Annotated in this window: 43 protein-coding genes, 2 riboswitches and 1 other annotated feature; of the genes, 35 read left to right on the top strand and 8 right to left on the bottom strand. The window is 36.1% G+C overall.

Annotation, left to right across the window (positions count from 1 at the left end; genetic code table 11):
• Nucleotides 1–250 precede the first annotated feature (250 nt).
• Nucleotides 251–775: a peptide-methionine (S)-S-oxide reductase MsrA gene (msrA, locus tag GHD00_RS16645; protein ID WP_163539288.1), complete on the bottom strand. Its 525-nt coding sequence runs from the start codon at nucleotides 773–775 to the stop codon at nucleotides 251–253.
• 91 nt (nucleotides 776–866) lie between these two features.
• Between msrA and GHD00_RS16640 the strand changes: the two genes are divergently transcribed.
• Nucleotides 867–1,757, top strand: coding sequence for a 5'-3' exonuclease (locus GHD00_RS16640; protein WP_163539287.1), 891 nt, complete (start codon nucleotides 867–869; stop codon nucleotides 1,755–1,757).
• 37 nt (nucleotides 1,758–1,794) lie between these two features.
• Here the strand turns inward: GHD00_RS16640 and gltC are convergent, their stop codons facing one another.
• Nucleotides 1,795–2,697 carry a glutamate biosynthesis transcriptional regulator GltC gene (gltC, locus tag GHD00_RS16635; RefSeq protein ID WP_163539286.1) on the bottom strand — a complete coding sequence of 301 codons (903 nt, stop codon included), beginning with the start codon at nucleotides 2,695–2,697 and terminating at the stop codon, nucleotides 1,795–1,797.
• Between the two features lie 136 nt (nucleotides 2,698–2,833).
• Here gltC and gltB point away from each other — a divergent pair, with 136 nt between their 5' ends.
• Together gltB and GHD00_RS16625 are read left to right on the top strand one after the other, a co-directional pair.
• A complete protein-coding gene (gene gltB, locus GHD00_RS16630) occupies nucleotides 2,834–7,393 on the top strand; it encodes a glutamate synthase large subunit (protein ID WP_163539285.1) in 4,560 nt (1,519 codons plus the stop codon).
• Nucleotides 7,394–7,408: 15 nt separating this feature from the next.
• Entirely contained in the window at nucleotides 7,409–8,905 is a 1,497-nt protein-coding gene (locus GHD00_RS16625) for a glutamate synthase subunit beta (RefSeq protein WP_163539284.1), read from the top strand.
• Nucleotides 8,906–8,939: 34 nt separating this feature from the next.
• On the opposite strand, the gene GHD00_RS16620 is transcribed toward GHD00_RS16625, so the two are convergent.
• Nucleotides 8,940–9,683: a CBS domain-containing protein gene (locus GHD00_RS16620; protein WP_163539283.1), complete on the bottom strand. Its 744-nt coding sequence runs from the start codon at nucleotides 9,681–9,683 to the stop codon at nucleotides 8,940–8,942.
• 160 nt (nucleotides 9,684–9,843) lie between these two features.
• Here GHD00_RS16620 and GHD00_RS16615 point away from each other — a divergent pair, with 160 nt between their 5' ends.
• The 15 genes from GHD00_RS16615 to cysK all read left to right on the top strand — a co-directional run bounded on the left by GHD00_RS16615 (nucleotide 9,844) and on the right by cysK (nucleotide 30,015).
• Nucleotides 9,844–10,917 carry a branched-chain amino acid aminotransferase gene (locus tag GHD00_RS16615; RefSeq protein WP_163539282.1) on the top strand — a complete coding sequence of 358 codons (1,074 nt, stop codon included), beginning with the start codon at nucleotides 9,844–9,846 and terminating at the stop codon, nucleotides 10,915–10,917.
• 197 nt (nucleotides 10,918–11,114) lie between these two features.
• Nucleotides 11,115–11,330, top strand: a binding site (T-box leader).
• A 319-nt stretch (nucleotides 11,331–11,649) separates the two neighbouring features.
• Nucleotides 11,650–12,777: a glutamate 5-kinase gene (gene proB / locus GHD00_RS16610; protein WP_163539281.1), complete on the top strand. Its 1,128-nt coding sequence runs from the start codon at nucleotides 11,650–11,652 to the stop codon at nucleotides 12,775–12,777.
• A complete protein-coding gene (locus GHD00_RS16605; protein ID WP_163539280.1) occupies nucleotides 12,770–14,014 on the top strand; it encodes a glutamate-5-semialdehyde dehydrogenase in 1,245 nt (414 codons plus the stop codon). Before proB ends, GHD00_RS16605 begins: the two co-directional genes overlap by 8 nt.
• Nucleotides 14,015–14,086: 72 nt before the next feature.
• Nucleotides 14,087–15,010 (top strand): manganese-dependent inorganic pyrophosphatase, encoded by a 924-nt coding sequence (locus tag GHD00_RS16600; protein WP_163539279.1) that lies wholly within the window; start codon nucleotides 14,087–14,089, stop codon nucleotides 15,008–15,010.
• Nucleotides 15,011–15,091: 81 nt separating this feature from the next.
• Nucleotides 15,092–15,868 (top strand): class I SAM-dependent methyltransferase, encoded by a 777-nt coding sequence (locus GHD00_RS16595; protein WP_163539278.1) that lies wholly within the window; start codon nucleotides 15,092–15,094, stop codon nucleotides 15,866–15,868.
• A 382-nt stretch (nucleotides 15,869–16,250) separates the two neighbouring features.
• Entirely contained in the window at nucleotides 16,251–18,263 is a 2,013-nt protein-coding gene (locus GHD00_RS16590; RefSeq protein WP_163539277.1) for a beta-galactosidase, read from the top strand.
• Between the two features lie 80 nt (nucleotides 18,264–18,343).
• Nucleotides 18,344–19,603: a threonine ammonia-lyase IlvA gene (ilvA, locus tag GHD00_RS16585; RefSeq protein WP_163539276.1), complete on the top strand. Its 1,260-nt coding sequence runs from the start codon at nucleotides 18,344–18,346 to the stop codon at nucleotides 19,601–19,603.
• A 148-nt stretch (nucleotides 19,604–19,751) separates the two neighbouring features.
• A complete protein-coding gene (locus tag GHD00_RS16580; RefSeq protein ID WP_163539275.1) occupies nucleotides 19,752–20,732 on the top strand; it encodes an AraC family transcriptional regulator in 981 nt (326 codons plus the stop codon).
• 318 nt (nucleotides 20,733–21,050) lie between these two features.
• Nucleotides 21,051–22,442: a rhamnulokinase gene (rhaB, locus tag GHD00_RS16575; protein WP_163539274.1), complete on the top strand. Its 1,392-nt coding sequence runs from the start codon at nucleotides 21,051–21,053 to the stop codon at nucleotides 22,440–22,442.
• Nucleotides 22,443–22,457: 15 nt separating this feature from the next.
• The gene (gene rhaA / locus GHD00_RS16570; RefSeq protein WP_163539273.1) at nucleotides 22,458–23,717 is read left to right on the top strand and encodes an L-rhamnose isomerase; all 1,260 of its coding nucleotides are present in this window, start codon (nucleotides 22,458–22,460) and stop codon (nucleotides 23,715–23,717) included.
• Nucleotides 23,718–23,850: 133 nt separating this feature from the next.
• The gene (locus tag GHD00_RS16565) at nucleotides 23,851–25,917 is read left to right on the top strand and encodes a bifunctional aldolase/short-chain dehydrogenase (protein ID WP_163539272.1); all 2,067 of its coding nucleotides are present in this window, start codon (nucleotides 23,851–23,853) and stop codon (nucleotides 25,915–25,917) included.
• 109 nt (nucleotides 25,918–26,026) lie between these two features.
• Entirely contained in the window at nucleotides 26,027–26,752 is a 726-nt protein-coding gene (locus tag GHD00_RS16560) for a (Fe-S)-binding protein (RefSeq protein WP_163539293.1), read from the top strand.
• On the top strand, nucleotides 26,752–28,197 hold the full coding sequence (locus GHD00_RS16555) for a LutB/LldF family L-lactate oxidation iron-sulfur protein (RefSeq protein WP_163539271.1): 1,446 nt from the start codon (nucleotides 26,752–26,754) through the stop codon (nucleotides 28,195–28,197). Before GHD00_RS16560 ends, GHD00_RS16555 begins: the two co-directional genes overlap by 1 nt.
• On the top strand, nucleotides 28,178–28,888 hold the full coding sequence (locus GHD00_RS16550) for a LutC/YkgG family protein (protein WP_163539270.1): 711 nt from the start codon (nucleotides 28,178–28,180) through the stop codon (nucleotides 28,886–28,888). Before GHD00_RS16555 ends, GHD00_RS16550 begins: the two co-directional genes overlap by 20 nt.
• A gap of 209 nt (nucleotides 28,889–29,097) precedes the next feature.
• The gene (gene cysK / locus GHD00_RS16545) at nucleotides 29,098–30,015 is read left to right on the top strand and encodes a cysteine synthase A (protein WP_163539269.1); all 918 of its coding nucleotides are present in this window, start codon (nucleotides 29,098–29,100) and stop codon (nucleotides 30,013–30,015) included.
• Nucleotides 30,016–30,156: 141 nt separating this feature from the next.
• On the opposite strand, the gene GHD00_RS16540 is transcribed toward cysK, so the two are convergent.
• The gene (locus GHD00_RS16540) at nucleotides 30,157–30,414 is read right to left on the bottom strand and encodes a hypothetical protein (protein ID WP_163539268.1); all 258 of its coding nucleotides are present in this window, start codon (nucleotides 30,412–30,414) and stop codon (nucleotides 30,157–30,159) included.
• Between the two features lie 133 nt (nucleotides 30,415–30,547).
• On the opposite strand from GHD00_RS16540, the gene GHD00_RS16535 reads away from it, so the two are divergent.
• Nucleotides 30,548–31,327 (top strand): alpha/beta hydrolase, encoded by a 780-nt coding sequence (locus tag GHD00_RS16535; RefSeq protein WP_163539267.1) that lies wholly within the window; start codon nucleotides 30,548–30,550, stop codon nucleotides 31,325–31,327.
• A 21-nt stretch (nucleotides 31,328–31,348) separates the two neighbouring features.
• Entirely contained in the window at nucleotides 31,349–31,504 is a 156-nt protein-coding gene (locus GHD00_RS16530) for a hypothetical protein (protein WP_163539266.1), read from the top strand.
• A gap of 1 nt (nucleotide 31,505) precedes the next feature.
• Here GHD00_RS16530 and GHD00_RS16525 read toward each other — a convergent pair whose 3' ends face one another.
• On the bottom strand, nucleotides 31,506–31,946 hold the full coding sequence (locus GHD00_RS16525) for a YaiI/YqxD family protein (RefSeq protein ID WP_163539265.1): 441 nt from the start codon (nucleotides 31,944–31,946) through the stop codon (nucleotides 31,506–31,508).
• Nucleotides 31,947–32,608: 662 nt separating this feature from the next.
• Nucleotides 32,609–33,499: a 4-hydroxy-tetrahydrodipicolinate synthase gene (dapA, locus tag GHD00_RS16520; RefSeq protein ID WP_163539264.1), complete on the bottom strand. Its 891-nt coding sequence runs from the start codon at nucleotides 33,497–33,499 to the stop codon at nucleotides 32,609–32,611.
• Nucleotides 33,500–33,635: 136 nt separating this feature from the next.
• Nucleotides 33,636–33,820: riboswitch (Lysine riboswitch) on the bottom strand.
• Between the two features lie 195 nt (nucleotides 33,821–34,015).
• A riboswitch (TPP riboswitch) is annotated at nucleotides 34,016–34,123 on the top strand.
• A 90-nt stretch (nucleotides 34,124–34,213) separates the two neighbouring features.
• Between dapA and tenA the strand changes: the two genes are divergently transcribed.
• The 11 genes from tenA to GHD00_RS16465 all read left to right on the top strand — a co-directional run bounded on the left by tenA (nucleotide 34,214) and on the right by GHD00_RS16465 (nucleotide 46,464).
• Complete coding sequence (tenA, locus tag GHD00_RS16515; RefSeq protein ID WP_163539263.1) at nucleotides 34,214–34,879, top strand: thiaminase II; 666 nt, start codon at nucleotides 34,214–34,216, stop codon at nucleotides 34,877–34,879.
• A 13-nt stretch (nucleotides 34,880–34,892) separates the two neighbouring features.
• Complete coding sequence (locus GHD00_RS16510) at nucleotides 34,893–35,483, top strand: ECF transporter S component (RefSeq protein ID WP_163539262.1); 591 nt, start codon at nucleotides 34,893–34,895, stop codon at nucleotides 35,481–35,483.
• 1 nt (nucleotide 35,484) lies between these two features.
• Nucleotides 35,485–36,951, top strand: a complete 1,467-nt coding sequence (locus tag GHD00_RS16505) for an ABC transporter ATP-binding protein (RefSeq protein ID WP_240468735.1) — start codon at nucleotides 35,485–35,487, stop codon at nucleotides 36,949–36,951.
• A gap of 15 nt (nucleotides 36,952–36,966) precedes the next feature.
• Complete coding sequence (locus tag GHD00_RS16500; RefSeq protein WP_163539261.1) at nucleotides 36,967–37,770, top strand: energy-coupling factor transporter transmembrane component T family protein; 804 nt, start codon at nucleotides 36,967–36,969, stop codon at nucleotides 37,768–37,770.
• Between the two features lie 349 nt (nucleotides 37,771–38,119).
• Complete coding sequence (locus GHD00_RS16495) at nucleotides 38,120–40,621, top strand: lipocalin-like domain-containing protein (RefSeq protein WP_163539291.1); 2,502 nt, start codon at nucleotides 38,120–38,122, stop codon at nucleotides 40,619–40,621.
• Between the two features lie 211 nt (nucleotides 40,622–40,832).
• On the top strand, nucleotides 40,833–41,585 hold the full coding sequence (locus tag GHD00_RS16490) for a YkgJ family cysteine cluster protein (RefSeq protein WP_163539260.1): 753 nt from the start codon (nucleotides 40,833–40,835) through the stop codon (nucleotides 41,583–41,585).
• 231 nt (nucleotides 41,586–41,816) lie between these two features.
• Entirely contained in the window at nucleotides 41,817–42,113 is a 297-nt protein-coding gene (locus GHD00_RS16485; RefSeq protein WP_163539259.1) for a hypothetical protein, read from the top strand.
• Between the two features lie 316 nt (nucleotides 42,114–42,429).
• Complete coding sequence (locus GHD00_RS16480; protein WP_240468733.1) at nucleotides 42,430–43,929, top strand: spore germination protein; 1,500 nt, start codon at nucleotides 42,430–42,432, stop codon at nucleotides 43,927–43,929.
• Between the two features lie 26 nt (nucleotides 43,930–43,955).
• Nucleotides 43,956–45,101, top strand: a complete 1,146-nt coding sequence (locus GHD00_RS16475; protein WP_163539258.1) for a Ger(x)C family spore germination protein — start codon at nucleotides 43,956–43,958, stop codon at nucleotides 45,099–45,101.
• 3 nt (nucleotides 45,102–45,104) lie between these two features.
• On the top strand, nucleotides 45,105–45,347 hold the full coding sequence (locus GHD00_RS16470; RefSeq protein WP_163539257.1) for a hypothetical protein: 243 nt from the start codon (nucleotides 45,105–45,107) through the stop codon (nucleotides 45,345–45,347).
• 25 nt (nucleotides 45,348–45,372) lie between these two features.
• A complete protein-coding gene (locus GHD00_RS16465) occupies nucleotides 45,373–46,464 on the top strand; it encodes a GerAB/ArcD/ProY family transporter (RefSeq protein WP_163539256.1) in 1,092 nt (363 codons plus the stop codon).
• A 15-nt stretch (nucleotides 46,465–46,479) separates the two neighbouring features.
• Here GHD00_RS16465 and GHD00_RS16460 read toward each other — a convergent pair whose 3' ends face one another.
• Both GHD00_RS16460 and GHD00_RS16455 read right to left on the bottom strand, forming a co-directional pair.
• Nucleotides 46,480–47,274, bottom strand: coding sequence for a sugar phosphate isomerase/epimerase family protein (locus GHD00_RS16460; RefSeq protein WP_163539255.1), 795 nt, complete (start codon nucleotides 47,272–47,274; stop codon nucleotides 46,480–46,482).
• Between the two features lie 14 nt (nucleotides 47,275–47,288).
• Nucleotides 47,289–48,920 (bottom strand): GMC oxidoreductase, encoded by a 1,632-nt coding sequence (locus GHD00_RS16455; protein WP_240468732.1) that lies wholly within the window; start codon nucleotides 48,918–48,920, stop codon nucleotides 47,289–47,291.
• A gap of 373 nt (nucleotides 48,921–49,293) precedes the next feature.
• Between GHD00_RS16455 and GHD00_RS16450 the strand changes: the two genes are divergently transcribed.
• The 4 genes from GHD00_RS16450 to GHD00_RS16435 all read left to right on the top strand — a co-directional run bounded on the left by GHD00_RS16450 (nucleotide 49,294) and on the right by GHD00_RS16435 (nucleotide 54,532).
• Nucleotides 49,294–50,448: a D-alanyl-D-alanine carboxypeptidase family protein gene (locus GHD00_RS16450; RefSeq protein WP_163539254.1), complete on the top strand. Its 1,155-nt coding sequence runs from the start codon at nucleotides 49,294–49,296 to the stop codon at nucleotides 50,446–50,448.
• Nucleotides 50,449–50,598: 150 nt separating this feature from the next.
• The gene (locus GHD00_RS16445) at nucleotides 50,599–52,260 is read left to right on the top strand and encodes a pectate lyase (RefSeq protein WP_163539253.1); all 1,662 of its coding nucleotides are present in this window, start codon (nucleotides 50,599–50,601) and stop codon (nucleotides 52,258–52,260) included.
• 86 nt (nucleotides 52,261–52,346) lie between these two features.
• Nucleotides 52,347–53,612 (top strand): rhamnogalacturonan lyase family protein, encoded by a 1,266-nt coding sequence (locus GHD00_RS16440; RefSeq protein WP_163539252.1) that lies wholly within the window; start codon nucleotides 52,347–52,349, stop codon nucleotides 53,610–53,612.
• An 80-nt stretch (nucleotides 53,613–53,692) separates the two neighbouring features.
• On the top strand, nucleotides 53,693–54,532 hold the full coding sequence (locus GHD00_RS16435; RefSeq protein ID WP_163539251.1) for an aldo/keto reductase: 840 nt from the start codon (nucleotides 53,693–53,695) through the stop codon (nucleotides 54,530–54,532).
• Nucleotides 54,533–54,890 lie beyond the last annotated feature (358 nt).

The raw sequence follows: 54,890 nt of genomic DNA, 5'->3' as shown, positions 1-54,890 counted from the left end.
GACAAGAAGGCACTATTTAATTCCTGTTTTCTACTCTACCCCGGAAAGGGAGCGTTTTTCCGCAGCGCTGGACTAGCACTCAGCTTCGGAAGGATGGGAGAAAAACACGCTTAGTTACGACGTAGTTTATGGATATGACGATCAAATTTTATACATTGTCTAACGTATAAACAAGAGAGCTGTCTCACCAGTTTTGTAAACTGACTAATGAGACAGCTCTTTTCTAATTTTCAGGGCAACTTCTAACTTTTTATTTCCAATGATCTTCGATAAATTCATCTCTTCCTGACTTTTCTCTATCTAATTTATACTCATTTTCATTTTTTCGATAGAAGTCTTGATGATAACTTTCCGCTGGATAAAAAGTGTAAGCTGGTAGAATCTTTGTTACAATTTCATCCTGAAACCGATTAGAAGCTTTTAAAGCTTTTTTAGATTCTTCCGCTAAATTTCTTTGCTTTTCATTATGATAAAAAATAGCCGTACGGTATTGAGGGCCACGATCATGAAATTGTCCGCCATCGTCCGTTGGATCAATCTGCGGCCAATATAAATCCAAAATTTGTTGATAAGAGATAATGGAAGGATCGTAACTTATTTGAACAGCTTCGTAATGTCCAGTAGTGCCTGTTTTCACTTGTTCATACGTGGGGTTTTCTACAGTACCTCCTGTGTATCCAGATACAATACTTTCAACACCTTCCCACTGATCAAAAGGTTTCACCATACACCAAAAGCATCCCCCGGCAAAAGTAGCCTTTTCGTTTTTTTCCATTTTCTACACCTTCTTTTCTGAAAATAGATTATATACAAAAATGCCATTTCATTGTACACTAATCATTATAGTATGAAAAAGGATTGATACAATGGAAAACAAAGGTCATGTTTTATTAGTAGATGGGATGGCATTATTGTTTCGCGGTTTTTTTGCAACTGCATTTCGTGGAAACTTTATGACAAATAGTAAAGGAGTGCCGCGTAACGGACTTTTTGGATTTTTAAACTATTTTGTCAATGCTATGGAAACATTTCAACCATCTCATGTTATATGTTGTTGGGATATGGGGAGTAAAACGTTTAGAAATGAAATATTTCGGGAATATAAGGCTAACAGAGATGAACCGCCACTAGAATTAGTACCTCAATTTGACTTAGCCAAACAATTAATTGAAGCATTTGATATTCCGAACATTGGTGTCGAAGGTTATGAAGCTGATGATTGTATTGGAACGTTAGCGAAGCAATTACATCAACAAAACCATATAACCATTTTGAGTGGAGACCAAGACTTGCTGCAGCTGGTTGATCAACAAATAGATGTTGCTATTATGAGAAAGGGCCAAGGAAATTATGAATTGTTTACGCACGATAACTTTTATGAGAAAAAAGGATTAACACCTCAACAAATTATAGACTTAAAAGGTTTAATGGGGGATTCTTCAGACAATTACCCTGGTGTAAAAGGAATTGGCGAAAAAACAGCTATGAAACTACTTAAGGAACATCATAGTATAGATCAATTATTAGAAAGTAAAGCTTCATTAACAAAAGGGGTACAGAAAAAATTGGATCTATATTATGAAGATCTAACAATCTCAAAAAAATTAGCTCAAATTTGTATAGACGTTCCGATTCAATTATCCATAGAGGAAGCTATATTTCAAAGCAGGGTAAAGCCTATTGCAACATTTTTAACAAAGGAATTGGAATTCCATAATCCGAATAGATGGTTAGATAGACTTGCATTGCAAGCTTAAATCTCCCGTGAAATAAAAATTCACGGGAGTATGGAAGCTAGTCATTAATAATTCTTTGATTAAAAAAATCCAGTATAAATTGATAGAAAACATTTTCAGAAGGGGCTAGTTGGCGATTTTTAGGTATGATAACACCTACCGTTCGTTTTAATTCTGCTTCTGGTATGGCAACTTTCACGCAATAATCTGGATTGACATCTGTTAAAGCACTTTTAGGCAGTAATGTAATCCCAATTCCAGCAGATACTAGACCTTTTATGGCATCTAAATCTTCTCCTTGAGAAGAAATGTTAGGAGTAAAGCCAGCATTTTTACAACCATCAATAACTAGTTTATGCAGGATATAACCTTCTGGGAACAACACGAAAGTATCGTTACGTAAATCGTATAATCTAATCACTTCAGCCTTTGCTAACGGATGTGATTTTGGAAGCAACGCATAAAACTCTTCCATAAACAAGACATTACTAATTATTCTTGTGTGCTCAGTTGGAACTGGTCCTAGAAAAGCAACATCTAATTCCCTGTTATTTACCGAATCGATTAAAAAGTTATAAGAACCTTGTCGAAGTTGGTAATTGATTTTAGGATGAATTTTTTTAAATTCTGAAATAATGGTAGGTAACATATTGCTTGCTAAGCTTGTTGGAAAACCAATTTTTATAGAACCTCTTTCTGGATCAATATATTCACTTATTTGTTTTTGGGCATGATCAATAGCCTTTAATGCTGCTTTTGCATTAGACAAAAATATTTTACCTATTTGTGTTAATCGAACATTTCTACCTTCACGTTCAAACAAATCCACACCTAATTCCGATTCTAAATTTGAAATTTGTCTACTAACGGCGGATTGAGCAACGTGTAAAGCAGCAGCAGCATGGGAAATATGTTCTCTTTCCGCCACTTCTACAAAATATCGAAGCTGTCTTAATTCCATCTAAATTTCACCTCATCCACTTAATATATATCAATTTGAGATCATTATCATATATATTATATATTGTTTAGAACAAAAAATAAACTTACAATGGAAATAGACGTCTTAAAAGGAAAACGAAATGGGGGGCGACAATATGACGTATAATGATATGCCTAGTGCCCAAGGTTTATACCATCCTGATTTTGAACATGATGCTTGTGGTATAGGCTTGTATGCTCATATTAAAGGAAAGCAAACACATGAAATCGTACAAAAAGGTTTGCAAATGTTATGTAAGCTAGAACACCGTGGTGGACAGGGAAGTGATCCACTTACTGGTGATGGATCTGGATTAATGGTACAGATCCCTGATCAATACTTCAGAAAAGTATGTGAAAATTTCCAATTACCAGATGTAGGTCGTTATGGTGTTGGAATGTTATTTCAATCAAAAGATAAAAAAGAACAGGATTTAGTAGAAGAATTTATTAACAAAATCATTGAAGAAGAAGGGCAATCTTTAATCGGCTGGCGTGACGTTCCAGTAGATGAAACAAAAATTGGGGAAACAGCGAAAGAAACGGTTCCTGCTGTGCGCCAAGTTTTTATTGCTGCTTCAGACGAATTAGAGGATGACTTAGCATTCGAACGAAAATTATATGTCATCCGTAAGCGAGCAGAAAATTGGGCAAAAGAACAAGAGATCCGTTTTTATTTCCCAAGTTTATCGAACAAAACTATTGTATATAAAGGGTTGTTAACACCTGATCAAGTAGACGAATTTTATCTTGATTTACAAGATGATTCTTTTGTGTCTGCTTTTTCACTTGTGCACTCAAGGTTCAGTACGAACACATTCCCAACTTGGGAAAGAGCACACCCTAACAGATACCTTATTCATAATGGTGAGATTAATACAATGCGCGGTAATGTAAACTGGATGCGTGCACGTGAGAAACAATTCGTTTCAGAAGCATTTGGAGACGATTTAGAAAAAGTATTACCAATTGTAAACTCAGAAGGCAGTGACTCAGCTACTCTTGATAATGCGTTAGAATTTTTCACGCTTGCAGGTAGAAAACCAGCACATGCAGCTATGATGCTTATCCCAGAGCCTTGGGAGAAAAACCCTCACATGGATGAGAAAAAACGTGCTTTCTATCAGTACCATAGCACGATGATGGAGCCGTGGGACGGTCCTACTTCCATTACATTTACGAATGGTAAGCAAATTGGTGCCATTTTAGACAGGAATGGGCTTCGTCCAGCACGTTATTATGTAACCAAAGACGACTATATCATTTACTCCTCGGAAGTAGGGGTTATTGATTATGAAGAAGAAAATGTTCTATTAAAGGAACGCCTAAGCCCAGGTAAAATGTTACTTGTTGATTTAGAAGAAGGAAGAATCATTTCTGATAAAGAAATTAAAGAAGAAATAGCAAGTGCTCATCCATATAGTGATTGGTTAGACGATCAAGTTGTTGCATTAGATGTGGAAGGCGATGTTGATGAAGACGACTATATTGATCCACAATTGCTGCAAAAACAAAGAGCATTTGGTTATACAACAGAAGATATTGAGAAATATCTAATTCCTTTAGTTACAGGTGGTAAAGATCCAATTGGTGCGATGGGTAATGATATGCCAGTAGCTGTTTTATCTGAAAGACCACAATCATTATTTAACTATTTCAAGCAGTTATTTGCACAAGTAACGAACCCACCTATTGATGCATACCGTGAACAGCTTGTAACTTCAACACTTACTTGGTTAGGTACAGAAGGTGACTTATTACATCCGAAAAATACAACTACGAAACGTATTCGTTTAGATTCACCTATACTATCAAATAATCAATTAGATTCCATAGTAGAAAACAAGGTAGATGGCTTTAGTGCGAAAGTATTAGATACCACTTTTACTGGTAACATGGAAGAAGCACTGCATCAACTGTTTGAAAATGCTAAACAAGCAATTGAAGATGGCTATAATTTACTTATCCTTTCTGACAAAGGAATGGACTTGAATAAAGTGGCTATTCCAACGTTACTAGCTGTTAGTGGTGTTCACCAATACCTTGTTCGAGAAGGTATTCGTACCAAAGCAAGTATTATTGCTCAAACAGGTGAAGCAAGAGAAGTGCACCACTTTGCTACAATGCTTGGGTATGGTGTAGATGCTATTCACCCGTATCTTGTGTATCAAACACTTCATGCTTCAGTTTTAGCGAATGAATTAGATATGCCATTTAAAGAAGCACAGTATAAATTTATCTCTGTAGCAACAGAAGGTATTATTAAAGTAATGTCGAAAATGGGTATTTCTACGGTTCAAAGTTACCGAGGTGCTCAAATATTTGAAGCTATCGGGATCAGCAAAAAAGTTGTTGGAGAACACTTTACAGGTACCGCTTCACAAATTGATGGCATTGATTTAGCAGTTTTACAAGATGAAACACAAAAACGCCATAAAGAAGGATATAAGGCAGCTATTGAGCAATCATTAGAATCAGGTAGTGATTTCCAATGGCGTAAATCAGGAGAACACCATGCCTTTAATCCAACGACGATCCATACTTTACAGTGGGCTTGCCGTCGTGGAGATTATGACTTGTTCAAGAAGTTTTCCAAAGCAGCAAACGAAGAACAAGTTGGCTTCTTAAGAAATTTATTTAGCTTTAAAAATACAAATGCTATTCCAATTGAAGAGGTAGAGTCTGTAGAATCCATTGTGAAACGATTCAAAACAGGTGCGATGTCCTTTGGTTCGATTAGTAAAGAAGCACACGAAACCCTTGCTATTGCCATGAATCGACTTGGTGGTAAAAGTAATAGTGGAGAAGGCGGGGAAGACCCTGATCGCTTTACAAAAGATGAGAATGGCGATTTACGTTCTAGTGCGATTAAGCAGGTTGCCTCTGGACGTTTTGGTGCTAAAAGTCATTATCTTGTTAATTCAAAAGAGTTACAAATTAAAATGGCTCAAGGGGCTAAGCCGGGTGAAGGTGGTCAATTACCAGGTATGAAAGTTTACCCATGGGTTGCAGATGTACGTGGTTCTACACCAGGTGTTGACTTAATTTCACCACCACCACACCATGATATCTATTCGATTGAAGACTTGTCACAATTAATTCACGATTTAAAAAATGCCAACCGTGATGCTCGTGTAAGTGTAAAGCTTGTTGCGAAATCTGGTGTTGGTACGATTGCTGCAGGTGTTGCTAAAGGGAATGCAGATGTTATTTCTGTTGTTGGATATGACGGTGGAACAGGTGCATCTCCGAAGACAAGTATTAAGCATGCAGGTTTACCATGGGAGTTAGGTCTTGCAGAAGCGCATCAAACATTAATGCTTAATGGATTAAGAGATCGAGTTATCCTTGAAACAGATGGTAAATTAATGACTGGTAAAGATGTGGCAATGGCTACATTGTTAGGTGCAGAAGAATATGGATTTGCAACAGCTCCATTAGTAGTAACTGGTTGTGTAATGATGCGAGTTTGTCATATGGACACTTGCCCAGTTGGTGTGGCAACACAAAACCCTGAATTACGAAAGAAATTCACCGGTGATCCTGACCATGTCGTAAACTATATGAAGTTTGTTGCAGAAGAAGTACGTGAGATCATGGCACAGCTTGGTTTCCGTTCTCTAGATGAAATGGTTGGAAGAACAGATGTGTTAGAAGTATCTGAACGAGCTAAAGCACATTGGAAAGCAAAACATTTAGATTTATCAACATTGTTGTATCAACCTGAAGGAACACGTCATAACACAGTTACGCAAGATCATAAAATTGATCAGTCACTTGATATGACACAAATCCTTCCTAAGGTACAAAAAGCAATTGATAATCAAGAAATAGTAGATGAGTCCTTCTTCATTAAGAATACGGATCGTGTAACTGGTACGATTGTTGGAAGTGAAATATCTAAGAAGTATGGCGAACAAGGTCTGCCTGAAGATACCGTCACATTACGCTTTGAAGGATCTGCAGGTCAAAGCTTTGGTGCCTTTATTCCAAATGGTATGCAGATGATTGTTACAGGAGATGCCAATGATTATGTTGGTAAAGGCTTATCAGGTGGTAAAATTGTTGTTCGAGCATCTGGGAAGACAACTATTGATCCTGGAAACAATGTGATAGCAGGTAACGTATGTTTCTACGGTGCTACCAGCGGGGAAGCTTATATCAATGGTTATGCAGGTGAGCGTTTTGCTGTACGTAATAGTGGAGCAAAAATTGTTGTAGAAGGTGTCGGTGACCATGGTTGTGAATATATGACAGGTGGTCGAGTAGTCATCTTAGGTAATGTAGGTAAAAACTTCGCAGCTGGTATGTCTGGCGGTGTCGCTTATGTTAAACCTGATGATATCCCAGCATTTAAAAAGCTGTGTAATGATGAGCTAGTTCAGTTTGAATCCATTACTGATCTAGAAGAAATCAACGAAGTAAAAGCAATGCTAGAAAATCATTATCAATATACAAATAGTGATAAAGCTGCCGTAGCGCTTCATAATTGGGAAGAAGAAGTAAATAACTTTGTGAAAGTTATTCCAACAGACTATAAATTAATGTTGAAACAGATTGACTGGTTTGAACAAGAAGGTCATACGTTAGATGATGCGAGATATGAAGCCTTCATGTCTAAAAAAGAAGGTAGAATGACAGTAAAACTAAATAATGAAGAAGCACTAATCAAATAGAAAGGAGACAGAAGAATGGGAAAACCAACAGGATTTATGGAAATTGAACGTGAAGAGTCGTTTGAACGTGACCCAATTGAAAGGATAAATGATTGGAACGAATATTCTGCTCCTTTCACTGATGATGAAATGAAAAGACAAGGAGCACGCTGTATGGATTGTGGTACACCATTCTGCCATATTGGAATGGATATAGATGGGGCGACATCAGGTTGCCCTGTTTATAACCTGATTCCAGAGTGGAATGATTTGGTGTACAAAGGGAAATGGAAAGAGGCACTTGATCGTTTGTTAAAAACAAATAATTTTCCTGAGTTTACTGGTCGTGTTTGTCCGGCACCTTGTGAAGGCTCTTGTACAGTTGCGATTAATGATCCAGCGGTTGCGATTAAAAACATTGAACAAGCTATCATTGATAAAGGGTTTGAAAATGGTTGGATTACGCCACGTATTCCTGATCATCGAACTGGTAAAAAGATTGCCATTGTTGGATCTGGCCCAGCAGGGTTGGCGGCAGCCGATCAATTAAATCAAGCAGGTCATAAAGTAACCGTCTATGAAAGAGCTGATCGTGCTGGCGGGTTATTAACTTATGGTATTCCAAACATGAAACTTGATAAAGACGTAGTTGAGCGTCGTGTACAATTACTTCGTGATGAAGGAGTAGAATTTATCTTAAACACAGAGGTTGGAAAAGATATATCTGCTGACGAAATCAAATCATCCTATGATTCTGTTATTTTATGTACTGGTGCTCAAAAACACCGTGATCTGCCAATTGAAGGCAGAGATGGAAAAGGAATTCGCTTTGCAATGGATTACCTTACAAGAGCCACAGAATCATTATTGGATGATAAAGTACAAGCAGAAGAAGAGTTAGATGCAAAAGGAAAAGATGTTATTGTCATCGGTGGTGGTGATACTGGTGCTGACTGTATCGCTACAGCTCTTCGTCAAGGCGCTAACAGCATTGTACAGTTTGGTAAACACCCACAATTGCCAATTAAACGAACCGAAGATAATATGTGGCCTGCATACCCACAAGTATTTAGCTTAGAGTATGCTCACAAAGAAGCTAAATATAAGTTTGGAGAAGATATTAGACAATATTCTATCCAAACAAAGAAATTTGTTACGGATGAGAATGGAAAATTAAAAGAACTTCACACTGTTGAAATGAAGAAAACACGTGATGAAAATGGAATGTTTGTATTTGAAGAAATTCCAGGTACAGAAAAGGTTTGGCCTGCACAGCTAGTACTTATTGCTATTGGTTTCGAAGGTGCAGAACAACCTGTATTGAAGGCATTTGATGTTCATGTAGAACGTAATAGAGTGGATGCCAAATATGGTGACTTCCAGACAAATATTGATCATGTATTTGCTGCAGGTGATGCTAGACGCGGACAAAGCTTGATTGTTTGGGCTATTAATGAAGGACGGGAAGTAGCACACCAAGTAGATCAGTATTTAATGGGAGAAACTGCTTTACCAACAGTTGCAAATATGTAATACGAAAGAAAACCTACCATTCGGTGGGTTTTCTTTATGTATGACGAATAAGAGTAAAATTATCGTTCGGTACTTTAAGTAAATCCCAAGCCGATACAATTCCGATAGGTAACTGATTTTGTGAGCCATCTTCTGTTATAATAATAGCTTCCAATTTTTTATTTTGTTGGTGATAAATATGAAATATTGCCTCTAAATCAAATAGATTAGAATCTTGTTTCATAAATGCAATACTGTTTTCTTTTTCATATGAAAGAAGCTCTTCCACTTGAATTTTCTTTGTATTCATAGTGGAAATTTGATCAACGTAGTGTGCTAGAAATCGCGCGATTCCACCTTCAGTTAATAGTCCTATATAAGTTTGTTGGTCATATATAGGATATTGTGTAAATCCATCCTGATGAAAAGCAGTTAATACATCTTCTAAAGTGTCTATTTGTTTAAAATATTGAACTGGCTGTGATGCAATAGATAAAACTTGAGGAGGTTTACTTAATATTTCTTTAAGTTTCTCTAATTCTAAAACTACCTCTTCATGAGGTTCCGCTATGTAAAATTCCTCCTTTATTTTTCGGTGTACCATCGCATTTCTTAATTTACTGCATTGTTTTAATAATTCGTAGTGTGATTTAACGATATGGTGCGTCTTTGCTTTTGACAAAACTTCATGAAATGAAGCATTGGTATTCGTTTCTTTTGCATATTTGCATAATAAATCGTGTATTTGATTAAAGGCTACTTCAAATCGAGTGGAAAGTTGATGTTTGTTTGAATTCATTTCTAGGCAACTCCCTTACTGTTAGAATTCCTTAAGAACTATAATTGTCGAAAAATTTTACAATTATAACTTGTTTTTTAGTACATTTTAGTAATAAAATAAAGGTTAAAGGTTATTTAATCGAAAATTGAAATTTTATATGAATAAGGAGTCTTTTTTTATGTCACAATATACCATTACCGTTATGAAAAACGAAAAACCTAAACCAAAACCGGAATCAGATCAGTTAGCGTTTGGTAAGCACTTTACTGATCATATGTTTATACAGGATTATAGTCGTGAAAAAGGATGGCATAATCCACGTATTGTCCCATATCAACCGTTAGTGTTAGATCCAGCAGCAATTGTCTTTCACTATGGTCAAACGGTTTTTGAAGGTCTAAAAGCATACAAGACTAAAGATGGTCATATTCAATTATTCCGTCCAAATAAAAATATGGAAAGACTAAACAAATCAAATGATAGAATGTGCATTCCGCCAGTTGATGAAGAATTCGCGATTGATGCGATTAAGCATCTGGTACATATTGACCATGAATGGGTGCCTGATGCTCCGGGAACTTCTTTATATATTAGACCATATATCATCTCAACAGAGCCTTATCTTGGTGTTTCTCCTTCCAGTACTTATCAGTTTATTATTATTTTATCCCCAGTTGGTGCTTATTATGAGGAAGGAATAAACCCCGTCAAAATAGCAGTGGAAAATAAATATGTACGTGCTGTCAAAGGTGGAACTGGTGAAGCTAAGACAGCGGGGAATTACGCTTCAAGTCTTAAAGCACAAGAAGATGTTGCGGATGAAGGATATGCTCAAGTTTTATGGCTTGATGGAGTAGAAAAAAGATATGTTGAGGAAGTAGGAAGCATGAATGTTTTCTTCAAGATTAATGGGGAAATTGTTACTCCTGCTTTAAATGGAAGTATTTTAGAAGGGGTAACTCGAAATTCTGTTATTGAACTGTTAAAATATTGGGATATTCCAGTTAATGAACGCCGTATCACAATGGAAGATATATATCAAAGCTACCTTAATGGAGAGTTGGAAGAAGCGTTTGGTTCTGGAACAGCAGCAGTTATTTCCCCAATTGGTGAATTAGCTTGGGAAGATAAAAAAATGGAAATTAATAATGGTAAGACTGGTGAAATTTCTAAAAAATTATACGATACGATGACTGGTATTCAGTATGGAACAGAAAAAGATCCTTTTAATTGGGTTGTTAAAGTAAAATAGATGTCCGTTTGTAACGGTGGACAATCGTTCGTTCCCCACTTCAGACTTAGAATTATTAAAGAAGTATAGGTGGGGGATGAAGAGCCCCCCAACTGATAAAAGTCTCTCTTTATAAAATCATACAATGACTTGAGAAGTATCTCATTTTTTCATATAATAACAGATAGATAAACATATTATAGGTGAAAACAAGCTAATAAAAGGTACTGATTAGAACTAGTAATTAGATATATGGTAAAAAGAGATTGGAATTCTTAGGCTGAAAAGTTCCATTACCCGCTAATCTAATGAACCTATTCTATGAACCGTTAAGCATATAACTTAACCGTATCTCTGCGTTAAAGAGAAAAGCGGACAATAGTTTATATTGTCAATAAAGGTGGTACCGCGGAAAGACTCTTTTCGTCCTTGCATGGTCAAGGATAAAGAGTCTTTTTATACGTTAGGACATAAATTTCGGTAGGGAAGTTACTAGACGTAGTGAAAATTTTAAGGTTCGCAGTACGACGAACAGGACGTTCTAATATCGGCGTTTTGGTCACAGGACGCACTTGTACGGGGGGGGGGGACTGACATCTGTGTTGCCTACAGGAGGTAGACGAATTTAATAGATGTTCAATTTTCACCCCCGATGCAAGGGTAACTAGGCGACCGTACTGCGCCATAAGGCTTGGCTAAGCCCAAGTTTTCTTTATGGTTAAAAGAGAGATTTTAGATGAAGGCGTGAAATAAATGGCAAAACAGCGAGTTGTGGTAAAAATTGGCAGTAGTTCACTTACAAATAAAAATGGTGGTTTGAGTGTAGAAATGTTGGAGGAACATGTTTCCGCGATAGCAAAATTGATTCAACATAACTACGAAGTTATTCTTATATCGTCTGGTGCTGTCTCTGCTGGTTTCAATGATCTAGGATATCCTATTCGACCAATCACTGTTGCTGGTAAGCAAGCAGCAGCTGCTGTTGGCCAAGGACAACTGGCTCAAGCTTATAATGATGCATTTAAAACCTATGGTATTGTGACAGCACAATTATTGCTAACGAAAGACGTGTTCAGTAATGAAACACAATATAGCAACGTTTATTCAACATTAACGGAGCTATTAAAAAGAGATGTTTTACCAATCATTAATGAGAATGATACAGTAGCGATAGATGAATTAACATTTGGAGATAATGATATGCTATCCGCTTTAGTTAGTGGGTTAGTCCATGCAGATTTTTTAATTATGTTAACAGATATTAATGGTCTTTATAATAAAAATCCAAAAACAGACCCAAATGCAATAAGGTATGACTGTCTTCCTACGATCTCTCAGGAAATTTTAGATCAAACAAAACATGAATCAGGTTCTAAATTTGGAACAGGCGGGATGAAATCGAAAATATTAGCGGCAAAAACTGCTCTCTCATTAGGAGTCCGAGTGTTCGTTGGATCTGGGAAAGGCGCTGATAAATTAATGGATATTGTCGGCGACGAAGGAGACGGCACCTATATTGGAGAAATGCTTACGAACAATTACCGAAAACAAAAACAATGGATTGCATTCCATTCAAAAGTTTCAGGTAAAATCTATGTAGACACGGGAGCAGCAAAAGCAATCATTCACCAAGGAAGAAGCTTATTACCTGCTGGTGTAAAGTGGATTGAAGGAGATTTTGAAGAAGGGGCTGTTGTAGAAGTCGTTTCTGAGGACGATATCATTGCTAAAGGTCAAGTGAACTACTCGTCACGTGATTTAATCAAGTCTAAGGGAGAATCAAGTACTATAGCCATGGAGTTAACAATGGGAACTAAACCAGAAGTGATCCATCGAGATCGACTGGTTTTATCAATGAAGGAGGCATATAACTATGAGTGATCTTTTGCAAAAAGCACAATTAGTAAAAGAAGCAACAACAAATCTTGCAACAAAATCCACTGATGAAAAAAATCAAGCATTACGCTTAATATCAGAAGAATTAAGAGAACAAAAAGTATTCATTATGGAAGAAAACCAAAAAGATATTCAATCAGGACGTGAAAATGGTCTGCATGAGTCACTAATTGATCGTCTCGTTCTAAATGATCAAAGAATTCAAGATATGTCGGATGCACTTCTTCAATTAACGGAACTACAGGATCCAATTGGAGAAGTAATGGAGAATTGGGAGCGGCCAAATGGTTTACAAATCGAAAAAGTACGCGTGCCAATCGGTGTTGTCGGTATGATTTATGAAGCAAGACCAAATGTAACGATTGATGCAGCAAGTCTTTGTTTAAAAACAGGAAATGCTGTATTGCTACGTGGCAGCTCATCTGCTATTTATTCTAATAAAGCACTGGTTAGCGTTATACATGATGCATTAAAAAAATCTGCATTGCCTGATCAGGCCGTTCAATTAGTAGAGGATACCAGCCGTGAAACGGCATCTCAGATGTTTAAGCTGAATGATTACTTAGATGTTTTAATCCCACGCGGCGGTAAAAAACTAATCGATACAGTTGTAGCACAATCCTCTGTACCCGTACTGGAAACTGGAGCAGGGAACTGTCACTTATTTATTGACCAAACAGCAAATAAAGACATGGCTGTAGAGATTGCTATTAATGCTAAAACGCAGAGGCCATCTGTATGTAACGCAATCGAAACAATCCTAGTGGAAAAGTCATGGGCAGGCAGCTATTTAACTGAACTTATTAAATCTTTACAAGAAGCAAATGTGGAGATTCACGGTGATGAATTTACTTTATCAAAAGGTGATCATATAATAGCTGCGACAGAAGAAGATTATCAAAATGAATATTTAGATAAAATAGTTGCCATTAAAGTAGTAGATTCAGTGCAAGACGCTATTAACCACATCAATAAATACGGTACAAATCACTCTGAATCTATTATTTCGGAAACTGATGAAAGTGTTGTACAATTTATGAATGAAGTTGATGCAGCAGCTGTTTATCATAATGCATCTACAAGATTTACAGACGGCTTTGAATTTGGTTTCGGAGCAGAGATTGGAATAAGTACACAAAAACTTCATGCTAGAGGGCCAATGGGATTAGAGGCACTTACGTCTACTAAGTATTTATTAAAGGGCCAAGGACAAACCAAGTAAAATGCTGTTATCTAATACCCATTCATGTATAATGGGTTTGGATATAAAATTTGGAAGTGAGGAGTTTGAATTATGGCAAAAACACTTATTTTTGGACACAAAAATCCTGATACGGACACGATATGTTCTGCTATTGCATATGCGGAGTTAAAACAAGCTTTAGGTGAAGAAGTAGAAGCTGTAAGACTAGGGGAAGTAGGTAATGAAACACAATATGCCCTAGACCAGTTTAATCAGTCTGCCCCTCGAATGGTAGAACATGTTGCAGACGAAGTTGATCAAGTTATTTTAGTAGACCATAATGAGCGCCAACAAAGTGCTGAAGATATTGAACGCGTTCAAATACTAGAAGTAATTGATCACCATCGTATTGCAAACTTTGAAACAAAAGATCCACTATATTATCGTGCGGAACCTGTTGGTTGTACAGCAACCATCCTAAATAAACTGTACAAAGAAAATAATGTAGAAATGAAGAAAGAGATCGCTGGCTTAATGCTTTCAGCTATCATTTCAGACTCTTTATTATTTAAATCACCTACTTGTACAGATCAAGACGTTCAAGCAGCTGAAGAATTGGCTGAAATTGCAGGTGTAGATGTTCAAAGCTATGGTTTAGAAATGCTAAAAGCAGGGGCAGATATCAGTGATAAATCTGCGCAGGAATTAATCTCTATGGATGCAAAAGAGTTTGATATGAACGGAAATAAGGTTGAAATTGCACAGGTGAACACTGTGGAGGTAGATGATGTATTAGCTCTTCGCAGTGAAATCGAACCTGCAATTGAAAAGACGGTATCAGATAAAGGTCTTAAGCTATTCGTCTTTGTTATTACCGATATTTTAAATAACGATTCTGTTGTATTAGCAGTCGGAGAAGAAGAACAAAAAGTAGCAGAAGCATTTAATGTAACCTTAAATAACAAAACAGCCACTTTAAAAGGGGTTGTGTCTCGTAAAAAACAAGTAGTTCCAAATCTGCAAAACGCATTTTAGTATATGATTGTCAGGGTAGTAGTAATTTTACTGCTACCTTCTTTATATATAAACTCTGTTAAAGGTAGGATGATCATCCATATGATTATAACAACAGCGGGTCGTTCAACGAATAGGTTAATAACACATTCTAAAAGGTTATCAGCTACCTATCAATTACCTTTTATCGAAAGAAAAGGACAATCGATTGAGAATTTAAAAAAACTATATAAAGATGATATTTTAGTTGTTGGAAAGGACCAGTTGTTTATCTCATGTTTAGATGGTGATCAGAAACTGTTTTTTCACCCTAACTTAGCGATGGTAAGATCAAAACGTGTCGTAAATGGCGAAGAAGAACCTTTTCTTTCTACAACGAAGCTAATAAAAGGAATGTCTATACTCGATTGCACGTTAGGTTTAGCATCCGATAGTATAATAGCAAGTTTGGCAGTGGGGGCAGGTGGATCTGTCATTGGGATTGAAGGAAGTAAATCATTATACATACTAGCTAAAGAAGGGCTTTCTTCCTTAAATAGCAGACATGAATGGTTTGATCAAGCGATGAGGAGAATTTCTGTTATACATGATGACCATTATTCCTATTTAAAAAAAGCAGAAACCAATGCAGTTGATATTGTGTATTTCGACCCTATGTTTCATAAAAGCATTCACACTTCCAACGGGATTAATCCATTGAGAAAACAAGCAATTTCATCTGATCTCACCATGGATGTCATTAAAGAAGCAAAGCGGGTAGCAAGGCAACGTGTTGTAATAAAAGATCACTGGCAAAGCGAACGATTTAATCAGTTTGGTTTTATTCAATTTAAAAGAAAAACCTCACCATTTCATTATGGATCAATCGAGCTCTATTAACGCAAACTACCACTAATCGCAGTCATGTTTGAACCAGACTTTACCAATCACCTTAATATCGTGTTGAATATCCAAATCAACGGGAGTATTGTGGGGTATTTCCTAATGCCGAAATAACTGTCCCAATTGCTTGTATCCATCCACCAAATTTGTTGTTGATATTTTCTTGCTTAGCCAAAGAAATCCCCTTTATAGTTCCGCCATTAATATTGATTGACTCATTATATTGTATGAGGAAAAGCCCATTTTGTTTTATTACAAATATCATAATAGTGTTAACTTATCTATAATACTTGCGTTTTGATAACGCGTTCATATAAGATGTACGTATGAGTTTAATTATAAAAGAAATGATTTTGGATTGGGGAATGGAGTGAACAACATGGTGAAAAGTATACAAGAAGTAGTTCCTCGCATTGCATTTGGTGGGGATTATAACCCAGAGCAATGGGATGAGAAAGTATGGTTAGAAGATGCAAAATTAATGCAAGAAGCTGGTGTTAACTTAGTTTCAGTTGCTATTTTTAGTTGGTCTGTGATAGAAAGAGAAGAAGGCAAGTTTGATTTTAGTTGGTTAGACAAAGTGTTAGATATATTACATCAACATGGCATTGGTGTTTGCTTAGCAACAGCTACAGCATCTCCTCCTGCGTGGTTATCTAAAAAGTACCCTGAAGTGTTGGCTGTTCAAGAAAATGGGGTGCCTTATCAACCAGGTTCGAGACAACATTATTCCCCGAATAGTAAGCGTTTTCGAGATGCAGTTCGACTTATCGTTTCTAAAATAGCAGCACGTTACCAAGACCATCCAGCACTTAAAATGTGGCACATTAATAATGAGTATGGCTGTCATCTATCAGAATGTTATAGCGAGGAAAGTTTACAAGCATTTCGAAAATGGCTCCATGATCGTTATCAAACGATAGATACCTTAAATGAAAAATGGGGAACTAATTTTTGGAGTCAGAGATACAATGAGTGGGATGAAATTCAATTCCCAGTTAATTTACCAACCTTTTATAATCCAAGTCAAAAATTAGATTATAAGCGATTTATGAATGACGCTATTTTTGAACTTTATAAAATAGAAAAAGATATATTACGTGAAATAACCCCTAATGTGCCTGTTTTTACAAATTTTATGTATGAATTTAAACCCCTTAACTATTTTGAATGGTCGAAAGAGATGGATTTAGTTACTTGGGACTCTTATCCAGATCCAAGAGAAGGGAAGCCTTATCGTCACGCCATGCATCATGATTTAATGAGAAGTTTAAAAAATGGACAACCTTTTTATTTAATGGAACAGGTAACTTCTCACGTGAATTGGCGAGATATTAATTTAACGAAAAAGCCTGGCGAAATGAGGTTATGGAGTTATTCCACTGTAGCTCGCGGCGGAGATGGTGTAATGTACTTCCAGTGGAGACAGGGAAAAGCAGGGGCTGAAAAATTCCATGGAGCAATGGTACCACATTCGAATGATCCAAAATCCCGTACATTTCAAGAGGTAAAACAATTAGGTAATGAATTAAATAAACTGGATCATTTAGCAGGCTCTAAAACAAATGCAAAAGCAGCGATTATTTTTGATTGGGAAAATTGGTGGGCTGTGGAATTAGAAGGAAAGCCACATAATAAATTATCTTATTTAAATCAAGTGTATAAATATTACAAGGTATTTTATGAACACAATATAGCTGTGGACTTTGTTCGGCCTACTAGCGATTTAACGAACTATCAGCTAGTTGTTGCTCCGCTGTTATATATGATAAAAAATGGAGAGGAAACGCATTTAGAGCAGTTTGTTTCTCAAGGAGGAACATTACTTGTTAGCTTTTTCAGCGGTATTGTCAATGAGCAAGACCATATTCATTTAGGTGGATATCCTGCACCATTACGATCTTTGTTAGGTATAACGGTAGAGGAATTTGCTCCAATGTCAGATGATGAAAAAAATATTATCGTAGCTAATGGAGAATTATTTGAAACAAAGACTTGGTCAGATGTTATTCATTTAGAAGGTGCAAGGCCCATAGCAACTTTTAAAGAAGATTGGTATAAAGAAAAGCCAGCTGTTACGTTTCACCGCTATGGACAAGGAAATTCCATTTATATTGGTACAGACCCTTCGGAATCTTATGTAAATAAACTTTTGGAAGGTCTATTCCAACAATTGGAAATTACGGCACCAGTTGAATCCCCTGCAAATGTGGAGGTCTTGGAGAGAGTGAAGGGAGATAACATATATCTTTTTATTTTAAACCATAATGAAGACTCTGTTACGATAAGTTTAGATAACGAATTAACATATGTGGATTGCTTACATGAAAAGCCAATAAGTAATGAGGTGACAGTAGGCGGTACGGATGTTGCGATTTTATCATATTCCTGATTTATAGGATAAATTTATTTTCTATTTTTATCGTTTATGTTAGTATAAGTCTAACAATTGAAGTAGGAAGGGTTCGTATTATGAGTACAAAAGTAAATCCAATTCAAGTTAGAGACATCATTATTGCTAATCAAGTACTAAAAGATGTTGTAGTGAAAACACCTTTACAACGTGATCCTATTTTATCTGACAGATATCAATGTAATGTATACTTAAAACGTGAAGATTTACAAGTCGTTCGTTCTTTTAAAATTCGTGGTGCTTATAATTTAATGCAAGGGTTATCGAAAGAAGAACTAGAAAATGGCGTCGTATGTGCTAGTGCAGGAAACCATGCGCAGGGTGTGGCGTATTCTTGTAAAGCACTTGGTGTAAAAGGTGTTATTTTTATGCCTAGTACTACACCGCGCCAAAAAGTAAATCGAGTGGAGTTTTTTGGTGGAGAATTTACTGAAATCCGTTTAACTGGTGATACATTTGATGATTCGTTTGAGCAAGCGATGGAATATTGCGAAGAACATAATGCTTCGTTTATTCATCCTTTTAATGATACTAGAACAATTACTGGACAAGGAACGATCGGTCTAGAAGTATTAGATAGCATTGAAGAACCTATTTCTCATATCTTCATGGCTGTTGGAGGTGGAGGGCTTATTTCAGGTGTTGGCTCCTATATCAATAGTATAAGTCCAGATACAAAAATTGTAGGAGTGGAGCCTGAGGGTGCTGCCTCAATGAAAGCAGCTATTGCAAATAACCATGTTACAAAGCTCGATAAAATTGACAAATTTGTCGATGGTGCAAGTGTCAAACAAGTCGGGGATATCTCTTTTGATATAGCAAAAGAGATTATTGATGACATTGCCGTTGTGCCTGAAGGAAAGCTTTGCACCACATTATTGGATCTTTATAATGAAAATGCGATTGTAGCAGAGCCAGCTGGTGCTCTTCCTGTATCGGCATTAGATTTTTACAAAGATGAAATTAAAGGTAAAAATATCGTTTGTGTTGTAAGTGGTGGTAATAATGATATCGATAGAATGCAGGAGTTTAAAGAACGCTCACTGATCTATGAAGGGTATAAACACTACTTTATTGTAAATTTCCCACAAAGAGCAGGTGCACTTCGTGAATTTATGTATAAAGTGCTTGGAGAGAATGATGATATTACCCGATTTGAATATACGAAGAAGAATAACCGCGATAAAGGACCTGTTTTAGTCGGGATTGAATTACAAGATTCTAAAGATTATCATGCCTTAATTTCGAGAATGGAGCAAAATGGATTTTCTTATAAAGAAATAAATAAAGATGAACACTTATTCCATTTATTAATTTAATAAAATCCATTTTCAGAAGAAGCAGGGATATCATTTACCTGCTTCTTTTTTAAATGGCAGTATCCTTTATCTATGATAGTTTGCATTCGGAATCTATGATAAAATATGTGTAAAATAGTTTTGCATGTATAAAGTGAGGGTGTGTTATATGGGGCAGTCCATACTTAAGGAGTTAATGAAAGAGTCAGAAGAAGAAAAGGCTATTTTATCTGAAGATTTATCCATTAATAAAGAATTATATACAGATGTCACGTCCTCCTTTATCGTTCAAGGGGAGAAATTTCTAAAAGACAAATTAATTATGATCCGCAAACATCCAAGATATATTGATTTCCCGAAGCATTCTCATGATTATATTGAAATGAATTATGTCTATCATGGCTCATTGAAACAAAAAATCGGTGATCAGACATTCCATTTAAAAAAAGGGGATATCATTATCCTAAACCAATATATTGAACATGAGTTATATGCTTGTGAAAGCGAAGATATTGTGATCAATTTTATTATCCACCCCGCTTTTTTTGATTATATTGTGGCTAATTTATCAGAGGGCTTTATCCAAAATCAGATGATGCAGTTCTTAATGAATAGTATGTTTGATTATTCGCAAAAGGGGGAATTTCTTTATTATCCAGTTGCTAATGCCAGCCGGATCCAAGAATTAATGACCCAATTGTTGCAAGAAATGATGTATGGATCTTTTCTGTCCCATTCCAAATCAAAATTTTTAATGGGGTTATTAGTTATTGAATTAATAGACCAGCAGAATAAGATTTATCCTAATCATTCACATTCGGAGGAACATCAATTTTTACAAGAAGTTTTTCAATATATTGAAGAAAATTACCGGAATGCTAATTTGCAAGAACTAGCGGAACTTTTCCATCAATCAGTGTACTGGGTGAGCAAACAAGTAAAGGCATTAACAAATCAAAACTTTAAAGATTTAGTACAAGAAAAAAGGTTATTAGTTTCCAAAAACTTAATTATGTATACCGATTTGTCGATGCAAGCTATTGCAGAGTCGGTTGGATATGAAAACATAAGTTATTTTTACAGGATATTTAAAAGTAAATTCGGCATGACACCTAAAGCGTTTCAAAAGCAGTTAATCAAAGAAGATTAACTGCTTTTTTATTTACACGTTAAGTAAATAAATACCTAGCAGCACCGAAGAAAGTCGACGTAGAAGTCAGGTTCAGGACTGAAGTACGACGAATAGGACGTTCTAGTATCGGCGTTGGTCACAGGACGCACTTGTACAGGAGGTACTGCAATTACGGCTCTGCTGACGCCTAAAGGCTAGTTTTCTTTATGAAAATTCAAATATTTTTATACATGACTTTGCAAAAAAGGACAATAAAAAAATAATTTTCGTTATATATTATCTATTATGTATCCTATATAATAACGTTATAAACGCTTTCAAATGTGAGGTGAGTGAATGCAAAAATGTAATTTAGCTGTAGATATTGGTGCTTCGAGTGGCCGTGTATTGGCAGGTTTTCTGAAAGATGGTCAGCTTCAATTGGATGAAATCCATCGATTTGAAAATAAGATGGAAAACCAAAACGGTCATCTTTGTTGGAATATCGATAAACTTTATGAAGAAGTTAAATTAGGAATTAAGCAAAGCGTAGAAAAGGGATTTAATCCGATTTCTATAGGTGTTGACACTTGGGCGGTGGATTTTGTTTTATTAGATGAACAAAAAAATCGATTAACAGACGCTGTTGCCTATCGAGACCATCGTACGGATGGAATCATGGAGGAAATTTTCTCATTTATTGATCAAAAAGAAATATATAAGCAGACGGGAATACAGTTTCAACCATTTAACACAATTTACCAATTATATGCATTAAAAAAAGAAGATCCTATGATTTTTGATCAAGCACATTATTTTCTTATGATACCGGATTATTTGCATTTTTTATTGACTGGTAAACTATCCAATGAATATACCAACGCTACAACCACTCAATTATTAAATGCCGAATCAGAAGATTGGAATAGTGAATTTTTAGAGAATCTTGGTATCCCTAAACATTTATTTCAACCACCAATGAAACCGTTACAGACCCTAGGCCCCATTCGTGAAGAGTTGAAAGAAGAGTTAGGAGTTGACTTACAAGTCATTTTACCTGGTACACATGATACCGCATCAGCTGTTATGTCGGTACCAGCTACAGAGACCATTTATATTAGCTCTGGAACTTGGTCGTTGATGGGAGTAGAACATGAAAAACCAATTAGTTCAGAGGAAGCCTTTTCTTACAACTTTACAAATGAAGGAGGGGTTCATCATAATATTCGCTTCCTTAAAAATATTATGGGATTGTGGATGATTCAAGAAGTGAAAAGGGAATATCAAGACAAATATAGTTTTCAAGATTTTGTAGACTTAGCTTATAAAGAAACACAGTTTGATTCAACCGTTGATGTAAATGATGCAAGATTTCTAAGCCCTAAAAGTATGATAGAGGCGATTCAATCTTATTGTAAGGAAACAAATCAACTAGAGCCGAAAACACCTGGAGAATTAGCTGTATGTATTTTTAATAGCTTAGTCGAAAGTTATCATGCTGCTGCGAAACAAATTGAAGAGCTTACTAATAAATCGTATCCTTCCATACACATTATTGGCGGTGGAAGTAAAAATAATTTTATGAATGAAAAATTAGCAGCAAAATCAGGAAAAGAAGTTTATACAGGACCGACAGAAGCCACTGGTATTGGAAACTTAATTGCTCAGCTGATTGCAACAAATGAAGTGGAATCTGTAGAGCAATCGAAAGAGATCATTCGTGAATCTTTTACTATTTCTAAATTTTAATTTGAGGTGATGTTAATGAGTATTAAAGAAAACTACCAAGTAGCAAAAAAGCAATTTGAAAAATGGGGAGTTTCTGTTGAAGATGCCTTTCAACAACTCAAAAAAATCCCCATTTCTATCCATTGCTGGCAAGGAGACGATGTTAGCGGGTTTGAAGTAGAACAGCAGGAACTATCTGGTGGAATTGATGTAACAGGTAATTATCCTGGAAAAGCGACAACTCCAGAAGAATTACGTAGTGACTTAGAAAAAGCATTATCCTTAATCCCAGGAACCCATCGAATTAACTTACACGCTATTTATGCAGAAACAGATAGAAAAGTAGTAGATCGTGATCAATTAGAACCTGAACATTTTAAAAATTGGGTGGAATGGGCGAAAAAACATCATTTAGGCTTGGATTTTAATCCGACACTGTTTTCTCATCCAAAAGCTGATGATGGCTTAACCTTAGCACATCCTGATAAAGAAATAAGAGATTTCTGGATAGATCACTGTATTCAATCACGTAAAATTGGAGCCTATTTTGGAAAAGAATTAGGAACTCCTGCATTGACAAATATTTGGATTCCTGATGGCTATAAAGATATTCCTAGTGATCGATTGACACCAAGAGAAAGGTTAAAAGAATCATTGGATCAAATTTTTGATTATGAAATTGATGAATCATTAAACATGGACGCAGTAGAAAGTAAACTTTTTGGTATCGGATCAGAAGCTTATGTGGTAGGATCACACGAATTTTACATGGGCTACGCCTTAAAAAATAATAAGTTATGTCTACTGGATACAGGGCATTATCACCCGACAGAAATGGTATCCAATAAAATTTCAGCTATGCTGCTGTATAGTGATCAGTTAGCATTACACGTATCTCGACCAGTGAGATGGGATAGCGATCATGTCATCGTATTAGATGATGAATTAAAAGAAATAGGTTTAGAATTAGTAAGAAATAATGCATTGGACAAAGTCTCCATCGGATTAGACTTCTTTGATGCAAGTATAAATCGAGTAGCTGCTTGGACGATCGGAACAAGAAATATGATTAAGTCATTGTTATACGCGCTTCTTCTACCTCATAATCACTTGAAGCAGTTACAGGAAGAAGGTAATTTTACCGATCGCTTAGCTTTAATGGAAGAATTTAAAACTTATCCATTTGGAGCTATTTGGGATTATTATTGCGAACAAATGGGTGTTCCAACCCAAGAATCTTGGTTAGAAGAAGTTAAGCAATATGAGAAAGAAGTTTTATCCAAACGTAACTCATAGAAAACCAAGTAAATAAACTGAAATAAATTTTGTTTTATGTTGATTTATTTTTGTTTTGTAGTATAATAAAAATAGAAACAGCTTTCATATAAAAAACAATAGAATAACAGATTTGCTTGAGGAGGAATTAAAAATGGTACAAAACAAATGGGATGATAATCAAGTATCACAAAATAATGGTCTAGAATCATTAGTGTATCGCTCAAACTTATTAGGTTCGGACCGTTCTGTCGTTAATATTGGTGGGGGAAACACTTCTTCTAAAACGGTAGAAAAAGATTTTAAAGGGGACGATATTGAAGTAATGTGGGTAAAGGGAAGCGGATCCGATTTAGCTTCAATGAAATCCCACAACTTTACAGGATTAAAGCTTGAGGATATTAGACCATTATTAGAACGTGATGATATGTCTGATGAAGAGATGGTGGAATACCTATCTCATTGTATGATCGATGCTAAACATCCTCGTTCATCTATCGAAACATTATTGCATGCATTTTTACCATTTAAACAAGTCGACCACACACATCCAGATGCTATCATTAGTATTGCATGTGCTGATAACGGTAAAGAAATTGCAGAAGAGATTTACGGAAATCGTTTTGTATGGGTTCCATATATTCGACCAGGATTTAAGCTTTCTAAAATGATTGCAGAAGGCGTCCAAAACAATCCCAATGCTGAACTAGTCATTATGGAAAAACATGGTCTAGTAACATGGGGCGAAACATCAAAAGAAAGTTACAACAAAACCATCGATATCATCAATGAAGCGGAAGACTATATTAACAACAAATCAGAAGGCCAATCATTATTCGGTGGCGAAAAATACAAGTCTCTATCCAAAGAAGAAAGAGAAAATCTTTTTGCAGAAGTAATGCCAATCATTCGCGGTCAAGTTAGCGATGACAAGAAAATGCTTACTACTTACAATGATGATGATAGTGTACTAGAGTTTGTTAACAGCCATGAAGCAGAACAACTTTCACAAGTTGGCGCAGCATGTCCAGATCATCTTGTACACACAAAACGAGTACCATTATTTATTGACTGGGATCCACAGTCAGGAGATCGTGACGTATTAAAAGAAAAAATTAAAGAAGGGATCGCTTCTTACAAAGAGGAATATGTTGCTTACTTTGAGCGTAACAAGAATGAAGGAGACCAAATTGTTGAAACAGCGCCTCGAATCATATTAATTCCAGGACTTGGTATGGTGAATACAGGAAAGGATTGGAAAGCGGCAAATATCAGTGAACAACTTTATCATCGCGCAATAGCTGTTATGAGTGGTGCAACCGTTCTTGGTAACTTCGTATCTCTAAATGAAGAAGAATCCTACTTAATTGAATATTGGCCACTAGAGCTTTACAAATTAAGTCTAGCTCCGCCAGAAGCAGAATTTTCTCGCCAAATCGCTTTTGTAACAGGTGGTGCTGGTGGTATCGGTACAGCAACAACATATCGTCTGATTGAAGAAGGGGCACATGTTGTCATTGCGGATATTAACTTAGAAGGTGCCGAAAACCTTGCAAATGAAATTAATGAAAAGTATGGCTGGAATAGAGCTTATGCAGTGAAAATGGACGTTACAAAAGAGGAAGAAGTACAAGCAGCGATTGCAGCTTCGGTTCGAGAATATGGTGGTATCGATATTCTTGTTAATAATGCCGGTTTGGCAAGCTCTAGTCCATTTGAAGAGACATCAATGGATCAATGGAACTTAAATATTAATGTATTGGTAACAGGTTATTTCCTTGTTGCAAGAGAGATATTTAAGCTGATGAAAGAGCAAGAAATTGGCGGTAATATGGTATTTATCGGTTCGAAAAACTCAATCTATGCTGGTAAAAATGCTGCAGCATACAGTACAGCGAAAGCAGCAGAAGTTCACTTAGCTCGTACGATCGCAGCTGATGGCGGATCTTTAGGTATACGTGTAAACTCTGTATTACCTGATGCTGTTATCCGAGGATCTAAAATCTGGGATTCTTCATGGAAAAAGGAACGTGCGGCTTCTTATGGAATTGGTACTGATGACTTAGAAGCACATTACCGTAAACGTACGATTTTAAATGTTAATATTTTACCAGAAGATATTGCAGAATCTATTGCATTCTTAGCTTCCTCTAAGTCTGCCAAAACAACTGGTTGTATGGTAACCGTTGATGGCGGTGTAGCAGCAGCGTTTACTAGATAAGATTGTTTTCATGGATAAACTCTGAAAATAGAGTTTATCCATTCTTCTTTTTAAAAAAGCATGATAGAATATAAGAAAGCGTTTTACAATATTTAAGGGGCGGATGATGGTGAAGGTATCACTTTTTATTACATGTTTGGGAGATGTTTTTTATGTAAATGCAGGAAAGTCTGCAGTTGAACTTTTAGAGCATTTGGGCTGTGAAGTAGATTTTCCCGAAACACAAACATGTTGCGGGCAGCCAGCTTATAATAGCGGTTATCATCGGGAGACAAAAGAAGTGGCCAAACATATGATTGAGGTGATGGAAGACGCGGATTATGTAGTAGGTATTTCCGGTTCATGTGTGTATATGATTCACGAATATATGCATTTATTTGAAGAAGATAGTAAGTGGCGTGATCGTGCTATTGCTTTAAAAGAAAAATCATACGAGTTGACCCAGTTTATTGTAGATGTGTTAAACATTGAAGATGTTGGTGCTTCCTATCAGGCAATTGCCACTTATCATACATCGTGTCATATGACAAGATTACTAGGGGTGCAGGAAGCACCTTTTAAACTTTTGGAAAAGGTAAAAGGCCTTGAATTAGTAGATTTACCAAATCGTCAAGATTGCTGCGGATTTGGAGGAACATTTGCAGTAAAAATGTCGAACATATCAGAACAAATGGTGGATGAAAAGGTAGATCATATTGAGGAAACCAAAGCGAATCTGTTACTAGGTGCAGACGGAAGCTGTCTTATGAATATTGGCGGTCGTATTTCTAGAAGAGACAAGCAAGTGGAAGTAAAGCATATTGCTGAAATTTTAAATAGCAGAGGTGATCGATAATGCCCATGCAAATTGGAGAAAAAGAATTTAAGCAAAGGGTCACAAAAGGGTTAGATGATAATTTTATGCGTGGTGCAGTTCGATCTGCACAAGGAAGGCTGCAAAACAACCGTGCATCTGCAGCAGATGAGTTAGGTGACTGGGAAGATTGGCGCACTTTAGGGAAAGAAATTAGACAGCATACTATCGAACATTTAGATTATTATCTTCACCAATTAAGTGAAAAGGTAGCTGAATTAGGAGGAAATGTATTTTTTGCGGAAACTGCAGAAGAGGCTAATGAATATGTGAAAAATGTTGTGAAATCTAAAAATGCCAAAAAAATTGCCAAATCTAAATCAATGGTCACAGAAGAAATCTCCATGAATGAAGCATTAGAGGAATTAGGGTGCGATGTCGTTGAAACAGATTTAGGAGAATACATTTTACAGATGGACGATCATGATCCGCCATCTCATATAGTTGCCCCAGCTTTACACAAAAATAAAGAGCAGATTCGTGATGTATTTCGTGATAAATTAGGTTATGAAAAAACAGAAAAGCCAGAAGAACTAGCATTATTTGCGCGCGAAAAATTAAGAGAAGAGTTTTTATCAGCTGAAGTCGGTATTACTGGATGTAATTTCGCTGTAGCTGAATCCGGTTCGTTTGCCTTAGTGACGAATGAAGGAAATGCAAGAATGGTGACCACTTTACCAGAGACGCAAATTACTGTTATGGGAATGGAACGCATTGTCCCTGGATGGGAAGAGTTAGACATTGTTGTTAGCTTATTAACGCGTGCAGCAGTAGGCCAAAAATTAACAAGTTATATTACAGCTTTAACAGGTCCAAAGCAATCGGAAGAAGGTGATGGGCCGGAGGAGTTTCACCTTGTTATTGTGGATAACGGCCGCTCCAAAATTTTAGGAACTGAATTTCAAGAAGCATTACATTGTATTCGCTGTGCGGCATGTATTAATGTCTGTCCTGTGTACCGTCATGTGGGAGGGCATGCTTATGGATCGATCTATCCAGGTCCTATTGGTGCTGTGTTATCCCCACTTCTAAGTGACTATGATGAATATAAAGATTTGCCTTATGCTTCTTCTTTATGTGGGGCTTGTACTGAGGTCTGTCCTGTTAAAATTCCGTTACACGAACAATTAATCGCTCATCGTCGAAATATTATTGAAGAAGATAAAAAAGGAAGTTTAGCAGAAAAGGTTGCAATGAAAGGATTTGGGCAAATGGCTGGATCTGCAAATTTATATCAAATGGCAACTAAAATGGCTCCAATTCTTTCTACACCATTTAGTAGTAAGAATCAAATTCGAAAAGGACTTGGTCCATTAAAACATTGGACCGAATCCAGAGACTTTCCAAAACCTGCTAATGAAAGCTTTCGCAGTTGGTTTAAACAACGGAATAAAAGAGGTGTCCAACATGACGTTAGGAAACATTGAAAATAGAGAGCGTTTTTTAAGCAATATTCGGGATAAAATTGGCGGCTTAAGTGCCGATAAGCCTGTTCAAAAACCGAATTGGTCCACTCAACCACAATATCGGGTTTTAAAAGATCAAAATCAGGATCAATTAATCAAAGTATTAAAAGATCAGTGCAAGCATATTCATACTGATTTTTATCATACGGATGAGCAACATTTAGATGAAACCTTAAATGAAATCTTTGAAGAATACGGCGTCCGATCTATTGTATACACTTGTGATTCACGATTTCAAGATCACAAAGTGGATACCTCCTTAAAACAGTCAGGTCTAGATACATGGGAGTGGGATGACAATGAAAAAGAAGCTTCGATCCAGTTTTCTGAAAAGGCTGACGTTGGTATTACTTTTAGTGACATCACCTTAGCAGAGTCAGGTACCGTAGTGTTATTTAATGGACAAGGGAAAGGTAGATCTGTTAGTCTGCTGCCTCAAAATTATATTGCTATCATCCCTAAGTCAACCATTGTGAAGAGGATGACACAAGCAACAGAAAAAATACACAAGCAAGTAGAAAATGGAGAGGACATTTCATCTTGTATTAATTTTATTACAGGACCTAGCAACAGTGCTGATATTGAAATGAACCTCATTGTTGGTGTACATGGTCCGATTCGAGCTGCATATGTGGTAGTCGACGATATATAACGTGCAAATGCTTAAGTAGAATGGACTACTTAAGCATTTTCTTTATAAAGAGAAACTTCTTGAAGTAGGGGGCTTACGGACGATTGTTCATCGTGATAAAGAACAGGAGACAAGCAAAGGTTTTACATAGTACAAGTAACATGGTTGGAATTGTGAAGTAATCCTTGTTAAGATGTATCTATGATTGTATTGAAAGAGGGGTACAAAAAATGAAAGTCTATAACAACATGACAGAATTAATTGGTAATACACCTATGGTTAAATTAAATCAGATCGTACCTGATGATGCTGCGGAAATATACGTAAAATTAGAGATGTTTAATCCATCTAAAAGTGTAAAAGATCGTGCTGCTTTTAATATGATTCAAGAGGCGGAAAAAGCTGGTCAAATTAATGAAAACACCACTATTATTGAACCAACAAGCGGCAATACAGGAATTGGACTGGCAATGACTGCAGCAGCAAAAGGATACCAAGCTATCTTAGTGATGCCTGACAATATGACAAAGGAAAGAATTAATATTTTAAAAGCATACGGGGCTAAAGTCGTATTAACTCCCAGTAGTGAAAAAATGCCTGGAGCTATTAGAAAAGCGAAAGACTTATTAAATGAAATCCCTAATAGCTTTATGCCTCAACAATTTGAGAATAATGCAAATCCTAATATCCACCGTCAAACAACAGCATTGGAAATTCTAGAACAAATGGATGGGCAATTGGATGGTTTTGTTGCTACTGCTGGAACAGGTGGTACTATTACAGGAACAGGAGAAACTCTAAAAGAAAAGTTACCTGACCTGCATGTTTCAGTAGTGGAGCCCCAAGGATCGCCTGTTTTATCTGGCGGGAAACCCGGTAAGCATAAGTTGGTTGGTACAAGTCCAGGATTTGTACCGGATATATTAAACACTTCTATATATGATGAAATTATTCAAATTAGTGACGAAGATGCGATTAATACTTTTAAACAGCTTGCAGCTAAAGAAGGGATTTTTGTAGGACCGTCTGCAGGGGCGGCTGTTTATGCTGCTATCCAAGTAGCTAAAAAGTTAGGAAGCAGCAAAAAGGTTGTATGTATTGCTCCAGATACTGGAGAAAGATATTTAAGTATGCAATTATTTCATTAAGTTCAGGGAGGAGTAATAATAAGAGTATTAATTGCAGGAGCTAACGGTTAAAAGGTTTAGTTAAGGGGATCAATATAGAGCAGGCAATAAAACGATGTAAATAAAAAAGGCTTGGTGTATTCCAAGCCTTTTTCCGTCTAACTAATAGGGTCCATAAAATGGGCCTGGGCCATATGGCGGTGAAGGGAATGGTGGTCCATATGGGCCGGGGTATCCTTGATAAGGAGGATAAGGGTATGGTGGATAAGGAGGATACGGTCCATGGTCAAGAATTTCTCCTCCTAAAAAACCTAAGCCAAAACCTAACAATCCAGCTCCCAGTGGCCCAATCGGTCCAAAAAATCTTTGATCGTGGGGATGGAAAGCTCTAGGGTCGTGTTGTATATGATATGGATGCATGTTTAGTGCTCCTTTCATTATCATCAAAAATTTGTTTACCGATAACAGCCTATGCAAGAAAATAGATTACGCTAGGGTATTCACCTAATTTTTGATATAATTTTTATAAAGAATAAGGAAGGTAGTGGATCTAATGAATATTATAAGTAAAGAGGAACTGTACAACCATGATGACCTTCACCAAGATTGTCCTAGTATTACTCCATTTTTACTACATAACAAACATGCACCAATGGTTATCGTCATCCCAGGTGGCGGTTATAGTCATAGAGCGTATCATGAAGGAGAACCTATTGCTCAATGGTTAAATGATAACGGCTACCATGCTTGTGTTTTAAGATATCGAGTGGCGCCAATAGAAAAGCAAGAACCCATATACAATGGAAAAGAGGCTATTCGATATGTTAGATATCATGCTGAGAATTGGAATATTCCTACAAATAAAATAGGTGTACTCGGTTTTTCGGCTGGTGGACACTTAGCAGCAACGATTAGCAATAAATTTGATGAAGGGGACAAGGATGCCAACGATCCTGTTCGAAGATGTTCAAGTCGTCCTGATTTCCATATTCTTTGTTATCCAGTCATCACGATGGGGGAACATACACATAACGGAAGCAAGCAATTATTGATTGGAGAAAATCCAGATGAGGCATTAATGAATCAATTTTCGTGTGAAAAATTAGTAACGTCTAATACTCCTCCTGCTTTTATTTGGACAACAGCAAACGACCAATCGGTACCCGTATGGAATAGTTTACTGTATGCACAAGCTCTGCAATACCACAACATTCCATATGATTTGCATGTTTTCCAAGATGGCAGACATGGTTTAGGTTTAGCAGATGAGCATAGGCATACTAAAAAGTGGAAAGATGCTTGTCTCAGTTGGTTACAACATCATATAACTTAAGCAATGGAAGGAGACGTGAACATGGCAAAAAAAGTAAAAATGCTTGTACAAACCACTTATAATAAACAGTTATTACGTGAAGGGAAAGTATATGAAATTAATGATGAGACGGCTAGAAGGTGGGAAGTAAGTAAAATTGCTGCCATCATATCGTCCAATCAACAGTCAGACTCATAAGTTAAATGGAGAGAAGCTTTCGTAATTGCAGACGAAAGCTTTCTTTTTGTTTATCTGTCAGTTTTTTTGGTCCTTTTGTTCGAAATCCAGCTTTTCGTGCTTTTGCTTTCACATGTCGCTCTTGCAGCATTCGATCTATTTTTTGTTCTGTATATAAAAATCCAGCATGATGAAGGACATTACATCCTTTTTCTAGAGCTAATGCTGCCAATCCATAGTCTTGTGTGACAACAATGTCATTCCTTTGTGCTTGTCCCATAATATGATAATCGACTGCATCTGCGCCATTGTCCACGTATGATATGCTTACATGTGATGGATAATCCTGATGAGAATAGTGACTATAACTTCGCACAAGCTTTACTTGAATGGTGTATTTTTTCGCTTCATCCACAATAATATCTACAACAGGACATGCATCCGCATCCACAAATATGTACATGATAAAAATCCTTTCTAAATTATTTGAATTACGTTTATACCTCATGACGGAAGTCAATCTAAAAGCTTGTTGCATTGATTATAATAAGCCTATGACGCAATAACTATAAACTGCGCAATAAAAATAAGAGAAAGTTTTGCTCTTTTAAAATGAGTGCTATGATACCGCTTCAGAAATACACTTCGCTTTCCGCGGGCTTGCACTGAGCCTCCTCATGAGCAAAAAGCGCTCATTGCGGGGTCTCAGCGTCTTCGCTTTCCCGCAGGAGTCTGCGTGTATTTCTTTCGCTTGATTGTGTATCAAACAAGCTATATAAAATGGTTCGTTTAAAGTAAATGTATGAAAGTTGGATCATTTTCTCACTGGATGAAGAGAACAAATCCAAGCTGCGGAAAAATGCGAGACTCCAGTGGGAAAGGAACAGTCTGAAGACCCCACAGGAAGCGTCCTTTGCTTCCGAGGAGGCTGAAGCGTTCCCCACGGAAAGCGAGTGTTTTTTTCGCAGCGAGGTTTAGCACTCACTCTGAAACATATTGTTAGTATCCCCCAAATAGTTTATGTCGCAGTTTTGTTAAACTGTGTAGTGAAACAGTAAAGAATATGAAAAGAGACTATCGCTGTCTTTACGGTAGTTTGACACGATAGTCTCTTCGTCATTCGTTTTATCCGGCATAGTAATTTTTTTGTATAAAATGTAAGTCTTGCTCGAGACGGTTTAATTCCTCTGCATTTAATGGTACTAAAGGTAATCGAACAGATCCAACATCCATACCCATTAATGAAAGTGCAGCCTTAACTGGAGCAGGGCTTGGTGCTTGGAAAAGTGATTTCATAATTGGTACAAGTGATTGATGTAATTCCGCAGCTTGCTCAACTTGACCAGTTTGGTATTGGGTAATCATATCATTCATTTCATTACCAATGATGTGAGATGAAACAGATATAATACCATTTCCGCCAACTGCAAGAGTAGGCAATGTTAAACTGTCATCCCCGCTATATAAACTGAAATCAAGTGGTGTTTCTCTGATAATCTTAGTGATCGCGTCTAAATCACCGCTTGCTTCTTTAACCGAAACAATATTCTCTAATTGAGCTAAATCTATAATGGTTTCCGGTTGTAAATTAACACTACTACGGCCTGGAATATTATATAACATAACTGGTAATGTAGTAGATTCTGCAATTGTTTTAAAATGTTGATACATTCCTTCCTGAGAAGGCTTGTTATAATATGGGGTTACTAACATAATACCATCGACACCAATGGTTTCTGCTTGCTTTGTTAATTCAATAGATGCTTGTGTGTTGTTAGACCCCGTTCCAGCTATAACAGGAACACGATTATTTACTATTTTTACAACAAATTTAAGTAAAGATAACTTTTCTTCTTTTGTAAGAGTAGGGGACTCACCTGTAGTACCTGCTACCACTAATCCTTCTGTTCCATTTGTTAATAAAAATTGAATTAATCTTTCTGTTTTACCGTAATCAATTTGTCCATTTTGATCAAATGGAGTTACCATTGCTGTTAATACTCGACCGAAATTCATGATTCGTCACCTCTATTCATAGTTTTAAACCAATTTCTTGCGTGGTATGAATAGAGGGTATCTCATCACCATTACTAAATTAAAAAAATGCAACAATGAGGGTATCATTGTTGCATCATTTTTCATGGTATATGATGCGTGAGATAGCCCTCCATATAGCATGACCATACTATATGACAGCCCAGCATCTATTAAATGCAAGACCAGTGATAAAGAATGATGTTATTCTTCTCACTTCGGCAATTTCCCCTTTCTGTAATCGTCAAAGGCAACATCAGCCTCAGATTACATACTCATGGTCATTGCACCTCTATTCTCACTTCAATATAGATTGAAGTAATACTAGTTCATTGATTTAATTGTTAGTTATAACTATATCAGAAAAAAAAAGAAGTTGCAATTACTATTCAACAATTTTCTGCGTAAATTAAAAAACTTTTTTATAAAAATGAAAAAAGTAAAGGTTGACATATTAGAAAAGTTTGATAGGATAAGTTTGTAAATGAAAATATAATACACATCCACTAGGGGTGTCTTGAAAAGACTGAGATTAAAGTATTAACTTTAAGACCCTTAGAACCTGATCTGGTTTATACCAGCGTAGGGAAGTGGCGAGAAGAATAAAAGGACGACATATATATTCCGACGTTTAAAACCACTACCCTGCGTATACATACGGGTAGTGGTTTTTGTGTTGATAAGGAGGATAAAGTGATGAAATTTTCACAACAGTTAAGAAATGAAGTGGACCCTATTTGGGAAGCAAGCTTCCGCCACCCTTTTATAAAAGGAATTGGCGAAGGTAGTCTGCCAGTTGAAAAGTTCAAATACTATGTCATGCAAGATGCTTATTATTTATCTCATTTTGCTCGTGTGCAATCACTCGGAGCTGCTAAAGCTGATACTTTCGAAACAACCAATCGAATGGCAGTACATGCACAAGGTACCTATGAGGCAGAATCAGCATTACATCGCTCTTTTTCTGAAATATTAGGAATTAGTGAAGAAGAGCAAGCGGAATTCAAACCATCGCCAACAGCGTATGCTTATACCTCTCACATTTATCGAGCAGCATATGAGGGGCACTTGGGAGATGTGATAGCAGCTATTTTGCCGTGTTACTGGTTGTACTATGAAGTGGGAGAAAAACTGAAAGATTGTACGCCGGATCATCCTGTCTATCAAAAATGGATAGAAGCATATGGTGGAGATTGGTTTAAATCATTGGTTGATGAACAGATTAATAGATTAGATGACATCGCTGAAAAAGTAACAACAAAGGATCAAGAAAGAATGAGAGAACACTTCGTTATTAGCAGTCATTATGAATTAAAGTTTTGGGAAATGGCTTATCAATTAGAATCATGGGATATTTTATAAAGGGGATGATAAAATGAAAAACAAATTAACTCTAACAGATATTTTAGTAACTATTATTATTGCACTGATATTTAGTGTTATTTACAAATTGTGGGGGCCTTTATATAGTACGGTTGCCGTTTTTGGATTGCATATTGACCAATTGATCTATGGTATGTGGTTTATGGCAGCAACGGTCGCATTTTTAATTATTCGTAAACCTGGGATTGCTCTGTTAGCTGAACTAGCCGCAGCGCAAGGAGAATTTATGTTTGGTGGACAATGGGGCGTAACCTTGCTCGTATATGGTTTCTTTCAAGGGCTAGGCTGTGAAATAATCTTCGCCTTATTCCGTTACAAAAATTATCGTTTATTTGTCACATGCTTAGCTGGTATTGCAGCAGGGATTGGGTCTTTATTTATAGATGCATTTTACAGCTATATACCAGATTTAGCATTGTGGAATCTTACTTTATTAATTGTTGCACGTCTTGTCGGCGCCATTTTAATAACTGGTGTATTTGCCTATTATTTAGTGGAAGCCCTAGAGAAGACAGGTGTAACGAAATTAGTACGCCCCGTATCCTCTCAGGACTATCAAGCACTAGAGGACGAGGCTAAGTAATATGGAACAGGACCATATGATCTCTATTCAAAATTTACGAGTAAAGTTTCCGAATGAGAAATCCTTCCTTTTTAAGGATTTCTCATTATCCATTAATCCAGGGGAGAAAGTGTTACTAGTAGGACCGTCTGGTTCTGGTAAATCAACATTATTACAAATCCTTTCAGGCCTTATACCAAATGCTGTGGAGGTTCCCGTTAAATATGACAGTAGATCAACGAACGACTCATGGGGGTATGTTTTTCAAGATCCTGATGTACAATTTTGTATGCCTTATGTGGATGAAGAAATTGCTTTCGTCTTAGAGAATCTAGCTATCCCAAGAAATGAAATGAATCATTATATAGAAAAATACTTAACGCAAGTGGGTTTACATTTAGATGATAGGCATACGAAAATACAAGAACTATCTGGAGGAATGAAACAAAGACTTGCGATTGCTTCCGTACTGGCATTAGAGCCCGAATTATTGTATTTAGATGAACCAACCGCCATGTTGGATCCTTCTGGAACACAACAGGTATGGGACACGATCAAAAACGTATCAGAAGATAAAACAGTTATTATTGTTGAGCACAAAATTGAACAAGTGTTGGATTTTGTTGATCGGGTTGTTATGATCGATCAGCATGGTCAATTACAAGCAGATGGAACACCAGACGAAGTTTTTACTGCACATAAGCAATTATTCCAACAATATGGTATTTGGTATCCGAATGTATGGGAAGATTACTTAAACAAAAACTTAAACATGCAAAATCAAGTGACTGCCAACAATAGCAGAAGATTAATAAGCTTTGATCATTTTATTGGATATCGAAATAAACAAGCTAAAATTAGAATAGATGAAAAAAATATTCATAGTGGAGAATGGATTTGTGTGACAGGAGAAAACGGAGCAGGGAAAAGCACATTGCTGCTAAGTATTATGCAACTGATTTCAACCAATGAGCAAATACACTATGAAAACTCTCTTTTCGAAAACGATACGACCATTTATGATCAGATTGGTTTCGTCTTTCAAAATCCAGAATTACAATTTGTTACAAATAAGGTTTACGATGAATTAGCGTATTCTTTAAAGAATCAGCATTTAAGTAACACGGAAATGAAAGAGCGAATAATAGAAACATTGCGTGCCTATGATTTACTGTCCGTAAAGGAGAAACATCCTTTTCAGCTTTCGACTGGTCAGAAAAAAAGGTTAAGTGTTGCGACAGCGTCTATTACAAATCCTAAGTTACTTTTATTAGATGAACCTACATTTGGGCAAGATGCGAAAAATACTTTTCGTATTATAGAAATATTAAAGCAACTACAAGCAAGTGGAACAGCCATTGTGATGGTCACACATGACACTTACATTAAGAAGTATCTATCCACTTTTGAATGGATGGTGGAGAATGGAGAGATAATCGAAAAACAGTTGGATGTATCCTCATCTCATCAATCTGTCAAGATGTCATAGAAGGGAGGCAAAAAGGTGCAATTAGATTTTTCATTCCAACAAACATGGCTGCATAAAACAAATCCCGCCTTTAAGTTTTTATTGATGCTGATCTTGTTTATCGGCATGTTATTTATTCATAACCCCAACTTTTTGATCATATTTATGGTCGGTGCTTGGATCATGTATTTAGGATATACAGGCCATTCGTTTTTTAATTTATTACTGTTTGCATCTCCTTTTTTACTTATATTCATCACCTCTTCTATCTCTATGATTTTATTTGGGGAAGGACAGACAACTTGGTTTCAGTTCGGGCTGATACATGTAACAGAAGAAAGCTTCTATCGAGGGTTACACCTTGGTATGCGTAGCATGATATTCGGGTTGCTTGGATTGTTATTCGCCTTAACAACGAGACCAGTCTTGTTGTTTTATTCACTCATGCAACAATTCAAATTAAAGCCAAAATTTGCTTACAGTTTTATGGCGGCTGTTCGTATACTACCTATTATGTTAGAAGAGTTCCAATCATTAAGACATGCACTTAAAGTTCGAGGTGTAACCTATCAAAAAGGAGTAAAAGGCTTTTATCAAAAATTGCAACAATATGTTATACCCTTGTTAGCGCAAAGTATCCGTCGTGCCCATCGAATAGCAGTAGCAATGGAAGCAAAAAAATTTTCAGGAGATCAGCAAAGGACTTATTATTATAAACTTCAAATTGGAAAGTATGATCTATATTTTACATTGTTGTTAATTTCATGGGTATCCATTACTTTTTACCTAACAAACTTCATATCCATTATACCAATTGATCATGTAAGATCAACGAACTAGCTCTATACATTAAGTATGGGGCTTTTTTTATGTTTTTAGCTTATTTATCATCAAAATTTATGAAAAGGTTGTAATTAATCAAATCATATTGTATTCTTTTAAATATAATAAATACATAACTATATTATAATTAAATAAAAATTAAAAAAACAATATAATTAATTAAGTGTATATTTTTTATTTGTTAATGACATAAAATAAATATATTTATTAATTACATCCTGCAATGTAAGCGTTTAATAATTTGGAGGGGGTGATAAATAAAGAATACAAAACGTAAGCCAAAAAATAATAGAAGAGAGGAGAGAGTAGCTTGAAAGAACATCTTTGGAAAATATGTTTTGGTGTGATGACTATTTTTGTTACTATCCCATTTTTATTAGGAGCTGCTAAGGAGGATGTTTCTATGAATAGCAATAAACCCGGACAAATAAATCAAGGGGAAGCTCCTAATTTTGGGGAGGTTTCTGTTCATGACCCTTCTATTATTAAAGAAGGAGATACGTACTATGCGTTTGGAACACATATTGAAGCAGCGAAATCTAAAGATTTGATCAATTGGGAAAGGTTCACCAATGGATATGAAACTCCAGGTAACGCTTTGTATGGAGATTTATCCCAAAACTTAGCAGAATCATTTCAATGGGCTGGAGAAGATGATGCAGATAGTTTAGGTGGTTACGCTGTATGGGCTCCAGAAATTTTTTATAATGAACATTATGTTCATGAAGACGGTACAAAAGGCGCTTATATGATATATTACAGTGCATCTTCTACTTATATTCGCTCTGCTATCGGGTATGCTGTAGCAAAAGATATAGAAGGTCCGTATGAATATGTTGATACGTTAGTTTACTCCGGTTTTACAGAAGAAGAGGCTTATGATAACAATAGTACGGTTAACAAACAATGGGAAAATACAAATATAAAAGACCTTATTGAAAACGAGGTCGTATCAAGTGAAAATGATGAATGGTTTTATGATAATGGCGGTTATAACAACACGATGTATCCTAACGCTATTGACGCGAACCTTTTTTATGATGAAGAAGGAAAGCTATGGATGACATATGGCTCTTGGTCTGGCGGTATTTTTATGCTTGAGCTTGATAAAGAAACTGGACAAGCTATTTACCCGGGTGAAGACGGCGCTACAGAAGATGGACGTATGATCGACCGTTACTTTGGTACAAAGATTGCTGGCGGCTATGCTAAATCAGGAGAAGGTCCTTATGTCGTCTATGATGAGAAAACGGGTTACTATTACTTATACATGACATATGGTTGGTTAGGAGCTGATGGTGGCTATAACATGCGCGTGTTCCGATCAAAAAATCCTAAAGGACCATATCTAGACGCACAAGGTCAAGATGCTGTATTACCAGGTAATGTAAGCAACCATACGTATGGCAATAAAATCATGGGGAATTTCCTTTTTGATCGAAAAGTTGGAGATCCTGGAGAAGGTTTAGGATATGGTTATAAATCTCCAGGTCATAATTCCGTATACTTAGATCAAGAAACAGATGAACATTTCCTAGTGTTTCATACAAAATTCCCTGAAAAAGGGGAAGTACACCAAATGCGGGTGCATTCTATCTATATGAATGAAGATGATTGGCCAGTTGTTGCTCCATATCGTTACAGTGGAGAAACATTAGAAAAAGTCAATAGACAGGATATAACAGGAGTTTACAAGTACATTAATCATGGAAAAGAATACTCGGGGGATATTATAACTTCAGAATACATTACATTGCATAAAAATAATAAAGTTTCCGGTGCTGCAAATGGTACTTGGAAAAAAACAAGCCACAATCAAGCAGAGCTAACCATAAATGGAGAAACCTACAAAGGTGTGTTTACAACGCAATGGAACCCAGATGCTAAACAACATGTGATGACATTTACAGCAATGTCTGATCAAGGTGTTGCCATTTGGGGAAGTAAACAAAAAATTGGCTCTGATGAAGAAGTGGTAAATGCCGTTTATGAGGACCTAGACTTAGGGGACACAAACGAAATAAACAATGATTTAGATTTACCAACAGAAGGTACAGCCAATGCAGAAATTAATTGGACAACATCTGATAATAACGTTATCACTAACTCTGGAGAAATCACAAGGCCTGAAGCCGGAGAAGAAGCTAATACTGCTACGTTAACGGCATCCATTAGAAAAGGCGAAGAAGTGAGAACAAAGACATTTGACATTACGGTCTTACCTGTTCAAAACGCTGACCTTGTCGCTCACTTCCCTTTAAACAAAAACTTGGAAGATGTGTATGGGTCATTTGGTACAGGAACACCAACAGGTGATCGTTTGACAAATAGTGGAGGAACGATTTCTTTTCAAGAGGGTATAGACGGGAATGCGGCCTATTTTGATGGATCTTCTGGTGTGCTATTACCAAACAATTTGATTACAAATCATGAATATTCGGTGTCTTTTTGGTTAAAACCCAACGAATTAACACCATATACGACAACATTCTTCGGCGGCTCCGTTCACAGTTGGATTAGCTTGGTACCAAATGGACCTGCTGGTGATCGAACAATGCTTTGGTCAGGGGAAAACTGGTATGATGCTGATGCAAGCTATCAAATCAATACCAATGAATGGACACATGTTGCCTTTTCTGTTCATACTGGAACCGTTAAGCTTTATTTAAATGGCGAAGAAGAGTTTGTTGGTTCTAATTTCCCAGATGTATTTAGTAATGTGAATGCCTCATTTGGTCTTGGTGTAAACCATTGGGATACACCTTACCAAGGATTAATCGATGACTTAAGAATTTACGATGGAGAGTTAACATCAACTCAAATTGACCAATTAGCTAATCAAAACTAACAATAAAGCGTCCTAGTTTGTATCTTTCAAAGATATTACTAGGGCGCTTTTTATTAGCTCGAAACTAGTATGGGCATGGTTCCCTAAGAAAAGATCCTATTTGAAGTTAAAGTATTGGAACAATTCAAATCAACAAAGTGAAAATCGTCATGTTTCAAGCTCCATTATTCTATGCTAAGATGAATATAGGAATGAATAAAGGGGATTAAGAATGAAAGAATTTTTAACAATGGATGATATACAAGCTAAATGTGAAAAATTAAATGAGATATACCAAATAGATGATCAAAAGTTTTTCCGTATTATAGAAAAGTGGGCAGATACTGAAATGTCAGCTGAGACAAAGCTAATAAATAGCTATCAAGAATTGCTTCAACTCGTTAGTGATGAAATAGAAGAAATGGAGCAAGCTGTATCTCTTCATCCTACATGTCAAATGGGATGTGCCTTTTGCTGTTATTTTCCGATCGTTATTAATGAAATGGAAGCTAAGTTAATGCAACAATCCTTACACTATTTTTCCGACGAAAGAAAACAAAAACTAGCTCACCATCTGCAGGCATATTACAGAAAATATCAACAAGACATGGATGAAATCAGTTCTTTTGATCAAGTCGAAAATCCTAATGAATTTAAACTAGCGTTTAAAAGTAAGCAGATTCCATGTGTTATGTTAGATACAGAAACAAATCAATGTATGGCTTACGAAATTCGTCCAACGCCATGCAGAACGTATATGAATTATACGGACCCCAAAGTATGTGAAGAAAATGTAATGCCTAAAGAAACCGTTAGTTTTGAGTTTCTATATGCTGAATACATGGGAGCATTAAATGAATTTTTACAGTATCTATATGAAGAAGGGGATACGGGATTCATTGATTATCCAAATGATATTTACAGAGAAGATTTATTAATTAACTGGATGAAAGATTTTGACAAAGAATTGTTAAAAAATAGCTGAATGGAAAATAGGGACTTATGAATAGGTCCTTATTTTTAATCTTACAAAATCAACCTAATCTTTGAAAAAATTGTGAAGTAACATCACATAAGTCTGGTTTTCTTGTCTTCATTTAAATAGACTATTCATTATAAAATCATTTATATTCTTGAATCAAGAATGAAAGCTATTTTGCGAGCATAACATGTGACTTATACAGTTAAATCGTAAAAAGCTAAGGGAGGAATTGATTTGAAATTAAGCAATTTAAAAAACCTTCAATTCTTTAGTCAATTTACATTAAAGGATGTAGAAGACCGGCTGATTATTACAGCGGATTTTCCCAAAGAATACCTTAAATATCATCAATTAGAAGACCCATTTCTATATGTCGTTTTATACTTACGCGGAAGTGTATTTATAAAAATTATTGATGAAGGATCTGCACAAATCTATGTACCAACAAGAAAGGAAATAGAACAGGAAACCTTTAATCAAATTATACAATTTGCCATAAAAAACGCGCCGCAGTTTAAGAAATACAACTAATGGAAATAGTATCAAAAATCATATAGGAATACTGCCTATATTGGTCTACTTGAATTCATACAAATTTTTATAGATTAACGATTATGATATAATGTTTTTGATTTATGAACTTATAAAATTATGAAGGACTGCTGATTATCCAGCACATCTCCTGCTCTTGCAGTCCTTTAGTGTGATTCCCACTAGTGATTTGCCCACCTACATTTTCCCATCAGAACTTATATTGTGAATATGTAACCTCTTGTAACCTTTATGTATATGTATACTACCTCCCTTTTTCACTAATACTATGTATAAAAGAAGGTTAGTGATCTAAGTGAGACGCCAAATAGTAAGAAATCAACCTGATGTAATATCTTTAGATATAACGGAAAATCAAAAGCAAATAGATAAACAGTTTACGAATTGTTCTGACCTAAAACTTTTTCCTTGGCAATACGGCCCTAAACTTAAACATAAAGCTTTTTCTGTATTTTTTCATACAATGGTACAGCAAAAAGAGCTCAATTATATGAAAGAATCGATGCAGGATCTGGTAACACATGAAGTGGGACCAGCAGAAGAAGTGAATTTGGAAGACGTGATTCGTTTCTTTAGCAAAAATGGTATCTCTTCACAGAACGCAAAAATAGTAAAAAGTTTTGATGAAGCGATAAGTAATGTATTAAGCGGAAACGTTGTTATTTTTTTTCATGGTTGGGATCAAGCGTTATCTTATTCCCAAGCAAAACAAGTTAATGTAAGAGAAGTAACAGAGCCTACTGGAGAATCGGTGGTAAAAGGACCTCATGAGGGAACAGTTGAACAATTAGATCGAAATATTGGTCTCTTGAGAACTCGTTTACAAAATTCTCATTTTAAAATGGAACAATTTAAAGCTGGAGGAACTACGCAAACAGACATTGCTTATGGATACTTGGATGGAGTCGTAGACGAGGGCACATTAGCTGAATTTAAACAAAGAATAAAACGTGCTAAAAAAGGGGATATTTTAGAAACTAATTATATTGAGGAAGTGATTGAAGATAATAATTATTCCCCATTACCACAACATCGATATACAGAACGGCCAGACACTGCAATCGCAGCTCTTTTAGAAGGGAAAATTGTCGTATTGGTACAAGGAACAGGGACTATTTTAATATGCCCCGGACTTCTCACCGAATTTTTTCAAGTGAGTGAGGATTACTACCATAGAGTAATATTTTCTTCGTTTATTCGGCTTATTAGAATCGTTGCATTTTTTTTAGCATTGACGCTGCCTAGTATTTTCATTGCTTTAACGACTTTTCATCCAGAATTAATTCCAACCAACCTGTTAATGGCCATACTTGATACACGTGAAGGTATACCCTTCCCAGCTTTTGTAGAAATTGCCATTATGATTTTTTTCTTTGAATTGCTTCGCGAAGCGGGGATTCGATTACCGAAAACAATTGGATCTGCAGTCAGTATCGTTGGAGCATTAATCATTGGTGAAGCTGCTATTAATGCAAACATTGCTTCTCCTGCTGTAGTTATTTTGGTTGCATTAACAGGTATTGCTTCATTTGCAATCCCGCAATACAGTATTGCTATCAGTATTCGGTTAATGCAAATTCCTTTGATGATATTATCTGCTATATTGGGTGGTTTTGGAATTATGATCGGTTACATACTTATTATGATACACATTACGAGTTTAAGGTCGTTAGGACAGCCATATTTTAGTCCATTAACTCCATTTAGACCGAGACAAATATTAGATGTTTTTATTCGCGCTCCTTTGAAAATATTACAAGATTCACCACGAAAACGGGACAAGCGAAATATTTAAGTCCACCTCACAAGGATGATAAGTCAATGAAACGATGGTTAACGATAGCAATATTACTTTTCTTAACTGGATGTTGGAGTAGCAAAGAATTAGTGGAGTACGGCTTCGTCATGGGAATCAGCATTGATCAAACCGAAAATGAAGAAATTGAATTTCATGCACAAATATATTCTCCAGCAGAAACAATAGGGGGGACAAGCGGTGGGGAAACACCCTTTTACACTAATATTAACTCAAAAGGGAAAAGTGTTTTTGATTCTGCTCGAAATATCCCGGTATATTTAGGAAGAAAAGCTCAATGGAGTCATATGCGAGTTGTCTTAATTGGAGAAGATTTTGCTAAGAAGCATAACATTGGAGATGTTCTTGAATTTTTTTACCGTGATCACGAAACACGTCTCATGTCTTATGTCCTGATTACAAACAGAAAAGCTGCTGATTATTGGGAAATGAAACCATTTATTGAACGTACTATCTCACAAGAGCTACGAACGATTTTGGATAGTTCTGCTAATTTTACAGGAAAGTCCAAAAAAAGCATGCTGTTAAATGTAGCTATGGATTTAAAAAGTAAATCCAAAACAACATTGATTCCATATATTAAAAAAACGGACAATGATTCACTAGCACCAGTTGCAAATGGCGCAGCTGTTGTGCAAGAAGGGAAAATGGTGGATTATCTAGATGCAGCAGATTTCGAAAAAATAATCATGTTAAAGAATGAATACAAAGGAGGTATTATCAACTTTCCTTGTATGGATAAAGAAAATGACAAGCTTCAAGAAACAATTGAAGTGGCTGCTCTTGAAACCAATTTATCTCCTCAATTTAATCAGGAGTCCTTGTCTATTGATATCACTACTAAAATTGATGGTTTTTTGGGAGAATTACAATGCTCTACTGTAACAACAGCAGATGAAGTAGAGAAGTTGGAAAAACATATCGCCAAAAATATTCAAGACGATATGAATCAAGTCATTCACTACTTGCAAGAAAATGAGTTAGATGTTTTAGGTATTGCAGACAAACTTTATCAACAAAAACCTCAACTATGGAAAAAACACGAGGCAGAATGGGGTAAAATGTTGGCTGAAAGTGAAGTTGATCTCGAAGTTGAAGTAAAAGTCGAGAGTACAGGTATGGCTGGCGGAGAAAAAGTAGTGGAGGAGTAAACATTGTTTGAAAATATTCTTTTTTTAACTATCGTAATTATGGCCATGTGGTTAGCTGATTTACGTAGAATTAAACATAGCAGCTTTCGAGAACGAATCATCTATATGATGATGATGATTCCTGTTCTTTATTTAAGTTTAATTTTTGTGATGGATTTAAAATGGCCGAATCTTGATGATCTATTTCACTCCATTTTTGCCAATCCAGCAAAACAGATTGTAGAAACATTAAAGATGGTAAAGTAATGTATGATGTAAGGGGAGTAAAAGCATGAAAAAAATAGAACCAATCACATCTGGACAAATGGCAAGTTTGTTTTTTGCTTTCTTACTAGGTTCCGCTATTATTAATATTCCGCAACCTTTAATAGAAGCTGCTAAAAATGGAGCTTGGATATCTGTTATCCTGGCAAATGGATGTGGTTTGGTTCTATTAACATGCATCTTTTATGTATATCACAAGAATCCTGAGTTAAATTTCATCGGTCATATTCAGCAAAAATTCGGAAAATGGTTAATGATTATCATTGGTGTCCCTATCGTTCTGCAGCTGTTTTTAATGCTATCGTATATTATTATCGATATTGGTGGTTTTTTCACCAACTCTATGATGAGGCAAACACCCTCTTATATGTTTCACTTTTTTATTTTACTCGTTTCTGCTTTAACCGTGAGGTCTGGTTTTGAAGTAATGGCGAGAATGTTTGTATTGCTTTTATGTTACTTGCTATTTTTTTCAATCATAGTGATTATATTGACTGTCCCTTTTTTTCACGTAGACTTTCTTTTACCAGTCTTGCCAGATGGGATTAAACCAGTATTGCATGGTGCTTACCGTAACTTTGGATTTCCCTATATTGAAATTACTCTATTTTCATTATTATTACCATTTGTTCATAAAAATGAGGGGAAAACACTGCAGAAAAAGATGTTTAGTGTACTAATTATACATGGTTTATTATTAATTATTGCTGTCGTTTGTACTATTATGGCTTTTGGTCCTCTTGCAAGTCATTTAAAATATTCATTATTTCAATTGGCTAGATTGATCAATATAAGAGAAATTGTTACAAGAGTTGAATCATTTATTGGTATAGCTTTAGTAGTTGGTTCTTATATGAAAGCAACAATTTCACTTTTTATCCTTAAAGAATTACTTGGGAGTGTCTTTCAATTAAAGAATAAAGACATTCTTATATTTCCCATTACATTAATTTCTCTTCTTTTATCATTGACAATGTTTACAAATGAGCTGGAGTTTGTAGAAGCTGTTCAAGTAGTTTATCCGCTTTATACTACAGTTATTGTAGTACTCCCTTTATTGTTTATAACAATTGTGACACTTATAAAAGGAAGGGAATAATAGGTCAGCGTATGATTAAGCCAAACCTATTTTTCTTAGGTAATCTATACTCATTTGGACACTTTTTAATGGATGTGACGTTACATCCTGTTCTACAAAGTAATATTTAACTCCAATGTCCTTAGCAGCTGAGAATATCAGTGGCCAAATAAGAATCCCTTGCCCAACTTCTTTAAATTCACCTTCCTTGTTGATATCTTTAATATGAAGAAGAGGGACATGCCCATTATATTTATATAGTGTTTCCACAGGATCTAATCCAACTTTCTTTATCCAATATGTGTCTAGTTCCAGTTGTAAATTCGGATCTACACTTTTTATTAATCGGTCGAGCCAATACGTCTCATTAACTTTTTTGAACTCTGCAGTATGAGGATGGTAAACAAGCTGTATATTGTGTTTTTCCAAAACTGTTTGAGCATGTTTTAAAAGGGAGACAAGATCTTGGAACTTTTCTTCATCCTGAAAAAATACTTCTGGAGCATCTGTTACGATAAACTCTGCACCAATATGTTTTGCATATTGCAGGTGTTTCCTTAAATTTTCTTCTAAATCAGCATTTCGGACGAAGAGGGAAATGGCTCTTAACCCAAGTTGATTTAACGCTTTTTTCATATCCTTTGCTGGAATATCGTCATAGTCATATAACTCTAATACTTTATAACCCATTTCCGCAACATTTTGTAACGTTTCTAAATAATCTTTAGAAAATGGTTCCCGTACTGTGAAGATCGTTAACCCAGGAGGGTATTTACTTGTTTCTTGATTGGATACCATTTGCATTTGGTTACCAATACGCCTAAACTTCATCTTTCATCCTCCTATTATTTAAATTGATCTACAATATAATCGACAGTGCGAATGGCTAAAGCCACTGTAGTAAGAGTAGGATTTGCGGTTCCGCTTGTAGGAATGACACTGTTATCAGCGACATATAAACCATTTATACCGTGAATTTGCCCAACATAATTCGTAGCAGAAGTATTAGGATCATCGCCCATCCTACAGGTTCCCATTTCATGAAATTCTTTTCCAAAAGGCCATAAATAAATGTAGGGCTGATCTGTCTCCTCAATAAGTTGTGTTTTCATGGCTGAGGAGGCAGCTCGAACTGCTTTCTTCATCTGGTCGATTACGGCTCGGTCTCTTTCGCTGTAGGTGAATCGTATATCAACTTTAGGTATTCCCAAATGATCTTTTTCATTAGGGTCAATGATGATTTGATTCTCATAATAAGATTCCACCTCACCTGAAGCGTGAAAGTAAATATCCATATCCTCTTGTAAAGGCTTTTGTTCTTCATTTGGGTACCAAAAGTAACCCTCTGGTCCAATAATTTGAATTTGATATGGTCTATCCTTCTGTCCAGGTACTAAAATACCGAGCGTACCTAATAATTCAGGGAATTCCTCACGAGTCACCCTGCCAGTTGCGTATATTCTCGAATGATGAGTTAAATAATGTCCAATTGCCGGTCCTTTAATATCTGAATTTAGCAAGATCCTTGTTGTTTGAAATGTACCAGCAGACAATATGATCGTTTTAGCTTTAAGAAAATGGCGCTTTTTCTCAGAAGACATTACTTCTATTCCTTTTACCTTCCCATGTTCAGCAAATACTTTCACTACTTGTGCATTAACAGCCAAGTCAAAGGATCGCATGTTCAAAGCACGCCCTAATGCAGAAAGAGAGCTATAGAATACATTTGAATGGACTTCTCCGTATTTAGTTGATTGGAGATCAGTTGCAATCGGTTGATCTATGGCATCTGGAAAATAGCTAGCCTGTAGCCGTTGCAGAAGTACTTCAGTAATCGAAGAGCCTTGGGTATAATCTTTCGTAACATTCATTAATTTTTCAGCAATATTGTAGTATTTTTCCATCTGTTTGTTTTTAATGGGCCAATGCTCAAAAGTTGAAGGGCTCATACGGGGGGTAGCACCTAACCAAAATAAAGTTCTGCCTCCTAAAGCAATAACTTCTCGTGAGGAAATATCAGAGACCTCTCTTGAATGATGAAGGAAATAATCTTCAGCACGTTCTGGGTTCATTGTTGGGAGGTTATTTACATGTGTTTGTAAGAGAAGATCTCCTGCCTCTACAACTCCTATTTTCTTTCCAGTGCCCTGCCATTGTTGACATAACCTCCATAGAGCCGCTCCTCCACCGCCACCACTTCCAACAATCAGTACGTCATAGTCTGTCTTTTCCATTTCATCTAGTGAAGTAAGCGGGATCCAATGCAGATTTAAATTGGAATCATCCAGCTTGGGAGAAGAGTTTAATTTACTGTTATCAGACTTAGGCTGACAAGCAAGTTTAATTACTTTCCCTGAAATATTCAAGTTGGGATTATCAATATTAGGGTTAAGGGACATCAGTTCATCGATATTTACATGAAACTTTTTTGAAATGGTTTGTAAGGAGTCATTATGATTAGCAATATAAATTCTCATAATATGTCACACCTCTCGTTATACTCAGGTAAAAAGTGTCTTAATGAATTTTATTAAATAGATGCAATTATATGCTGAGAAGAAGAGGGTTGAAAAATAACAGTAGTAATAAATAAAAGAAGGGGAGAGGCTCCAACTGATCCCGGTGAATATCTCCAAACCATAGGTTCATATTTATGAGATGAAACCCCTATATTAATCTTGTTTCTTAAATTATCGAAATAGTTTATGGTTAAGGTTAATAGAGTTTTTTGCTATCATTTTATGTCTCCTTTCAACATATAAATAGATATACCTTTTAATGCTATTAGAAGAAAATGGCAAATAAAATAGATTCCATAAATATTTACATATATGGAAAGGAGTCATACCAATGATCAAGAAAATAGTACTTCTTTTAACAATATGTTTTATCATATTAGGTAAAAACAATGTTTATGCGGACACTGACAATCAACAAATTAAAACCCTTTCCGAAAATATCTACCATAAAATTCATGCGAAGTCATGGGTAGTGTTAGATCAAAAAACAGGTCAAGTTTTACTACAGAAAGATATGAATAAAAGACAATATCCTGCAAGTATAACCAAAATCGCAACAACTATTTATGCGATTGAACAAGGAAATATAAATGACAGTATAAATGTTTCTGAATCAGCAGTTAAAACAATAGGAAGTAGTTTGTATTTGCATGAAGGAGATAAGTTTAAACTTAAAGATCTTTTATATGGCATTATGCTTCATTCAGGGAACGATGGGGCGGTAGCAATTGCTGAGCATATTGCTGAAAGTGAACGATTATTTGCTGAAAAAGTAACTAGTTTTGCCCAATCAATTGGTGCTAAAAACACGAACTTCACAAATGCCAGTGGGTTACACAATGAAAACCATTACACTTCAGCTTATGATATGGCAACCATTGCTAGATACGCAATGAAGAACCCATTATTTAGGGAAATCGCTTCGAGCAAAACCTATCAATGGAACGAGAGATATTGGACAGATGAGTTAAAAATACATGTGAAGGATGATGCCAATCGAGTCGGTTACCAATGGGATGATCAAAACGTATTAGTAAATCATAATCACCTTCTTTTTAATTATGAAGGAGCAACAGGTATTAAAAATGGTTTTACTAATGAAAGTCTATATACGTTAGTTGGATCAGCAAAAAGAGGAAATAGAGAATTGATTGTAGCAGTTCTACGCTCAATCGATCGCTATTCTGCATATCAGGATGCTACAATACTATTAGACGAGGGCTTTCACACATACAGATTGTTTGCAAATGATGAGAAAGGGTTGGACAAAAAGGATTCAAAAACGGCCAAGCAATCAGTTACTGATAGAGAAAACTTTACCTTTAACCGAGTTGAAAAGAATTTCAAATCTTTAAAAACGTTGAAGCATATGAAAAAGATTGAAAAAGAAAAAACAGTATCTTTCAAATGGCAGTGGATGATAAATGGGATGTTAACCATCCTAATTTTAATATTATATAAATTCGTAGTTCTGAGAAAGAGATAACTCAGCTGGGACTTTTTAATCAAACTACTTAGGTCGTTACAGCAATCCTTTTTATGAGCATATTACATGTAATCGCTTCCGTCTTTTTGTAAAATTATATTGAAATCAAATAGGCGTTGAATAAATAAAGAAGGTGAGGATAAGAAAATATTGGAGAATGATAGGTCTAGAATCAATGCAGTGATTGAATTTTGCGATAATGTTTTAGAAAATGGACGAGATCGTTATAGAAAGAATCCATCTCCGTTGTTTTGTGATGGTATCAATATCGATACCTTAGAACAAATGAAGTGGAACTTCTCTGATATAGGAGAGGTTGTTATTTCTAATTTGGCAACTCAGCAAAATCTATTTCGAACCTTAACATCCTTAAGTATTTTAATAGATGAGCCTAAGTATAAAAATGCAGCCAAGGATGCTATTAGATATCATTTTGATCATTTGCTTGATAAGAGCGGGTTAATTCAATGGGGAGGTCATAAGTTTATAGATCTTAAGACTTTAAAACCGGTAGGTCCAAAAGAAAAAGAATACGTACATGAATTGAAGAATTGTTTACCCTATTATGATCTAATGTACGAAGTGAATTCAGACGTTACATCAAAATTTATTAAAGCTTTTTGGAATGCCCATGTTTATAATTGGGATGATCTTGATGTTGGGAGACATGGAAAGTATGGGCTTGAATTAGGATCTGTTTGGAATCACGAATTAGTCCAGCGTCCTCCATTTCGTGAATCTTCAGGTCTTTCTTTTATCAATACAGGGAATGATCTGATATATGCAGCGTCAAGCCTTTATAGATTGAATGGGGATAAAGATGCTTTTAAATGGGCGAAACATCTTGCTTATCAATATGTATTGGCTAGAGACGAAAAAACAGGTCTTGGTGCCTATCAATTTACTCAACCAAAGAAAACCGAAGAGACAGATGACGATACTAATACATTAAGTAAATACGGGGATAGAGCAAAGAGACAATTTGGGCCTGAATTTGGGGAGGTAGCCTTAGAAGCTAAAATTCTTCGTTCCGGTGGGGCTAATTCCATCTATGGGAAAAATGCTCTAATGCAGCTGCAAATGGCTAAAGAGATCGGTGAAGATGCAAAAGATATCTTAGAATGGACTTATAAAGGGTTATTAAGTTTTGCAACATATGCTTACATTCCGGAAACCAATTCTTTTAGAACCATGTTTACAGATGGAACCGACCTTACAGGATATGTATTGAAAAGAAATGGGTACTATGGGAAAGCTGGCAGTGAATTTAAAAGCCATTCTGCCAATTGTGGTTTTTTATTGTCTTACTCTAGAGCCTTCTTAGATACTGGAGATATTGAACTTTGGAAAATGTCACGAAATATCGCAAAAGGAAATGGGTTCGGTGAGTTAGGGTATGAGCCAGGGAAGGGAGTAGATATTAATGTTGATACCAAATGTTCAGATCCAATTGCCCTATTTGCCATTATAGACCTTTTTAAAGCTACTAGATGTAAGGAGTATTTGAAATTAGGGAGAGTTATTGGTGATAATATTGTTATACGAAGCTTCCATAAAGGTTACTTTATAAATGATTCAACAAGAATGAATGCAAAATTTGATAATTTAGAACCTTTTGCTTTGGTTTCCTTACAAGCAGCTATTGAAGGTAAGATGGAGGATATTCCAGGTTTTATAAATGGGGCAGGATTTATTTCTGGCAGTTATATGTTCCCGGATGGTACTGTTGAGACTATCTTTGATGGAGAATTATATAATTTAAGAAGAGGAGAGGATATATCAACTTTGATTAAAGGTAACCGGGTTCAATGATGCGAATTAAAATCAAAAAGTAATACATATTCCATTATGAAAGCGTTTCGTTAATAAAAGTAAAAAAGAGGAGAGAGTAATATTTTATGAGTCAAATACAGTCAAAGGAACCAAAATTGTTAGGAGAAGTTAATATCAAAGAAGCAGGCTTCAGATGTAAAATGCTTGTAGGTGATTTAAATCAGGATGATCAAATGGAAATACTTATGGTTCAAGCTGACGGAGGAATTGATGACCGTTATGTTCCCCATCAGGTAACCTGTTTAACTGCTTACGATTTACAGGGAAATAGACTGTGGCAGGTTGGAAAGCCTGATGAAAACGCAGGTGGTCCCGGCTCTGATTATCCAGCACAGATCTATGATATTGATGGGGATGGCTGTAATGAAGTACTTTGTGTAATGGATAAAACCTTTTACATATTAGATGGGAAAACAGGAGAAGTAAAAAAATCACATCCTCTTCCTGACCCAGAAGCACATGATTGCATTGTAATTGCGAATCTATCAGGAGGTCCCTTTCCGCAGGACATCATCTTAAAAAATCGCTACCATAAGTTATGGGCCTTAAACTCTAATTTTGAATTGCTATGGACACATGAAGGGAATATAGGTCATTTCCCATGGGTACATGATTTTGATTTAGATGGACATGATGAGGTAATGGCAGGCTATGACTGCCTAGATCATGATGGGAAGGTGCTATGGTCCTGTCATAATTTAGATGACCATGCAGATTGTATCTGGGTAGGGAAGGTAGATCCAACATTACCTGATGATGTAAGTATTGTTATTGGCGGAAGTGTAACCGTAATGTATGCTCCAGATGGCAAGGAAATTTGGCGCTATGACGGTTCCATCGAATCACAGCATATTGCATTAGGGAAATTTCGTTCCGATCTCCCAGGCCTTCAGGTAGCAGGTTTAGATCGCATTATTCGAGGTAATGAGAATGGAAAGGATGGTCTGTTTCTTTTAGATGCAAATGGAAAAGAGGTTTGTAAAGAGGACCGTCAGTCAAAAGGCTGGTTAACCATCATCGAAACGATTCGCGGCTGGGATCAGGAAGAATTAGATTATATTTTAGCCTATCGACGAGGCGGGGGGATTAACCCAACTTTATATGATGGCTATTTAAATCCGGTTGTTACTTTTCCTGTAGATGGCTATGTTGTGCATGCGGATCTTTTTGACAAAGGGACTGAGCAAGTAATTATATACAATGAAGAAACAGCATCCATTTTTTCGTATGAGTATAAGGATTTACACTTGGAAAAGCAGAACACAGGAAATGGGATTAAGCAGCCTAAACGACTATACAGTTCAACCCTTTATCCTGGTGGAGAATATTAAAAAATGCTAATTTTTTGCAATACTTCAGAATAGTCTGAATAATGAAATGAAAGGAATTCTTAAGGAAGGTGTTGTTTAGAATGGTTAATAGTTTAAAAGATAAAACTAGACTACATAACGGTGTAGAAATGCCTTGGTTTGGACTTGGTGTTTGGCAGGTGGAAGATGGTGATCAGGTAATTAATGCGGTCAAGACAGCGCTTAATACGGGTTATATAAGTATCGATACAGCTTCCGCCTATCGAAATGAAGAAGGTGTTGGAAAAGGAATAAAAGAATCTGGAGTAAAAAGGGAAGAAGTTTTTGTCACATCAAAAGTAGGGAATAAACAGCAAGGCTATGAATCTACTTTACATGCAGTTGATGAAAGTTTGGCCAAACTTGGATTGGAATATTTAGATTTATATCTCATCCATTGGCCGGTGCCAGGCAAATACAAAGAAACGTGGAAGGCACTTGAAAAAATTTATAATGATGGAAAAGCACGTGCTATAGGAGTAAGCAATTTTCATGTACATCATCTAGAAGAGTTGATGAAAGATGCAGAAATTAAACCAATGGTAAATCAAATTGAGTTTCACCCGTGCCTTACACAGACGAAAGTACGTAACTATTGTCAGGAAAACAACATTCAAATGGAAGCTTGGTCACCATTAATGCAAGGCCAGCTTCTCAATAACGAGGTTTTAGTAGAAATCGGGGAGAAATATAATAAAACACCAGCACAAGTCATTCTTCGTTGGGACATACAAAGTGGGGTTGTTACGATACCAAAGTCAGTAAAACCGCACAGAATCATCGATAATGCCTCAATATTTGATTTTAAATTAACAAAGGATGAAATGGGGAAAATTGATGCGCTAAATCAGAACAAACGTGCAAATCCAAAGTTAGATCCGGATAATTTTGATTTTTATTAAATGAAAATAGAAAATTCATATTTTGGGTAAGTTTTAAAGAAAAACTTGGCTTATCGCCAAGTCCTAATGGTGAAAGCCTTAGTTTTACTTCATCGGGGTAAAAATGGAACATCTGTTAAGTTCATCTGCTTTTTGCAGGCAACACAGATGTCAGTATCTCCTGTGACCAACGTCGATACTACCCGTCCTGGTCGTGGTACTTTGTACTTAAAAATTTTTGCTGCGTCGAGTAGCCTCCCTGCTAAAATTTTATGCTCTCCTAACGTGTAAAAAAAGGACTATTCAGTCTTCTAAAGTGTACCCTTTGTAAAGGACATTTTAAAAAAAAGACTATGCTACATTGAGAAGATGATTCCTA

The organism is Gracilibacillus sp. YIM 98692 (assembly GCF_010993965.1).
Lineage (GTDB): Bacteria > Bacillota > Bacilli > Bacillales > Amphibacillaceae > Gracilibacillus.
The sequence above is the reverse complement of the archived record's forward strand: the minus strand, read 5'-3'. Positions and strand labels throughout refer to the sequence as shown.

Coding starts and splice junctions, on each gene's coding strand:
- proB (WP_163539281.1), top strand. CDS start 11,650: ATGGCAAAACAGCGAGTTGTGGTAAAAATTGGCAGTAGTTCACTTACA.
- GHD00_RS16475 (WP_163539258.1), top strand. CDS start 43,956: ATGAAACGATGGTTAACGATAGCAATATTACTTTTCTTAACTGGATGT.
- GHD00_RS16435 (WP_163539251.1), top strand. CDS start 53,693: ATGGTTAATAGTTTAAAAGATAAAACTAGACTACATAACGGTGTAGAA.
- GHD00_RS16625 (WP_163539284.1), top strand. CDS start 7,409: ATGGGAAAACCAACAGGATTTATGGAAATTGAACGTGAAGAGTCGTTT.
- cysK (WP_163539269.1), top strand. CDS start 29,098: ATGAAAGTCTATAACAACATGACAGAATTAATTGGTAATACACCTATG.
- GHD00_RS16580 (WP_163539275.1), top strand. CDS start 19,752: ATGGGGCAGTCCATACTTAAGGAGTTAATGAAAGAGTCAGAAGAAGAA.
- GHD00_RS16620 (WP_163539283.1), bottom strand. CDS start 9,683: ATGAATTCAAACAAACATCAACTTTCCACTCGATTTGAAGTAGCCTTT.
- rhaB (WP_163539274.1), top strand. CDS start 21,051: ATGCAAAAATGTAATTTAGCTGTAGATATTGGTGCTTCGAGTGGCCGT.
- GHD00_RS16595 (WP_163539278.1), top strand. CDS start 15,092: ATGATTATAACAACAGCGGGTCGTTCAACGAATAGGTTAATAACACAT.
- GHD00_RS16555 (WP_163539271.1), top strand. CDS start 26,752: ATGCCCATGCAAATTGGAGAAAAAGAATTTAAGCAAAGGGTCACAAAA.
- GHD00_RS16615 (WP_163539282.1), top strand. CDS start 9,844: ATGTCACAATATACCATTACCGTTATGAAAAACGAAAAACCTAAACCA.
- GHD00_RS16590 (WP_163539277.1), top strand. CDS start 16,251: ATGGTGAAAAGTATACAAGAAGTAGTTCCTCGCATTGCATTTGGTGGG.
- GHD00_RS16535 (WP_163539267.1), top strand. CDS start 30,548: ATGAATATTATAAGTAAAGAGGAACTGTACAACCATGATGACCTTCAC.
- msrA (WP_163539288.1), bottom strand. CDS start 775: ATGGAAAAAAACGAAAAGGCTACTTTTGCCGGGGGATGCTTTTGGTGT.
- GHD00_RS16460 (WP_163539255.1), bottom strand. CDS start 47,274: ATGAAGTTTAGGCGTATTGGTAACCAAATGCAAATGGTATCCAATCAA.
- GHD00_RS16525 (WP_163539265.1), bottom strand. CDS start 31,946: ATGTACATATTTGTGGATGCGGATGCATGTCCTGTTGTAGATATTATT.
- rhaA (WP_163539273.1), top strand. CDS start 22,458: ATGAGTATTAAAGAAAACTACCAAGTAGCAAAAAAGCAATTTGAAAAA.
- GHD00_RS16605 (WP_163539280.1), top strand. CDS start 12,770: ATGAGTGATCTTTTGCAAAAAGCACAATTAGTAAAAGAAGCAACAACA.
- GHD00_RS16510 (WP_163539262.1), top strand. CDS start 34,893: ATGAAAAACAAATTAACTCTAACAGATATTTTAGTAACTATTATTATT.
- GHD00_RS16440 (WP_163539252.1), top strand. CDS start 52,347: ATGAGTCAAATACAGTCAAAGGAACCAAAATTGTTAGGAGAAGTTAAT.
- gltB (WP_163539285.1), top strand. CDS start 2,834: ATGACGTATAATGATATGCCTAGTGCCCAAGGTTTATACCATCCTGAT.
- GHD00_RS16495 (WP_163539291.1), top strand. CDS start 38,120: ATGACTATTTTTGTTACTATCCCATTTTTATTAGGAGCTGCTAAGGAG.
- GHD00_RS16465 (WP_163539256.1), top strand. CDS start 45,373: ATGAAAAAAATAGAACCAATCACATCTGGACAAATGGCAAGTTTGTTT.
- GHD00_RS16600 (WP_163539279.1), top strand. CDS start 14,087: ATGGCAAAAACACTTATTTTTGGACACAAAAATCCTGATACGGACACG.
- GHD00_RS16530 (WP_163539266.1), top strand. CDS start 31,349: ATGGCAAAAAAAGTAAAAATGCTTGTACAAACCACTTATAATAAACAG.
- tenA (WP_163539263.1), top strand. CDS start 34,214: ATGAAATTTTCACAACAGTTAAGAAATGAAGTGGACCCTATTTGGGAA.
- GHD00_RS16450 (WP_163539254.1), top strand. CDS start 49,294: ATGATCAAGAAAATAGTACTTCTTTTAACAATATGTTTTATCATATTA.
- GHD00_RS16505 (WP_240468735.1), top strand. CDS start 35,485: ATGGAACAGGACCATATGATCTCTATTCAAAATTTACGAGTAAAGTTT.
- GHD00_RS16540 (WP_163539268.1), bottom strand. CDS start 30,414: ATGCATCCATATCATATACAACACGACCCTAGAGCTTTCCATCCCCAC.
- GHD00_RS16490 (WP_163539260.1), top strand. CDS start 40,833: ATGAAAGAATTTTTAACAATGGATGATATACAAGCTAAATGTGAAAAA.
- gltC (WP_163539286.1), bottom strand. CDS start 2,697: ATGGAATTAAGACAGCTTCGATATTTTGTAGAAGTGGCGGAAAGAGAA.
- GHD00_RS16565 (WP_163539272.1), top strand. CDS start 23,851: ATGGTACAAAACAAATGGGATGATAATCAAGTATCACAAAATAATGGT.
- dapA (WP_163539264.1), bottom strand. CDS start 33,499: ATGAATTTCGGTCGAGTATTAACAGCAATGGTAACTCCATTTGATCAA.
- GHD00_RS16640 (WP_163539287.1), top strand. CDS start 867: ATGGAAAACAAAGGTCATGTTTTATTAGTAGATGGGATGGCATTATTG.
- ilvA (WP_163539276.1), top strand. CDS start 18,344: ATGAGTACAAAAGTAAATCCAATTCAAGTTAGAGACATCATTATTGCT.
- GHD00_RS16550 (WP_163539270.1), top strand. CDS start 28,178: ATGACGTTAGGAAACATTGAAAATAGAGAGCGTTTTTTAAGCAATATT.
- GHD00_RS16455 (WP_240468732.1), bottom strand. CDS start 48,920: ATGAGAATTTATATTGCTAATCATAATGACTCCTTACAAACCATTTCA.